This window comes from Kocuria sp. HSID17590 (assembly GCF_003989485.1).
Classification (GTDB): Bacteria; Actinomycetota; Actinomycetes; order Actinomycetales; family Micrococcaceae; genus Kocuria; species Kocuria salsicia.
Genome location: NZ_RBMB01000013.1, coordinates 1 through 57,671, shown reverse-complemented (window position 1 = coordinate 57,671; position 57,671 = coordinate 1). Strand labels below are relative to the sequence as shown.

Genomic DNA, 57,671 nt, shown 5'->3' with positions numbered 1-57,671 from the left:
GACGACGGAATCCCCGTCACCCCACGTGGGGTGACGGGGATTCCGCGTTGTCGGGCGAAGGACTACTTCTTACCCTGGTTCGCCACGGCCTTGATGGACTCGGCGGCAGCGTCCGGGTCCAGGTAGCGGCCACCGGCGGTGACGGGGCGGAAGTTCCCGTCCAGCTCGTAGTACAGCGGAATGCCCGTGGGGATGTTCAGTCCGGCGATGTCGTCGTCCGAGATGCCGTCCAGGTGCTTCACGAGCGCCCGCAGGGAGTTGCCGTGCGCAGCCACGAGGACGGTCTTGCCAGCCTGCAGGTCCGGGACGATCTGCTCGTCCCAGTAGGGCAGGAAGCGCTCGAGGACGTCCTTGAGGCACTCGGTGCGGGGCAGGTCCACGACGTCCGCGTACCGGGGGTCCCCGGCCTGGGACCACTCGGAGGAGTCGTCGATGGCGGGCGGCGGGGTGTCGTAGGAGCGGCGCCAGGTCATGAACTGCTCCTCGCCGTACTCCTCGCGGATCTCCGCCTTGTTCTTGCCCTGCAGGGCGCCGTAGTGGCGCTCGTTGAGACGCCAGGAGCGCTTGACGGGGATCCAGAGGCGGTCCGCGGCGTCGAGCGCGAGGTTGGCGGTGTTCATGGCGCGGCGCAGCAGGGACGTGTGGACCACGTCCGGCAGCAGGTCGTTCTCCGCGATCAGTTCACCGCCCCGCGTGGCCTCGGCGCGGCCCTTGTCGGTGAGCGGCACGTCCACCCAGCCGGTGAAGAGGTTTTTCTCGTTCCACTCGGACTGGCCGTGGCGCAGGAGGATGAGCTTGTGGGTCACTGAATCGTTAGCCATGCCCCCATTGTCCCACCCCGCGCGCGCAGGGGGAACGGGTGTCGCCCGGCAGCGGACCCGGTGCCAGTACAGTGTGCGTGTGCCAGCCCAGTCCCGCCCCGTGGGGTCCATCACCCGCGGCACCACCAACCCCAACCGGTTGCGCCGCGCGGACCGCTACCTCACCGGAGTGCTCGCACCGCTGCTGCGCCGCGCGCAGGATCCGCTGCTTGTGGACCTCGGCTTCGGCGCGGCCCCCGTGACCACCGTGGAGCTGCTGCAGCGCGCCCGCACGGTGCGCCAGGACGTGACGCTCGTGGGGGTGGAGATCGACCCGCAACGGGTCGACGCCGCCCGGGTCCACACCCGCCCGGGTCTCGAGTTCCGGCGCGGCGGCTTCGAGATCCCCACCGGTCCGCGCAGGCCCGTGTTCGTGCGGGCCTTCAACGTGCTGCGGCAGTACCCCGTGGAGGAGGTGCCCGGTGCCTGGGAGCTCGCGTGCTCACGGCTCGCGCCGGGCGGAGTGCTGATGGACGGGACGTGCGACGAGATCGGGCGGCTGGCCACCTGGATCTGTGTCACGGCGCAGGGGCCGCAGACGTTCACCGTGAGCATGCGCCCGGGCAGCTACGCCCTGCCGTCGGACGTGGCGGCGCGGCTGCCCAAGATCCTGATCCACCGCAACGTGCCCGGCGAGCGCGTGCACGACTTCCTGGCCGCCGCCGACGCCGCGTGGTCCGTCAACGCCGCGCTGTCCCCGTTCGGTCCGCGCCGACGCTGGATCGCCACGTGCCAGGACCTGAAGGCCGGCGGGTGGCCCGTCATGCACGGGCCGCGGCGGTGGCGGCTCGGGGAGCTCACGGTGTCCTGGGACGCCGTCGCCCCCTCCTGAGGTTCGACGCTCCGGGCCCTACCAGCGGCCGGGGTTGCGGGACTCCCCCGCCACGGCGGGTCGCACGTCCGCGAAGTACACGCCCGCGATCGTGGCGGCCACGAGCATGAGGATCAGCGAGCCCGAGCGAGGAACACCGAAGCTCACGAGCTGCAGCGTGGAGAAGACCGCGCTGAACACCGAGACCACGGCGGCACCGCCGGTGAGGGCCAGCCAGAACGTCTTGGTGCGCTTCCAGGCGCGTTCGAACTGCACCGCGGAACGGCGCACGCAGTCCAGCGCGGCAAGCAGCGCGAGCACCGCCACCACCAGGGTGATGGCGTAGTCCAGGTAGTTCGCCAGTACGAGGGCCCAGGGGTAGGAAGTCACGGGAGCAGTCTACCGATCCGCGAGCGCGTCGAGCCCGGGCAGCAGGTCCTCCCAGAGGTCCTCCACGTTCTCGATCCCCACGGACAGCCGCAGCAGGGACTCCGGCACGCTGGCGGGCTCCTCCGGATGGCGCCGCCGCCGCTCCACGAGGGACTCCACACCGCCCAGCGAGGTGGCCGGGGTCCACACGCGCAGCCCGGCGACGAGGCGCTCGGCCGCGGCGGCGTCGTCGTCGAGGACCACCGAGACCACCGACCCGAAGCCGCCGGCCATCTGGGCCGCGGCCCGCTCGTGGCCGGGATCCTGCGGCAGGCCCGGGTAGCGGACCTCCGCCACGGCCGGGTGCTCCGAGAGCCTGCGGGCGAGTTCCGCGGCGCTGGCCATGGAGCGCTCCACGCGCAGCGCCAGGGTGCGCACACCGCGCAGGGCGAGCCACGCCTCGAACGGGCCGGGAACGGCGCCCTCGAGGGTGCGCTGGGCGTGCAGCCGCTCGCGCAGCTCCGGCGTGGCGCACAGCACCGCGCCCATCAGCACGTCCGAGTGCCCCGCGATGTACTTGGTGGCCGAGTGCACCACGAGGTCCGCGCCGAGGGTCAGGGGCCGCTGCAGCAGGGGCGTGGCGAAGGTGTTGTCCACGCACGTGAGCACGCCCCGCTGCCGCGCACCGCTCAGCAGAGCGGGCAGGTCCGCGACCTCCAGCATGGGGTTGGTGGGGCTCTCGATCCACAGCATGTCGGCGCCGTCGAGGGCGTCCAGGGTGGCGCCGGTGTCCGCGACGTCCACGGTGCGCACGGAGAAGATCCCGCGCTGCTCCCACGCCCGGGCGAGCTGCATGCTTCCCTGGTAGCTGTGCCGCGGCAGCACGAGCGTGCCGCCCACGGGTACGAGCGTGAGCGCGGCGGTGATGGCCGCGAGCCCGGACGCGTAGGACAGCGCGGGGCACGGGGACTCCTCGAGCGCGGCGAGCACCTCCTCGAAGGCCTCCCACGTGGGGTTGGTCTGCCGGGCGTAGGAACGATCCGTGTCCGCGACCTCACCCACCCCCCGGTAGGTGGAGGTCAGCACCACGGGAGGGTTCACGGGGGCGTCGTGCTCGTGTGCGGGGCGCCCGCCGGCAACCACCACGGTGTCTTTTCGCATCCCTCCACCCTAGTCCGGCCCCGTCCGGCCCGGCGGCGGCCCACCGTGCGGTGCGCCCTGCCCACCCCGCACCGTCCGCTGTGGGTGTCCGGACCGGTGGCTACAGTGGTGCGCGTGAAGCAAACAACGCGCGGGGCGCTCATCGTGTTCGAAGGCGGTGACGGCGCCGGCAAGTCCACCCAGGTCGCGGCGCTCACCAGGGCCCTGCGCGAGCCCGGCGCCACCGTCACGTGCACGCGCGAACCCGGTGGCACCCCCCTGGCGGAGTCGGTGCGCTCCCTCGTGCTCGATCCCGCCCACGCCCCCGTGGACGCGGAGACCGAGGCGCTGCTCTTCGCCTCGGCGCGCGCGGACCACGTGGCGCGTCTGATCCGCCCGGCCCTGCAGCGCGGGGAGGTGGTGGTCTGCGACCGGTTCGTGGACTCCTCCGTGGCGTACCAGGGAGCGGGCCGCGGGCTCGGCGTGGAGCGCGTGCTCCAGCTCAACGAGTGGGCGCTGCGCGGGCTCGTACCGGACCTCACCGTGGTGCTGGACGTGGACCAGGACACCGCAGAGGCCCGGCGCGGCCTGCGGGGACTGGCCGCGGACCGCATGGAGTCCGAGGCCAGGGCCTTCCACGACGCCGTGAACGCCACCTTCCGTCGGCTCGCCGAGCGGGCGCCGGAGCGCTACCTCGTGCTCGACGCCGCCCAGCCCCCGGAGCGGATCGCGGAGCTGGTGCTCGACCGCGTGCGCTGCGTGGTTCCCGTGCGTGACGAGGTGGCCGGATGAGCGTGTGGGACGAGGTGGTGGGCCAGCCGCGCGTCGTCGAGCAGCTGCAGCGCGCGGCGCGCGACAAGGACCCCACCCACGCCTGGCTGTTCACGGGGCCGCCCGGCTCCGGGCGCTCGACCGCCGCGCGTGCCCTCGCCGCCGCCCTGCTGTGCGAGCGCGGCACCGGGTGCGGCCAATGCCACGCGTGCCGCACCGCCTTCGCCGGCACGCACGCGGACGTCACCAATTTCGTCACCGAGAATCCGCAGATCAGCATCGAGGAAGCCCGCGAACTCGTGGTCAAGGCGCAGGACCGCCCCTCGGTGGGCTCGTGGCGCATCATGATCGTGGAGGACGCGGATCGTATGACGGAGCGCACCTCCAACGTGATGCTCAAGAGCATCGAGGAGCCACCTCCCCACACCATCTGGCTGCTGTGCGCACCGTCCCCCATGGACGTGCTCGTGACCATCCGTTCGCGCTGCCGGGCGGTGACGCTGAAGGTTCCCTCCGCGCAGGACGTCGCCCGGCTGCTCGTGGCGCGCCACGGTGTGCCGGAGCAGCGCGCTCTGCAGTGCGCGCGGCTCGCACAGTGCCACGTGGGTGTGGCCACCCGCCTCGCCCTGTACGAGGACGCCCGCACGCGCCGCCAGGAGGTGGTCTCGCTGCCCCTGTCCATGCATGGGGTCACCCAGGCCGTCCGCGCCGCGGACCGGTTGCACCGACTGGCGGTGGACGAGTCCGCGGCGGACGCGGAGGCCCGCAACGACCAGGAGCGAGCCCAGCTGCTCGTGTCCATGGGCGCCCCGGAGACCGGCCGCGTGCCACCGGCCATCCGCGGTGCGCTGAACCGGTTGGAGGGGGACCAGAAGAGGCGCTCCCGCAGGATCCAGACTGACACCCTGGACCGGTTCCTGATCGACCTGACCACGTTCTACCGGGACGTGCTGAGCGTCCAGCTGGGCACCGGGATGCCCCTGGTCAACGAGCACCTGGGGGAACAGATCCGGGGCTACGCGACGAACTCGTCCGCGGAGCAGACGCTTGAGAAGATCGACGTGATCAGCGAGACCCGGCAGCGCATCCGCACCAACGTGAGTGCCCAGCTCGCGTTCGAGGCCATGATGGTCTCCATCGTCTGACCCCCCCCCGAGAGGACCCCGTGCACAACTCCCGTCCCCGCCGCGCCGCCGTGCTGCTCGGCGCCGTCGCCCTGTTCCTCACGGCCTGCTCCGGGGGCGGTCCCCAGGAGGCCAGGGGGTCCGCGGACCCCGACGTCACGGCGAGCGCGGACCCTGCGCTGGAGTCCTACTACACGCAGTCCCTCGACTGGGCTGGCTGCGGCACCACCAGCGAGGGCCAGCAGCTGCCGGAGGACGTCCAGTGCGCGGCGGTCACGGTCCCCGTGGACTACGCGAACCCGTCCGGAGGGAACACGCAGGTGGAGATCGCCCGGCTGCAGGCCACCGGTTCCTCGCCCGAGGGCGCCCTGTTCCTCAACCCCGGTGGGCCGGGCGGCTCCGGCGTGGACATGATGGCCTCCACGGACTACTTCACGTCCAAGGAAGTGCGCAAGGAGTTCGACCTGGTGGGCTTCGACCCGCGCGGGGTCGGCCGGTCGGACGGCATCCGCTGTCTCTCGGACCGCGAGATGGACGAGTGGCGGCAGGAGCCGGCGTTCGACCCCGCCAAGGAGTCCCTGGACGAGGTCCGCTCGACGTCGCGGGAGATCGGCGAGAAGTGCCACCGCAGCTCCTCCGCCGTGGTCTCCCACATGGACACCCAGAGCGTGGCGAAGGACCTGGACGTCCTGCGCGCCGTGCTGCGCCAGCCCGTGACGCACTACCTGGGCTTCTCCTACGGCACGGAGATCGGCGCCACGTACGCGCACCTGTTTCCCGCGCGCACGGGACGCATGGTGCTCGACGGCGCCGTGGACCCGACCCTCGACGAGCGTGCTTCCGCGCTGGCCCAGGCGGAGGGGTTCGAGGACAACCTGCGGCGCTTCGTGGCGGACTGCCAGGAGAACACCCGGGGGTGCGCCGTGGGCGAGGACGACGTGGACGCCGGGATGACGAAGATGCGGGAGATGCTGCGGAAGGTCTCCGAGGGACACACCACCGTGTCCGACGGGCGCACGCTGACGGCCACCAACGCGCTGGAGGGGATCCTGGTGCCCCTCTACTCGACCGCGGGCTACCCGCAGCTCAACACTGCCCTGCAGGAGGCGTTCGACGGGAAGTACGACGCCCTCATGGCGTTCTCGGACTCCAACCACGGTCGCGACTCCTCCGGGAAGTACACGAGCAACGTGTCCATGGCCTTCACCGCGGTGAGCTGCCTGGACGCGGACTCCACCGACGTCAGCGACGCGCAGATGGCCGACGCCGCCCAGGAGATGGCCACCAAGGCCCCCACGTTCGGCCCCTACCTCGGCTACGGTGGCGCCGCGTGCCAGGGGTGGCCGGACCGGCCCGTGACCCCGCTGACGGACTACCACGCGGACACGGAGACCCCCGCCCTCGTGGTGGGCACCACCCACGACCCGGCCACGCCCTACCCGTGGGCGCAGTCCCTGGTGAAGCAGCTCGGCGAGGCCCGACTGCTCACTCACGAGGGCTACGGCCACACCGCCTACACCTCGGGCAGTACGTGCGTGACCCGCGCCGTGGACGGCTACCTCCTGAACGGCGCCCTGCCCGATGAGGGGGCCGTGTGCGACGCGAGCTGAGGCCCGCTGGGGCGGGCAGCTGATTGGTGGTGCCGCGCCGCGATCTGATACTGTTTCGGCGTGCATCTGGGGTTCTCGCATCCCCGGTCACGCCGCCTTAGCTCAGTCGGTAGAGCGATTCACTCGTAATGAATAGGTCGCCGGTTCGATTCCGGCAGGCGGCTCCGCAGAGGCCCCGTCACCACCAGGTGACGGGGCCTCTCCCGTTTCGCGGCCAGGCCTCGCGGCCATCCCCGTGCGCCGAACCGCTGCGGCGGTCTCCACAGCTTCGGTGGCCTCCACGGGACGGGACGCCCCCGCCGAACGCCGTCGTGACTGGAGCCCAAGGCCTACTCGGCCCGGGCAGCCGCCTCGAAGGCCGCGGGCTGCGTGCGCCGCAGCCACCGCGTGTGCACCCGGAAGTTGATCTCCACGAGCACGGAACCCACGAACGCGAAGGCGAGCGAGGCCCACAGCAGGGAGGCGTGGGGCACCTCGAACTGGTGGTACGTCAGGGAGAGCGGGACCACCACGACCAGCACGAGCCCCGCGTACATCGCAACCACGAGCGCCAGCCGGATCCGGGTCAGCGGGCGGGAGCCCACGCACAGGATCCACAGCCCCACGAGCACCAACACCAGGAAGCTCGACGTCTGGAACTCCCGCGTGGAGCTCGCGTGGTCCACGGTGCGCTCGTAGAGGTTCAGCCCCACCACGCACAGCGCCACGACCACGGCGCTCGGCACGGAGAAGTGCAGGGCCCGTTTGAGGTAGCCGGAGACGTAGCGGCGGCTGTTGGGGAGCATCGCCAGGATGAAGGACGGCGCGCCCAGCATCAGGAAGTCCGCCGTGGAGTACTGGCGGGGCAGGAACGGGAAGGTCCAGGCGAGCAGGCCCAGGACCACGCCCATCAGCACCGAGAACCCGGTCTTGGTGAGGAACAGGTGCGTGACCCGCTCGATGTTGGCGATAATCTTCCGCCCCTCAGCGAGCACGGACGGCAGCCGCGAGAACTGCCCGTCCAGCAGCACCAGACGGGAGACGGCCTTGGTGGCCGGCGCGGCGTTGCCCATGGCGATCCCGAGGTCCGCGTGCTTCAGCGCGAGGGCGTCGTTGATTCCGTCACCGGTCATCGCGACCACGCGCCCGCCCTCCTGCAGGCCCAGCACCATGTTCTTCTTCTGGTGCGGGGACACGCGGCCGAACACGCTGTGCTCCAGCGCGGCGCGGTGCAACTCCTCGCCGTCGTCCGGCAGCTGGGTGGCGTCCACCGCGCCCTGGGAGACGTCCATCCCGGCCATCCTGGCGGCGGCGGCCACCGTGGCGGGGTTGTCCCCGGAGAATACCTTGAGGTCGATCCCCTGCTCGGTGAAGTACGCCAGCGTCTCGCGGGCGTCCGAGCGGACCTGCTCCCGGAAGGTCAGCAGCAGCTGCGGCTCCACGTCGGAGGGCAGCTCCTGGGCCGCGCGCCTGCGACCGTCCTTGCCCGGCTCCGCCAGGACGAGGTGCTCGGCACGGGAGAGCACCATCGTGCGCATCCCGGCGGCCGCGAGCTCCTGAGCGTGCTCCCTCGCCTCACGATGCGCTGCGTCCGCGAGCAGCACCTCGGGGGCACCCAGGATCCAGGCACCGGAGTCCGGAAACTCCACGCCGGAGAAGCGGTTCGCGGAGGAGAAGCCCAGCACCGCCACCGGCTCGTGCGGGTTGGGGTGCTCGAAGCCCTCCGCCAGTGCGGCGGCCGTCGGGTTCGCGTGCGGATCCGCGCCGAACCACCCGAGCGCGGCTGCGGCCTCCGAGGACGGTTCGACCACGTCCGCGCGGGACGCGGCGAGGTCCGCGCCGTCGTCGACGTCGCCAACGGGCGCGTCGTCGGCGGGCGCATCGTCGGCGGGCGCATCGTCGGCGGGGGCCGACGGCGTGAGGCTCCGGGCGGCGTCGAAGGAGACGCCGCCCTCGGTCAGGGTCCCGGTCTTGTCGAAGCACACAGTGTCCACGCGCGCGAGCACCTCCACGGCGGGCTGCTCCTGGATCAGCACCTCCTGGCGCGCCAGCTTCACGGCGGCCACGGCAAAGGTGATCGTCGTCATCAGGGCGAGGCCCTGGGGCACCATCGAGGCCACGGAGGACACCGAGGCCACGAGGGCGTCCTGCCACGCCCCGGTGTCGAACGCGTGCTGCCAGCCCCCGGCCGCGCGCATCTGGCCGTTGAGCACCACCGCGATGATGGGGACCAGGGCAATGGTGAGCCAACGGACCACCCGGGCGAGGGACTCGCGCAGCTCGGAGCGGATGGGAGCGAACTGCCGGGCCTCGTTCGCGAGCTTGGAGGCGTGGGACTTCCCGCCCACGGCCGTGACACGCACGGTTCCGGACCCGCTGGTGACGCTCGAGGCGGAGAGGACCTTGTCCCCGGGCTGCTTCACCACGGGGTCGTTCTCACCGGTCAGCAGGGACTCGTCGATGTCCAGGCCGTCCGAGTCGAGCACCTCGCCGTCCGCCGGGACCTGGTCCCCGCGGGAGAGCAGCAGGACGTCGTCCAGCACGATCTCCTCGAGGGGAACCTTGGTGACCTCGCCGTCACGGCGCACGCTGGCGGGGTCTCGGCGCAGCAGCGCGATCTTGTCCAGCTGGCGCTTGGCCGAGAACTCCTGCACGAAGCCGATCACCACGTTGCTCACCGCCGCCACGAGGAACAGCAGGTCCAGCCAGCGCCCGAGCGCGATCACCACGGCACCGCACAGCCCCAGCACGAGGTTGAACAGGGTGAACAGGTGGGTGCGGACGATGGCCCACAGGCTGCGCGAGGTGGTGTTGGGCTGCGCGTTCGTCAGCCCGAGCTCCACCCGCTCGGCGACCTCCTGGGAGCTGAGACCCTCCCGGAGCAGCGTCCCGTCACCGGCCCGTTCGGGGGTGTGTGAGGGGCTCGGGCTCCGGTGGGGCATGGATCTCCTTGATCGGCTCGGTCTCTGCGCCCAGTCTATGAGTCCCCGCCTGTCGGGGCCGGGACGCCTTGCCGGGGCAGGCCTGGAAAACGCCGTCCCGGGGACGACGTCGCGGCCCACCACTGCGCCGGTCCCACCGTTCGGCCTCTGGTCACCACTCGTCCGCCATGGCGGAGGGCGACGGCGGGAGACAGCGGAGGGAAGCCCCGCGTCACGGCGGACGTCACGGAAGGACTCCGGGGCAGTCATCGTCTTCCGGGGCGCAACGGTGTTTTATAACATCGTGGTGAGAGCACCGCGGCCTGGGCTGCCGGGGCTCTCCATCAGGGGACGAACAGGTGCCCCGGACGCTCCTGCCGCCGGCCCGGCGTCGACGGCACGGGAGCAACCGGGGCACCGTCCACCACCCACCGGCCTGCACGCTCAGGACGTGCGTCGACCGCCGTGCAGGCGTACCGCCTCCTCGTACAGCGCACTCACCTGGTCCGCGACGGTCTCGGGGCCGTACCGGGCACGGATCCCATCCGCGAGCTCGTCCGGGGAGCCGATCCCCTCCCCCGAGAGCACCTCCATGACGGCCCGGCCGTACGCCTCGGGCGACTGCTCCTCGACGAGGCGCCCGTTCGCCGTCGTGATGAAGTCCCGCTGCCCACCCCTGGCGCCCATCACCACGGGGCGCCCGGCGGCGAGCGCCTCGGCCGCCGCCACGCAGAACGTCTCGGACAGGGTGGGCAGGAGGAAGAGGTCCGCCGCCGCGAGGTCGTCACGGACCTCGTCGGGCTCCCGGTGCCCGTTGAACACGACGTGCCGCTCGACGCCGAGAGCCAGCGCGCGGGCGCGGGCCTCCTCCAGGAGCGGACCGGTGCCGTCCCACACGAGCGATGCGCGCACACCGTGCTCGCGCAGCCAGGCCACAGTCTCCACCGCGAGGACGGGCCCCTTGCGGGGAATCAGGGAGCCGACACCCACCAGGGCGACCTCGTCCGCCGAACGGCCCTTCTCCTGGGGCTCACCGGCGAACTCGACCACGTTGCCCAGAGGGCGCACCCGCCCGGGGCGCGCGAAGTCCTGCAGCACCCGGTTGACGAGGGAGCTGACCCCCGTGACCAGGGTGGGCAGCCGCAGGACGTGGCGCAGCCAGGCCGTCCTCTCCCACAGCGGGCCCACGGTGTCTGGGTGGACGACGCCGTTCCAGTGCTCCGTGTGGACCCACGGTGTCCCCCGCACCGCCGCGGCGGCGACCAGCGTCGAGGAGAAGGCCATGGTGTGGACGAGGTCCGCGGACCGCGCCCAGCGACGGATCTCCCGCACCGTGCGCACCAGGGAGAGAGGGTGGCGAGGATCACATCCGACACGGGAGACGAGAAAGCCGCCGACCGTGGCGGAGCGGACGGGCTCGGAGTTCAGCAGACGGACGTGTACCACGTGGACCTCGTGGTCCCGGCCGATCGCCTCGACGTGCCGGGGGATGAACGGGGTGAACGCGGGGTTCTCCTCCGTGGGGAACCAGGTGGTCACTACTAGGATTCGCACGGCCGCATTATAAAAATCACGGCTGGGAGCGCCACCCCGCCTCTTCCCAGCCAGCGGCAAGGTCCTGGCAGGAGCACTCGACCGCGCCGGGGCCCGAACGTCAGGAGCGGGCGCGCCCCTGCTTCTCCATCAGGGCCTCCGCGGCCACCACGTACTCCTCCACCACGCCGCTGCGGCGCCGCACCGACCCCACCCCGGGAGTCGACGTCGCGCGGGCCGCCGTGCCGAGCGACGTCGGGCCAGCGGCGGCCGCCGCCCGGGGTGCGGCGAACCGTGCCATCGTCAGGGCCTCGGCGGTCTGTGCCATGGAGTTGCCTGCCCGTGAGAGCTGGCGGTGGACGTCCGAGAGGTAGCCGTCCGTGGAGTGCGGGATGTCCTGGGTCTGCGAGGGTGCCCGGAAGTGGGCCTCCGCGCACACGGCGCGCACCCGCGGCAGCAGCTCCGCGAGCTCGTTGGCCACGGGGACGGCCGCGGCGCGCAGCTCGGGATCCCGGACGGACTCGAGGATCTGGTGGTACCGGTCCAGTCCCCGCTTGAAGCGGTCGTGGGCCCGGCGCCAGACGCCCTCGCCCAGCTCCCGCTCGTCACGGCGCGTGGCCCTGTAGTCACCGAAGAAACCCACCGACATCCCTTTCCCGTCCGCCGTCCACAGGCGGCGGTCCATCCTACCGTCTCAGCAGCACCGGCCCTCGGGGTGGGCGTCCTGCCAGTCCTGCCAGTCACGCCAGAACTCCCGCTCGGTGAGCGGCTCGGACTCGCACCCGGTGGCGCGGTGGTACTGCAGGTAGCGCTCGTACCTGTCCGCGCCGAGCACCCCGTTGCCGAAGCGCACCGCGCCACGCCACCAGTCGAGGAACCGCGAACGGCCCCGCCCCGGCTGCTCCACGGCCCCGGTCATCAGTGGTGCCCTCCGCCCGTGGGCGTGCGCTGCTCCAGCGGCAGCGCCCTCCACTGCTTCTCAAGTGCCTTCTCGGAGGGCATGGCCACCAGGCCCGACGGCGCGTAGAACCGGGACTCGACCACCGGGTCCTCGTGCGTGCCGCGCCCCCGGCCCCGCAGGGCCTTGACCGTCTCCACGACACCCATGACCACCACCACGATCGTGAGCACCACGAAGAGCACCGAGAGCGTCCCCTGCACGAACGTGTTGCGGACCACGGCTTCCATGGCCTCCACGTTCTTGGCCGTGCCGAAGCTCGTCTTGCCCTGGGCCAGCGCGTCCTTGAAGGCGCCGTGGTTGGCCCAGTAACCCACCTTGGGGTCGGACGAGAAGATCTTTTGCCACGACCCCGTGACGGTCACGAGCACGTCGAAGAGCAGCGGGAGCATGATGATCCACAGGTACTTGAAGCGGTGCAGGTTCGCCGCGATGGCCAGGCACACCGCGAGCGCGATGGCGGCCAGCAGCTGGTTGGCGATGCCGAACAGCGGGTAGAACGTGTTGATCCCGCCCAGCGGGTCGGTGACGCCGAGGATCAGGATGGTTCCCCAGCCCGCGACCATGATCGCGGTGGTCAGCCACGCACCGGTGCGCCAGTTGACGTCCCGGAAGCGCGGGAAGAAGTTGCCGAGGGTGTCGGTGAGCATGAAGCGGGCCACGCGGGTGCCGGCGTCCACGGCCGTGAGGATGAACAGGGCCTCGAACATGATGGCGAAGTGGTACCAGAAGCTCATCATGGAGGCCCCGCCGAACCACTGCTGCATGATGTGGGAGAGCCCCACGGCCAGAGTGGGTGCGCCGCCGGTGCGGGAGACGATGGTCTCCTCTCCCACGGCGTCCGCGGTGCCCTGCAGCAGCTCAGGGGTCACGTGCACGCCGGACAGGCCCAGGGAGTTCACGAACGCGGCCGCACCCTCGACGGTTCCCATGGTGGCCGCCGGGGAGGCGTTCATGGCGAAGTAGATGCCGCGGTCGATGGACACTGCCGCCACGAGCGCCATGATGGCCACGAAGGACTCCATGAGCATGCCGCCGTAGCCGATGAAGCGCGCCTGGCGCTCCTTCTCGATCATCTTGGGGGTGGTGCCGGAGGCGATGAGCGCGTGGAACCCGGAGAGCGCACCGCACGCGATGGTGACGAACAGGAACGGGAACAGGGAGCCGGTGAACACGGGTCCGTCCGAGCGTCCGGCGAACTCGCTGACCGCCGGCACGGTGATCTCCGGGCGCACCACCACGATGGCGGCGGCGAGCAGCAGGATGGTGCCCACCTTCATGAACGTGGAGAGGTAGTCGCGCGGGGAGAGCAGCAGCCACACGGGCAGCACGGCGGCCACGAAGCCGTACACGATCACGCACCAGGCGAGCGTCACGCGGTCCAGGGTGAACAGCTGCGAGCCGAGCTCGGTGTCCGCCACCCAGCCGCCCGCCACGATCACGACCATCAGCAGCACGAAGCCGATGACCGAGACCTCCATGACCTTCCCCGGGCGCAGGTAGCGCAGGTACACGCCCATGAACAGGGCGATCGGGATGGTCATGCCCACCGAGAACACGCCCCACGGGGACTCGCCCAGGGCGTTGACCACCACGAGCGCCAGGATGGCCACGATGATGACCATGATCGCCAGCGTGGCGACGATCGCCGCGTAGCCGCCCACCACGCCCAGCTCCTCGCGGGCCATCTGGCCGAGGGAGCGCCCACCGCGGCGCATCGAGAAGAACAGCACCAGGTAGTCCTGGACCGCTCCCGCGAGGATCACGCCCACGATGATCCAGATGGTCCCGGGCAGGTATCCCATCTGCGCGGCGAGCACCGGGCCCACCAGCGGACCGGCACCCGCGATCGCGGCGAAGTGGTGGCCGTAGAGCACACGCCGGTCGGTGGGCATGTAGTCCTTGCCGTTGGCGTGGTGCTCCGCGGGGGTTGCGCGCCGGTCGTCCGGGCGGGTCAGCTTCAGCTCGATGAACTTGGAGTAGAAGCGGTAGGCGATGAAGTAGCTGCACACCGCCGCGAACACGAACCAGATGGCGTTCACGGACTCGCCGCGGGCGAAGGCGATCATCACCCACGCCACACCCCCGAGCAGCGCGATGCCCGCCCACAGGGCGATCCGCAGCGGAGTCCAGCGGGTCTGCTCCCGCTCCAGGACCTCGGGGTCCACGTGGTTGGGCGGCAGTTCCGTGCGGCCTTTCTCGGCCGGCTGCGGGGACCCCGCCGGGTGACGGTGCGTGGTGCTCATGGGGGAGGGCTCCGAATCTCGTGCCGGCACCCTGGGTGCCGCGTGTGATGGCGCACACGAGTCTATGCGAGGCACGCCACTCGCACGGTGAGGGGCTCGCGCCCCGGTCACACCGTCAGCAGCACCTTGCCCACGTGGGAGCCGGAGTCGAAGTGCTCGTGGGCCCGGCGCACCTGCTCCAGGGGGAACGTGCGGGAGACGAGCGGGCGCACCTTCCCCGAGGCCACGAGCGGCCACACGTGCTCGCGCACCGCGGCCATGATGCTCGCCTTCTCCGCCGCGGGCCGGGCGCGCAGCGTGGTGCCGATGACCGCCGCGCGCTTCTGCAGCAGCCGACCGACGTTCAGCTCCCCCTTGGCTCCGCCCTGCATGCCGATGATCACGATCCGCCCGTTCGTCGCGAGGGCCTCGAGGTTCGGGCCCAGGTACGCGGCGCCGACGACGTCGAGGACCACGTCCGCGCCCCGTCCCCCGGTGAGCTCGTGCACGCGCTCCACGAAATCCTCTTCCCGGTAGTTGATGGCCTGGGCACCCAGCTCGCGCACCACGCGCGCCTTCTCCTCGTTGCTCACCGTGGTCAGCACGGTCATGCCGAGCGCCCGGGCCACCTGGATCGCGTGGGTACCGATCCCCCCGGCGCCGCCGTGGACCAGCAGGGTCTCGCCCTCACGCGCGGCCGCCGCCATGAAGACGTTGGAGAACACGGTCGCGGCCACCTCGGGCAGACCCGCGGCGGCCACGGGATCCACGCCATCGGGCAGCGGCAGCACCTGCGGCCACGGCGCAACGACGCGCTCCGCGTATCCACCCGAATCCACGAGCGCGACGACGCTGTCCCCCACCGCCAGCCCGGCGGCGTCGGGCACGTCCGCGCCCAGCTCCACGACGGTTCCCGAGACCTCGAGCCCGAAGACGTCCGAGGCGCCCGGCGGAACGGGGTAGTTGCCCTGGCGCTGCAGGACGTCCGCGCGGTTGATGCCCGCGGCCGTCACCTCGATCAGCACCCCGTCCGGGGTCAGACCGGGCTCGGGGACCTCCCCCACCTCCAGCACCTCGGGGCCACCGGAACGCAGATCTCGTACGGCTCGCATGGGACGTCCTTCCACTCGCTGTCTCGGTCGTCCTCATCCTCCCGCCGCGGCCCCGGTGCGCGCCAGGCGGATGTGCGTGCCGGTGGCACCCCGGGCGCGGGGCGTGGAATAATGACGACTCGTTCGCCCGGGCCCGCCCCGGGCCGAGCACAGCTGGAAGGTTGTCCGAGCGGCCTAAGGAGCTGGTCTTGAAAACCAGTGTGCGGTAACCCCGTACCAAGGGTTCAAATCCCTTACCTTCCGCGGAACCACGAAGCCCCCGTCCTCTGAGCATTCAGGGGACGGGGGCTTCGTGGTTGGTGCCGCGGGGATCAGCGGGGGCTCACGTGGGGCTCAGAGCCCCACGACCTCCCGCAGCTGCTCGCTGATCGCCCGCAGCCGCTCGGCGGCCTCCGCGCGGGGGACGTCCTGTCCCTTGGCCACGGGCAGCACCACTTCGAGGTAGCACTTGAGCTTGGGCTCCGTGCCGGAGGGGCGCACGATCACGCGGTCGTCCGCCTCCGTGCGGATCAGAACGCCCTCAGTGGGCAGCAGCTCGGGGCTTCCCTCGGCGAGGTCCACGAACTCCGCAACCGGGGAGCCCGCGAGTTCCGCGGGCGGGTGCTCGCGCAGCCGGGCCATGCCGCGGGCGATGAGCGAGAGGTCCGCCACCCGGAACGTCAGCGGAGCGGTCGCGTAGAGCCCGTGCTGCCGGGCGAGCCGGTCCAGCTCGTCCTGCACCGTGGTGCCCCGCTCCTTGAGCCGGGCCACGAGCGAGGCAACGCGCACCGCCGTGGAGACACCGTCCTTGTCGCGCACGGCCGTGGGATCGGTGCAGTAGCCGATGGCCTCCTCGTAGCCGAATCTCAGCCCGGGCGTGCGGGCGATCCACTTGAAGCCCGTGAGGGTCTGCCGGAACGTGAGGCCGTGCTGCGCGGCGATGCGGCCCAGCAGGCGGCCGGAGACGATCGAGCACGCGAGGGTGTCCCCCGCGCGGTCCGGATCCGCGGCGGCGTCCTCACCGAGCAGCGCTCCGAGCTCGTCACCGCTCAGTCGTCGCCAGTCCTGCAGCGGGTCGCCGGTGCCGGCACCGGTGGGGACGGCCACGGCGCAGCGGTCGGCGTCCGGGTCCAGGGCGATGGCCACGTCCGAGCCTTCACGGGCCGCGAGCGCCATCAGCAGGTCCATGGCCCCGGGCTCCTCGGGGTTGGGGAACGCCACGGTGGGGAAGTCCGGGTCCGGCTCGGCCTGCTCGGCCACCACCGAGACGTTCGGGAATCCCGCCTGGTCCAGCACCCGCAGCGCGGTGCCCAGGCCCACGCCGTGCATTGGGGTCAGGGCGATCGAGACGTCCTGGCCCTCACCCGCACCAGTCCGCAGGGAGGCGGCGCGCCGCACGTAGCCGTCGAGCACGGCGTCGTCGGCGGTGGTCACGGCCCCGGGGTCGCGGGGGACCTCATCCGCGAAGGGCGCCGCCGCGATGCGCTCGGCAATCCGGGCGTCGTCCGGCGGCACGATCTGCACGCCCTTCTCGTCGTCGCCAGCCACGGCCCGCCCACCGAGGTAGACCTTGTAGCCGTTGTCCGCGGGTGGGTTGTGGGACGCCGTGACCATCACGCCGGCGTCCGCACCGAGCTCACGCACGGCGTAGGCCACTAGGGGCGTGGGCAGCTGGGCGGGCAGGCGCACCGCGCGGCAACCGGCCGCGGCGAAGACAGCCGCGGCGTCCGCGGCGAAGTCCTCCGAGCCGTGGCGGGCGTCGCAACCGACCACCACGAGGGGCTCCGGGCCCACCCGCTCCACGAGGAACGAGGCCAGCCCGGCGCTCGCCCGGATCACCACGGCGCGGTTCATCCGGGACTCCCCCGCGCCGACCGCCGCACGCAGCCCCGCGGTGCCGAACATGAGCGGTCCTTCGAAGCGGGACTCCAGCTCCGTCAGCGCGGACTCGTCCCCGCCCTGGGCCTTCTCCAGCACGGTGGACAGCTCGGCCCGGGTGCGCTCGTCGGGGTCATGGTCAAGCCACTGCTCGACGCGGTCTGCAAGCTGCTGGTTCATCAGGAATCCAGTCCTTCCAGTACCGATGCCGTGCCGGAGAGCCCCAGCCTGGTGGCCCCGGCGTCGACCATGGAAAGTGCTGCCTCCGTGGTGCGGATGCCACCCGAGGCCTTCACGCCCAGACGGCCGCCGACCGTCTCGGCCATGAGCCGCACGGCCTCCACGCTCGCCCCACCGGCGGGGTGGAAGCCCGTGGAGGTCTTCACGAAGTCCGCACCGGCAGCCTCGGCGGCCCGGCACGCGGCGACGATCTGCTCGTCGTTCAGCGCCGCGGACTCGATGATGACCTTCAGCACGGTGGGCTCGGGGCACGCCGCGCGCACCGACTCGATGTCCTCGCGCACCCCGTCCCAGTTGCCGTCCATCGCGAGCCCGAGGTTGATGACCATGTCCACCTCGTCCGCGCCCTGGGCCACGGAGTCCGCGGCCTCCACGGCCTTGACCTCGGAGGGGTGAGCACCGGAGGGGAAGCCGCACACGGTCGCGAGCTTCACGCCCTCGGGCAGCTCCACGTCCAGGCGGGAGGGCGACACGCAGATCGAGTAGGCCCCGAGCTTGGCGGCCTGACGGGCGAGGTCCGCGACCTGCTCGGCGGTGGCCTCGGGCTTGAGCAGGGTGTGGTCGACCATGGCGGCGAGCTCTGCGCGGGTGATCATGTGCTTCTCCTTGGTGGTTCGTGGTGCCGCGGCGCGGTGCGCGCCAGCGGCGGTCGTGGAGCGCCCCGTCCGCATGGGTGCGCAGGACGCCGAGTACGTGCTCAGGCGATCCGGTCCAGGACGACGTCCTCCCGGGCGCCGGTGCCCTCGGCCGCTTCCCGATCGATCGTGGCACCCTCCGCAATGGCCTCGAGCGCGCGGTCGAAGCGCTCGGGGGTGTCCGTGTGGAGGGTGAACAGCTTCTGCCCCTTGCGCACACGCTCGCCCGGCACCGCGTGGATCTCCACGCCGGCCCCCGCCTGCACGGGGTCTCCCTGCCGTGCCCGGCCCGCGCCGAGCCGCCACGAGGCGACCCCCACGGACATGGCGTCCAGCTCGGTGAGCACGCCCTCGGTCTCGGCCAGCACGTCCTGCGTGTGCTTCGCCCGGGGCAGGGGTGCGTCCGGGTCCCCGTCCTGCGCGGCGATCATCCGCTTCCAGGTGTCCATGGCGCGGCCGTCCTGCAGCGCCGCCTCCGGGTCCGCGTCCGTCACGCCGGCCGCCGCGAGCATCTCCCGCGCCAGCGCCACGGTCAGGCGGACGACGTCGCTCGGGCCGCCGCCGGCCAGCACCTCCACCGACTCGCGCACCTCCAGGGCGTTGCCCACCGTGCGCCCGAGGGGACGGGACATGTCCGTGAGCAGCGCCACGGTGTCCACCCCGTGGTCCTTGCCCAGGTCCACCATGGTGCGGGCCAGCTCGCGGGCGTCCTGCTCCGACTTCATGAACGCACCGGGGCCGGTCTTGACGTCCAGCACGAGGGCGCCGGTGCCCTCGGCGATCTTCTTGGACATGATCGAGGACGCGATCAGGGGAATGCACTCGACCGTGGACGTGGTGTCCCGCAGGGCGTAGAGCTTCTTGTCCGCCGGGGCCAGGCCGCTGCCGGCCGCGCAGATCACGGCGCCCACGGTGTCCAGGATCTCCATCATCCGCTCGTTCGAGAGGTCCGCGCGCCAGCCCGGAATGGCCTCGAGCTTGTCGAGCGTGCCCCCGGTGTGGCCCAGACCGCGGCCGGAGAGCTGCGGGACGGCCACTCCGAAGGTCGCCACGAGCGGGGCGAGCGGCAGGGTGATCTTGTCCCCCACACCACCGGTGGAGTGCTTGTCCGCGGTGGGCCGGGAGAGCGCCGAGAAGTTCATGCGCTCGCCGGAGTCGATCATGGCCTGGGTCCAGCGCGAGATCTCCGGGCGGTCCATGCCGTTGAGGAAGATGGCCATGGCCAGCGCGGACATCTGCTCGTCCGCGACCACACCGCGCGTGTACGCGTCCACCACCCAGTCGATGGCCTCCGGGGACAGCGTCTCGCGGTCCCTCTTCATGCGGATCACGTCCACGGCATCGAACGCCTCGACCATCGTTCTCACTCCCTCGTGTAGATACGGCGCCGCGCCCCTGCGGGTGCAGAACCCGCGACACGGTTCACCAACAATCCTAGGCGGCGTGTCGGAAAAAATGTCAACTATAGTTTTGACAAATGTTCGCGCGGGGGCAGAGTCGCCATCGCGCCGGAGTCGAAAGCCGAGGTCGCCGTGGACCGCTTCCAGGGCCTGATCGGGATCGCACTGATCCTGGGCATCATCATTCTTCTCTCCCGCCACCGCAGCGCCATCAAGTGGCGCACGCTCGCGGTGGGCCTGGCCCTGCAGATCGGGGTGGCGCTGCTGATCCTGAAGTGGGGGCCGGGCTACGAGGCCCTGAAGTGGTTCTCCGGGCTGGTCCAGGGGCTGATCGGCTTCACCAACAAGGGCACCGAGTTCGTCTTCGGCGGGCTCATGGGCGAGAACAGCGGCTTCGTCTTCGCGCTCAACGTGCTGCCCGTGATCATCTTCCTGGGCGCGCTCATCAGCGCCCTCTACTACCTGCGGATCATCCAGGTCTTCGTGCACGTGCTGGGCACCGTGCTCAACAAGATCATGGGCACCTCCAAGATCGAGTCCGTGTTCGCCTCCACCGTGATCTTCCTGGGGCAGAGCGAGGCGCCCCTGATGATCAAGCCCTACCTGAGCAAGCTCACCCGCTCCGAGCTGTTCGCGTGCATGACCGGCGGCTTCGCCGCGGCGGCAGGCTCCACCCTGGTGGGCTACTCCCTGCTGGGTGCACCGCTGCCGTACCTGCTGGCCGCCTCGGTGATGAACGCACCCGGCTCGCTGCTGATCGCCAAGGCGCTGATGCCCGAGACCGAGAAGTCCGAGGCCTCCGTCAACGTCCTGAAGGTGCGGGACACCGAGTCCAAGAACCTGATCGACGCGATCGGCACCGGCGCCCTGAACGGCGGACGGATCGCCGTGATCGTCGGCTGCCTGCTCATCGCGTTCATCGCGCTGATCGCGTTCGGCTCCGCCGTCCTCGGCTGGGTCGGCTCGCTGTTCGGATTCGAGGGCTGGTCCCTGGAGGGGCTGTTCGGCATCATCTTCTCGCCGCTCGCGTGGGCCATCGGCGTGCCGTGGCAGGACGCCGCGCAGGTGGGCAACTTCATCGGCCAGAAGACGATCCTCAACGAGTTCGTGGGCTACACCTCGTTCGGTCCCGCGATCCCGGACATGGACCCGCAGTCCGTCCTGATCACCACGTTCGCCCTGGCCGGCTTCGCGAACCTCTCCTCGATCGCCATCCAGATCGGCTCCTTCGGCGGGCTGGCACCGGACCGGCGCGGGGACGTGGCGCAGATGGGCATGTTCGCCCTGCTGGGCGGGTTCCTCACCAACATGCTCAACGCCGCGCTCGTCGGCGTGATCATGGGGCTGTGACGTGACCGGCCGCACGACGCGACCGCTGACGCCCACGACGGCGACGACGTCGCCGTCCCCGTCGGCCTCGCCGCGCACCCGGGCCCACGCCCCCACCGGGACGGGGCGGCCGGCCGCATGGAGCTGAACCCCCGGGACGCCCAGTCCCTGGAGGTGGCCCGGCTGTACTACCAGCGCGGGCTGTCCCAGACGGAGGTGGCACGGCAGCTCTCGCTCTCCCGGCCCACGGTCTCCAAGCTGGTCCAGCACGCCAAGGACCGCGGTTTCGTGAGCATCGAGATCCACGACCCCCGGGAGGTCTCCTCGGACGTGGGCCGTCGGCTCTGCGCCACGTTCGGGCTGGCCGACGCCCGCGTGGTCGCCGCCGCGGGGACCGAGGACGAGCTGCTCCACGAGCTCGGCGGCATGGGCGCCCAGGTGCTCGAGGAGAACGTTGCGGACGGCGACCTCGTGGGCATCACGTGGGGCCGCACCATGCGGGCGCTGGCGCTGGCCCTGACGCCGCAGCCGCGCAGCGGGGTGCAGATGGTCCAGCTCAAGGGCAGCAGCGGCCTGGGGTCCCCCCTCGCGGGCCACCACGAGACCGTGCGGCTGCTGTGCGCGGCCTTCAACGCCTACCCCCACACGCTGCCGCTGCCCGTGCTCTTCGACAGCCCGGGCGTCAAGCGGCTCGTGGAGCAGGACCGGCACATCGAGTACGTCCTGGACCTCGGCCGCAGCGCCCGCTCCGCCGTCTTCACGGTGGGCTCCGTGGCGCAGGACGCACCGCTGCTGGGGCGCGACTACCTCACGACGGCGGAGCGCACGGCGATCGCCCGGCACGCGGTGGGAGACCTGTGCTCGCACTTCATCGACGCCCAGGGCCGCCCCGCGGTGCCGGAGCTCGACGAGCGCACCGTCTCGATCCCCCTGGCGGACCTGCGCGAGAAGGAGATCCGGATCTGCGTGGCCGGCGGGGCCGGAAAGGTCCCGGTGCTGCGCGCCGCACTGCAGGCCGGGTACGTCTCCCACCTGGTCACGGACGAGCGCACCGCCCGGGCCGTCCTGGGCTGAGTCCCCCGTTCAGGTTTCTGCGGGGTCAGGTTTCTGCGGGGTCCGACGACGCCGCGCGAGGCGTGCCGTACTACCCCGCACGGGACAGCGCTTCGTCGCCCGCGCGGCGGTGCCCAGCCAGACCTCGGCAGCGCCCGTCGGCACCCCGGGCGACGCCGCCTGCCCGGCTGCGCGGCGTCGTCGTCCACCCCGAAACCTCACGCCCCGGCACGCACCCCCACGAGGACGTCCCGGGCGATCTGGTCCGCGTCCGCGAGCGTGCGTGCACCGAGGTGCGCCGGGGCCTCGGCCTCCGCGGCGATGGCCACGCCCCACTGCACCGAGGACAGCTGCAGGCCGAGCACGTAGATGCCCTGCTCCGCGGTGTCCTTCGCCCCCACGGCGCGGTAGACGAAACCGGGGGCGGCGGCGTCGCCCTGTCCCGCCCCACGGGCGCGCTCCGCGCGGACGTCGAGGCCCGTGCTGGTCTCGGGGCTGGCGCCGTCGCGGGTCTCCATGAGCTTGCCGCGCACCAGTCCGCGCTCGTGCATGTGGGTGAGCAGCGGGGAGATGTTGCGGTGGACGTCGTTGGTGGGCGACATGGCCTCGATCAGCCAGCGCGAGCGCACCGGCGCGGCCTCCACCCACGGGGACGCCGCCACGAAGCAGCCCTGGGTGCGGTCCACGACGAAGCGCGGCTCGGGGCCCAGGAACCGGACCACCCCGGCGCGGGTCAGCGCGGCGAGCTGCTGGATTCGCAGCACCGGCGGTCCGGAGGCCAGCCCCTCCACGAGCGGCTCGAACGCGCGGCGCAGCTCGTGCACCCAGGAGGAGTCGGAGATCCCGATCTCCGCCAGCACGCACTTGAGCACGGTGCGCGCCGCGTTCAGGGAGGCGATGGCCATCTTGGTGGGGTCGTCCTCGCCGCGCAGGGAGCCGCTGACGTCCCGGTCGAGGTGGTGGACCACCGCCGCCGCGTACTCGTCGTGGCTCGCGAAGCTGACGTCCTCGAACGGGCGGGCCAGACGCGCCTGCTGCAGCTGCCTGCCGGGCACCACGGACTCCGAGATCAGGGCGTCGATGCGGCTGGGCCAGTGCGACTCGTGGGGGTCCGTGAGGATGGCGTCCAGGCGGCGCAGGAACTCGTGCGGGTCCGCGGTGAAGGCCTCCGGGGTGGTGCGGGCCAGCACCGCGTAGTAGTTCCAGTTCACGTCCTTGCGGATCAGCGGCCACAGCTGGCGGTCGAAGGACAGGGGCGTCCCGCCCTCCTCCGCGAGGCGGCGCACGGCGTCGAGCGTGAAGAAGCGGGTCTGCAGGGACTCCGCGTAGTAGCCCGCCAGCGCGGGCTTGGCACGGTACGGGGTGCCTCGCCGGGACCCCGCGACGATGCGCGGTTCGCGACCCGACGGGTGGTAGACCAACCGTTCCGGGTTGTCCGGGGCCGGGGTGAAGGTGCCTCCGCGGTCCTCCGTGAGCTGGGCGAGCGCGTCGCAGAAGTTCAACCCCATGCCCCGCACCAGCACGGTCTCCCCGCTGGGCACCTCCGACCACCACGCATCGGCCGGCACGGTGGGGGGCCAGTAGGTCAGGCCGTGCTCGGCGGCACCGTCCACGAGGTCCTTCTGGGAGGGCCGCAGGTGCGCGTCCAGGTGCCCGAGTGCGAGGACCACGGCGTCCGCCGGCAGCACGTGGCCGCCCGCGAGCTCCACCGCGTACCGGTGCCGGCCGTCCGAGCGGACCCACGCGTCCACGGCCTCGCCGCGGTGGACCTCCAGCACCATGCCCGCGGGGAGGTTCTGCCGCAGGGTCTCGAACACCCACTCGAGGTAGCGCCCGTAGACGGCCCGCGGCGGGTACCCCTGGGGCGAGAGCTCGGCGAGCGCCCGCACCTGCTCCGCCGCCAGCGGCGTGGTGGGCGTGATCCGGCCGTCGACGACGCCGCGGCGCCACCTCTCGAAGCTCATCCCCCGCAGCGGCTCCGGCGAGGGCACGTCCAGCACGCCCTCCCCCGCGAGGACCGTGGGGAACAGGGACGGGGTGTTCATGAGGAACAGCTCGGACTGGTCGGTGCGCCACACGTGGCCCGGTCCCGGCGGGAAGGGGTCCACGAGGTCCACGTGCACGCGGGCTCCGCTGCTCGCCGAGTGCGCCGCGAGCCGTTCCACCACCGACAGACCACGGGGGCCGGCCCCCACCACCACCACGCGCTGCTGAATACCCATGCCGTCCAGGATATCGACGCCGCACGCCGGCGTGAGCGGGGCGCGGGCGGGCGCGCCCGGCGTCGTACCCTCCCGTGTCCGGGCAACGACCCGGGCGGGGTCCCGTCAGCGGAGCGCGGTGCGGACCACCTTCCCGGTGCTCCGCGTCCAGGTGTACTGCGTGATCTCACCGGTCTTCACGGTGCGGAAGCGCTGGTAGGCACCCGCGGCGGTCTTCACCTCGGGCGAGGTGGGGTAGCCGCTGCCCGCCTCGTGGCCGTCGCGGGCCCACTGCTTGCCGATGGCCGACGTCTCCACGACGGGCTGCGCCCCGGTCGCCGCACTCCAGATGATCTTGGTGGTCTGCGTCGTCCCCGGGCGCACGAAGTTCTGGTAGGCCCCTGCGGTGCTCGTGGGCAGCTCGTCCTTGGCGGGCAGCCCGAAGGCGGCCGGACCGCCCAGTCGCGAGTAGCGGGTCCCGATGCCTTTCCAGGTCTCGACCCTGTGCGCGCCGGTCTCGTGGGACCAGTAGATGCTGGTGGCCCTGCCGTTCTTCGTGAAGGTCTGCACCACCCCACCCACTCCCGTGCTCAGCTCCCAGGTGGTCGGGGCACCCATGGCTGCGGCGCCTCCGTGCGCGTTGTAGTAGGTGGCAATGGCCCCGTGCACGGTGGGCTTCGCCCTGGCCACAGCCCGGGCCGCGGCGGCGCCGTTCACCTTCCGGTAGCCGCTGACGTTCGAACCGGTGCTGCGAAGGGTGCTCCGGATGGCCTCCACCCCCAGGTCCGGGTTCCGCTCCTTCATGATCGCGATCACCCCGGCCACGTGCGGTGCCGCCATGGAGGTTCCGCTGAGGTCTCCGTAGGCCGGCTTGCCGATCGCGTAGGTGCCCGTGTTCACCGTGGACCAGATGGGGGAACTCGCGTCTCCCCCGGGTGCCACGACGTCGAGCATGGGCCCCCAGTTCGTGTATCCCGTGAGCTGGTTGCGGGAGTTCGTGGCCCCCACCACGATGGCGCCCCCGCAGTTGGCGGGCGAGGCCAGGTTCGCGCTCTTGGCCGCGTTGCCGGCGGCCACGACGAGCGGCACGTTGATCGCGTGCATCCGGTTGATCGCGTTCTGCATCACCGCGGGGCACGTCCCGGAGTCCCACGCCTCCGAGAGGTTGACCACCTTGGCCGGGTTCGTGTTCCGGGGCACTCCGGGGACGGAGATGCCCGCGGACCACATCACACCGTCCGCGATGTCGGAGACGTACCCGCGGCCGTCCGCCCCGAGCACGCGCGCGTGCTGGATCTTCGCGTCAGGGGCCACACCGGCGATCCCCGCCCGGTTGTTCGTCTGGGCGGCGGCAATGCCCGCCACGTGCGAGCCGTGCCACCAGGACGGCCGCCCCGGGCTCCAGTCCCCCTGGTCCTGCGGGTTCGCGTCACGTCCGTTGCCGTCCCGCGAGTGGTAGGTGTCCGAGAGGAAGTCGTAGCCGGGCACCGTCTTGGCGTTGAGGTCCGGGTGGTTGGTCTGGCCGGTGTCCGCAATGCCGATCACCACGCCCTGACCGGTGCCCTGCCACCATGCGTTCGGCACGCCGATGTTGCGCGGACCCCACTGGTAGTTCCAGTTCGTGTCGTTCGGGGTGGCGGGAGGTGTCGCGGCGAGCGCCCCCACCACGATCTGGTCGGGCTCGGCGGACTCCACGGCGGGGTTCGCCTCGATGGCGGCCACCATGTCCTTCTGCTCCGCCGGGGAGAGCATGGTGTCCGTCTCCACGACGTCCTCGCCGCTGCCCGTGGTCCGGACCGTCTTCGCGCGGGGGAGGTCGCTTGCCTGGGCGGCCTGCGCGAGCGCGGCGCTGCGGCGCTCCTGGGGCACATCCTGCTTGTACTCCACGACGAACCGGTCGGTCTCCGGGAGCACACGCCCCTGCCCCGCCGGACCCCGTCCCAGGGATGCCACTCCTCCACCCACCGCCGGCTGCACCTGCGCGGCCTGCTCCCCCGACGACGTCGTTCCGCCCGGGGGTGCCGCCGCTGCGGGTCCCGCCGTGGCGATCACGGCCGCCGACAGTCCCGCAGCAATCCAACCGCGCACTCGTGCGTTGCCCATACCCGCTCCTCCTGCTCAGACCCGGGCCCGGTACGCATCGTACCCAGGCGGGTGGGGGTGGACCTGGTGCTGCTTCCGAAGTGTATCCATCCACGTAGATATGCGAGAGCAAACACGGAGTTCCCCGAATTGTGAAGGGGGCCCGAGTCTCCCGGGGCCGCGGACGGCGTCCAGCCCGTGAGCGGAGACGGTTCGGGACACCCCGCTGCTCGCCCCTCCCTGAGGCCCGTGACTTTCTTGCCGCTGTGGCGACACACCGCTATGCTTGCGCGGCCCCCGCCGGTCTTCCGTGCGGGCGGATGCCGCCTCCTCTCACCGCTCGGAGCCCCCTCATGCCCTCTGCCGCACCGACCGAAGAACGCCCGCAGTCCACCGCCGGGACCACCGCGACCATTGCCGTGCTGCTTGTGGCCGCGTTCGTGGTGATCCTCAACGAGACCGTCCTCAACGTGGCCCTGCCGCACATCATGGCGGACATGGCCGTGAGCGCGGCGACCGTCCAGTGGGTGACCACCTCCTTCATGCTCACCATGTCCGTGGTCATCCCCACCACGGGGTTCCTGCTGCAGCGCTTCGGCACCCGCACGGTCTTCGCCCTGGCCATGGGCAGCTTCTCCCTGGGTACACTGCTCGCCGCCCTGACCCCCAGCTTCGGTGTGCTGATCCTGGCCCGCGTGGTCCAGGCCTTCGGCTCTGCGATCATGCTGCCCCTGCTGATGACCACCATCCTGATGCTCGTGCCCAGGCAGCGGCGCGGTGTGGTGATGGGCAACGTGTCCATCGTGATCTCGGTGGCGCCCGCGCTCGGCCCCACACTGTCCGGCGTGATCCTGGCGCACTTCCCGTGGCGCACTATCTTCTGGTTCGTGCTGCCCATCTCCCTGCTGGCGCTGGTGATCGGGCTCGTGCGACTCAAGGACGTCAGCGAGCGCGGCACGCTCACCCTGGACCTGGTCTCCGTGGCGCTGTCCGTGGTGGGCTTCGGGTCCCTCGTGCAGGGGCTCTCCGCGGTGGGCGCGGCCGGGTCCGAGACCGGCGGGCACACGAGCTGGCTCTCCTCGACCGCCGGCGGAATCACCGTGCTGGTGCTCGGAGTGGTGCTCGTGGCGCTGTTCGTGTGGCGTCAGCTGGTCCTGCAGCGGCGCGACGAGCCCTTCCTGGACATGCGCACGTTCCGCCACCGAGACTTCACCGTGTCGGTCGCGGTGCTCGCGCTGGGCATGATGACGCTGTTCGGCGGCGTGATCGTGCTGCCCCTGTACCTGCAGACCGGGCGCGGCCTGGACACCCTCGAGACCGGACTGATCCTGCTGCCCGGCGGACTGGTCATGGGGCTGCTGGGCCCGGTGGTCGGACGCCTGTTCGACGCGTGGGGACCCCGCCCGCTGTCCGTTCCCGGCGCCGCCCTGCTGGTGCTCGTGATGTTCGGCTTCTCCCGCCTGCAGACGGACACCCCCGTGTGGTGGATCGTGACCCTGCAGATCGCGATGTCGGTGGGCCTGGCGCTGATCTTCACCCCGGCCTTCACCTCCGGACTGAACCCGCTGCCCCCGCACCTGTACTCGCACGGCTCGGCCACGCTCTCCACGCTGCAGCAGGTGGCCGGCGGCGCCGGGACGGCGCTGCTCGTGGGGGTGCTGCAGGCCGGCACCGTGGTCTCGCAGCGCGCGGACGGCAGCACCGTCACGGACTCCATCCCGGGCGTGCACGCCGCGTTCGTCACGGCCACCGTGATCGCAGTGGCCGTGCTGGTGCTGACCTGCTTCATGCGCCGCGGCGAGCCCACGGAGCTCTCCCGGACGGGTGACGACGCCGCGTGACGCCCCGGCGGCCGCCTGCCCTCCCGGCGACCGCACCACCTTGCGGGGCAGCCTGACCGCAGGGGACGGTCACCGGGCCCCGTACACGACGAAAGCCGCGGGTCCACTCTCGTGGGCCCGCGGCTTTCGTGGTCCGTCCCGCGAACTCGCGGGACCGGCACTGGCGGAGACGGGGGGATTTGAACCCCCGGCCCGGGGTTAAACCGAGCCCTTCATTAGCAGTGAAGTCCATTCGGCCGCTCTGGCACGTCTCCACGTGGTCTCCCGGGTCAGGACCTGAGAAACAACGAAGTCCAGCCTATAGGCCGTCGGAGCACTGGGTCAAAGTACCGTGCCAGGCTTTCGCCCTCCCAGGGTCGGGTCGACGCCCCTGCAGGTTTTCAGCTGATGGATCGGTAGATTCCGGTGAACTGGTCTGCAACGGCGTCAAACCCGTAGCGAGTGCGGATCCGCTCGGCCAGCTCGTGGGGCGGAACGATCCTTGGGTCCTGCGCAACCTGCAGGACTGCCTCGCCGAAGGCCTCTGGGGTGCGCTCGGTGACCATGCGGCCGTTGTCCGGGGTGATGAAGTCCCTCTGCCCGCCTTCCGCGCCCATCACCACGGGCCGACCAGCGGCCAGAGCCTCGGCGGCCGCCACGCAAAACGTCTCGGACTTGGAAGGGAGAATGAAGACGGACGCCCGCTCAAGGTCGTCCCACAGTTCTTCGGGACCACGGAAGCCGGGGAAATCGACGTGCTCCGCAATGCCGAGCTCCTGAGCTCGACGCAGTGCCTCGGCCCGCCTCGGGCCGTCGCCGTCCCACCTCAGGGAGGCCTCATGACCACGGGAGCGGAGCAGCGCCACGGTCTCCACGGCCAGTTCCGCACCCTTGTGCTCGGTAGCGGCACCCACCCCGATCAGGCGCAGCGAATCCGACGGAGCGGGGACCACCTTGTCACGGGACTCCACCACGTTGCCCACGAGCTGGGTGGCACCCGGCCTGGCGAACTCGTCGAGTGTGCGTGTCATGAGGGTGCTCACGCCCGTGACCACGTTTGGCAGCCGCAAGACGTGGCGCAACCAGGCCACCCGTTGCCAGAGCGTGTTCACGTGTTCCGGGAACAGAACGCCGTTCCAGTGCTCGGTGTGGACCCACGGTTTGCGCAGGAGCAAGGGAGCGGCGACCAGAGCGGCTGAGAACGCCATGGTGTGCACCACGTCTGCCGTTCTCGCCCACCTGCGGATCACGCGGAGCGTGCGCAGGATGCTGGCTGGCGTACGTGGATCGAACCCGACCCTCGTGACACCGATCCCCTGGTACGTGTCCTCCGATGGAGCAGCACGATCCATGAGCCGCACGTGGATCACGTGCACTTCATGGTCCCGGGCAATGGCTCTCACGTGGCGAGGAATGAAAGGGGTGCGGAAGGGGGCGTCCTGATGCGGATACCATGTGGAAACCACCAGAATTCGCATGTCCCCACTCTACTGAGAGACCCTTGATCGGGTGGCCGGTGAAACCGTGCGGTCCGGTCCGTGGCATAGAATCCTCGTGATGACCACGCCCCCTGCAGATGCCCCACACACTGGCCGATGGCGGGGCATCCTCTTCCCCCCGCCCAACCACGAGAACAGGGACAACCCCCTGGGCTCCTCGTTCGCGCTGACCGTGGTGGCCGTGTTCGTCCAGGGGCTCTCGCGTTTCGGGTACAGCCTGCTGGTGGGCAACGTCCTGGGCAGCGAGATCCTGGGACAGGTCAACCTGGCCATCTCCCTCGCGCTGTTCCTGGTGCTGTTGTGGCCCCAGGCCTCCGGCAACGCGGCCTCGAAGTTCATCGCCATGGCGCGCGGGCAGCAGCACCGCGAGGAGCAGCTGTCCGTGGCGGTCTACACCTCCCGCACCGCGGCCCTCGCCTCAGCGGTCCTGGCCGTCGCCGCCGTGGTGATCGCCACCTGGTTCCTGCACCTGCCGCTGAGCTACGCGCTCTCCGCGGGTCTGCTCGTGGTCGCCCTGTCCGCGTACAACTTCGTGCGCGGCGTGCGCACCGGCAACAACCAGTTCGTCACCACCGCCATCTGGGACTGCATCAGCTCTGGCATCACCCTCACCCTGCTGCTGGTCGTGCTGCTGGGCGGCTTCACGCCGCTGCTGCTCCTGCCCCTGAGCATCGGCTACCTCTGCTACGCCGTCCCGGGCTGGCCCCGGCGCTCCGGTGGCCAGCTGCCCGCGTCCCTCAAGCGGCAGATCAACTCGTTCACCGCGTGGGCCGCGGTCAACATCATCACGGCGTCAGGGCTGCTGCAGCTGTCCATGATGCTCGGCAAGCACTACGACACCCCGCTGGCCGTGGGGCAGTACTCGGCCGCCGTCAGCATCGCGACCCCCGCGAGCATGCTCTCCTCCTCCATGCTGGTGGCCCTCGCGCCCGCCGTGGCCCGCATGTACACCGCCGGGGACATGGCGGGGATGAAGCGCCAGCTCGACTCGATCCTGCGCGTGATGGTGCTCGTGTTCCTGCCGGTGTTCGGGGTGGGGATCCTGTGGGCCAGGCCCGTGATCCACCTGCTCTACAACGCCCGGGCCCAGGAGTTCGAGGGCGCCGTACCCCTGCTGATCGTCCTGTTCTTCGCCGTGTCCGCCACCAGTTTCAACGCCTCCAACTCACGTCTCAACGGCGGGGAGAGCTGGGGTGTCCGCGCGCTCGCCGGCTGCAACGCCCTGGGCCTGGTCCTCGGCATCGCCACCGTCCTGTGGTGGGGGCCGAGCCTCGGGATCATGTCCGCGGCCGTGGGCTACCTGGTCGGGTGCCTCTTGAGCTCGCTGGGGCCCCTGGTCATCGTGTGGATCCACGACCGCATGCGCTGGGCGGGGCTGATGACGCGAGTAGCCCTGGGCTACCTGCTGATCCTGGCGGCACTGTGGCTCGTGCACAGCCACCCGGGCATCGGCACCACGGTGCTCGCCACACTCGGCTTCCTCACCGCCTGGTGCGCCGTCTCGTGGCGCGACCTGGCTCCGCGGGCGGCCATGGTGGCCCGCCGGCTGCGGCGTCGCTGAGAGCGGCAGGTCTCCGGGCTCTGGCTCGGTGCTCAAGGGCAGGGCTCAAAAGCCGCGGGACCGAATCTCCGGGACCTGGGAGGTCAGAGGCGAGTGCGTCGCGCCGCCAGTGCCAGCCGGTACCTCACCATTTGCGCGGCGCTGGCTGCGGCGATGCGAAGTGGCGCCTGTCGCGCGAGAACCCAGCGGGGGTCCTCGGTGAGCAGGGCCGCGGGGGTGGCGAAACGACGTCGGGCCTCGAGTGCCCCGAGCAGCTCGTTCTGCTCCGCACCTCGGGCGAGAAGACGGGCTGCCCGGCAATCGGCCCGTGAAAGCTGTTCCTTACCTCGCCCCGCCACTTCCAACAACTGGGAAAAGGCCGCAGCCGCATCCTGCGCACAAGTGCTATCCCAAGAACCAGAACGCGCCATTTCCTCGACGGCTGGAAAAAAGTTGACGCGGATGTACTTGAGGATGCAGGCCGTCCTGAAGGACTGCGATTCATCCGTGAACCAGGTTTGCTTCCCCAGCTTCAGCGGGGCTGCCAGGACCTCTCGGACGGTACGTGCTTCACGAGAAACTCTGTCGGTCGCGTCCGCGCCCATCTGGAGACCGGGGCCACCCACCGCATAGTCGATGCGCCCCGCCACTGAATACAATCGCATCACAAAGGACTGGTCTTCCCCGGTAACCACCGATTCATCGAATTCGATACCGAAAGCCCGCACTGCAGACACGCGAACAAGCCCAAAAGCTGTGCTCCGGTAGGCCAGCCGGTCCCTGACGGGGTCGAGCCGGGCGGAGCGGAACGGACGGGTGATGGGGGTGATGTCCACGCGGTCGTTCTCGTGGTGCTGGAACGGCATCACGAGGTCGCTTCCCCGGTGCTCCGCGATCCCGATCCAGCGGGTCACGGCGCCCGGGTCAAGGGTGTCGTCGCTGTCCAGGAAGCTGACGTAGCGGGCGGTGGTGCGGCGCAGCGCCTCGTTGCGCGGGACCGCGGCGGTGGTTCCGCGGTCCTCGCACTCCAGCACGTGCACGGCCGCACGGTGCTCCGGGGGCAGCATCTCTCGGACCTGGTCCCCGGTGAGGTGGTGGGCCACCACGGTCACGCGGCACTGACCCGGCGCAGCCCCTCGGGCGGCCAGCCATGCTGAGGCCACGGCCCGCGCGAGCGGTCGCGAGGTGGAGTGGACGGGGATCACGATGTCCACGAGCGGATGAGCCGAGTGTTCAACCATGCCACCAGGATAAGTGCGCCCCCGTCCAGGGAATGGTCGGCCAACCCTGGGTGCGAACCCTGCTCGGGAGGGCCCCTCGGTACCTCCGTCCCTCGGCTCAGCCCTGGGATGCGAGCACGAACGGCAGAACCGCCTCCGCCCCCGCCCGCCGCAGCTCCCGGGCCGCGACGGTGAGGCTCCACCGGCTGTCCACGAGGTCGTCCACGAGCAGGATGCTCGCCTGTGGGGCGGACGCAAGCTGCTCGGCAAGCTGCGGCGGGACCACGAACCGGTCCCACACCTCCGCCAGCCGGTAGGCGCTGTTGCCGCCGTGGCTGCCCCGGGGGACGTCCGGGTTCAGTTCCAGCGCACCCCAGTACGGCAGGTGCCCGGCGGAGGCGATCCCGCGGGCGAGGGAGTCCACGAGCCGCGGCCGGGACACGGACGGCATGGCCACCACAGCGGTGGGCCGCCGCTGCCAGTCCCACTGGGCGAGCACGGAGATGCTCGCCCGCCCGAGGTCCGCCGTGACCTCGGAGTCCACGGGTGCACCGTCCTCCCCCGCCCGGAAGACCTCCCGCAGCCGCTGGCCCCAGCCGAGATCCGTGAGCCGTGCCAGCGCCCTGCCACGCTCGGCCCGCTCCGTCTCCGGGATCTTCCCCTTCAGCGGCAGCCCAAGCCTGTCCATGCCCGTGGGCCACTGGGCACGCGGCTCGACCGGCAGGCCTGCCCGGTGCAGAGCGGCGTCCGCGGCGTCCGAGGCCTGGGCGTCGACACCCGTGGCGTACCAGGGCCCCGCGCACACATCGCACCGCCCGCAGGGCTGCGCCGTGGGATCGTCCAGCTGCCGGGTGAGGAACCGCATGCGGCACTCGGTGGTGGCCTGGTAGTCCAGCATGGCCTGCTGCTCGGCTTCCCGAGCCCGCCGCACGCGCTCGTAGCGCGGGGCGTCGTAGCTCCACGGCCTGCCCGTACTCTGCCAGCCGCCGGCCACGCGCTCCACGGCGCCGTCCACCGCGAGCACCTTCAGCAGCAGCTCCAGGGGCGAGCGCTTGATGTTGACCCGGGGCTCCAGCGCGGCCACCGACAGCGGCCCGCCGTGCTCCGCGAGCGCCGTGAGCACCGCCATGGCCTTCTCCTGCGTGGGCATGGAGGCTGTGGCGAAGTACTCCCAGATCTCCCGGTCCTCGGCTCCGGGCAGCAGCAGGACGTCCGCACTGTCCGTGGCACGCCCGGCTCGTCCCACCTGCTGGTAGTAGGCGACCGGTGAGGACGGCGCACCCAGGTGCACCACAAAGCCGAGATCCGGCTTGTCGAAGCCCATGCCCAGCGCGGACGTGGCCACGAGGGCCTTGACCTGATTCTCCTTGAGTGCGGCCTCGAGCTCCTCGCGCTCCGCGGCGTCCGTGCGGCCGGTGTAGGAGGCGACGGCGTGCCCGGCGTCCGACAGCGCCCGCGCGGTGTCCTCCGCCGCACCGATGGTCAGGGCGTAGATGATCCCGCTGCCCGGCAGCTCCTCGAGGTGCTGGAGCAGCCACGCGAGCCGGATGGCGGCGGAGGGCAGCTTCAGCACGCCGAGCCGCAGGGACGCCCGGGAGAGGGGACCGCGCAGCATGAAGACCTCCTGCTGGTATCCGGAGCCCACGCCGAGCTGCTCGCGGACGTCCTCGATCACGCGCTCGTTCGCGGTGGCCGTGGTGGCCAGCACTGCCACGGACTCCGGCAGGTCCGCGAGCATGTCCTTGATCCGGCGGTAGTCCGGGCGGAAGTCGTGTCCCCAGTCCGAGATGCAGTGTGCCTCGTCCACCACGAGCAGGCCGAGCCGGGAGACGAGCTGCGGGAGCTGCTCGTCTCGGAAGCGCGGGTTGTTGAGACGTTCCGGGGAGACGAGCAGGACATCCAGCTCCCCGCGGTCCAGTGCCGCGCTGATCTCGGACCACTCCGTGGGGTTGGCGGAGGAGATGGCCGCGGCGCGCACACCCGCGCGCTGCGCGGCGGAGACCTGGTCCCGCATCAGCGCCAGCAGCGGAGAGATGATGAGGGTTGGCCCGAAGCCCTGGGCGCGCATCAGCAGCGCCGAAAGGAAGTAGACGGCGGACTTCCCCCACCCTGTGCGCTGGACCACGAGCGCCCGGCGGTGGTCCTGGACGAGCGCCGAGATGGCCTCGAACTGCCCCGGGTGGAAGTCCGCCGCGGGGCTGCCCGTGAGGTCCCGCAGGTGGCGCTGCGCGCGCTCGCGCAGCGAAGTGGTGCCGTGTTCCGCCGTCTCGGTCATGGGCGAAGTCTCGCAGGTGCCTCGGACACGAATAAGCGGCCTGCGGTGCCGGCGCGGGGCTGCCCGTTAACGTGATACGTCCGCTGCACCCGGACCCTTCCCCCGAAGCGGTCCTCTCGGTGCAGCGGACGCACACGCCGGTAACCGGCGCGGATCAGATCCGCTCGGAGCACACGCCCCCCGGCGTGGACCCCGTTGCAACGCTCCACAAGACGTCCCGGTCCTGTCACGCCCCCAGCGTGTCAGGGGACCGGATCACGACGATCTGCGCGGCCCGTATTCCCCCCGGTCATGACCGCGCGTCGCTCGTTCTCCCGTGGTGCGATGACTTCATGCTGACACGTCACTCCCGGGATTTCCACCGCTGCGGAAGCACCTGCAGACCCATCACAATTCTGTGGACAAGCCACTTACAAAGCATATTCACGCATGTCAGAAGCCGTTTATAGGCGGTCGAACCCCGCCACCGCGGCGGCCCGACCCGGCGCACGTACCGCAAAATGGGGACAGACCGAACGACCGGTGGGCCCGCTGCAGGACGCCGGAGGCTACACATGAAGAAGCCCCGCGCCGGTCGGAACCGGGACGGGGCTGGAGGGTGCGCCCTGTGGGGCTCGAACCCACGACCCATGGATTAAAAGTCCACTGCTCTACCAACTGAGCTAAAGGCGCGTGCCCGATCTCGCGGTGCGGCGATCGGGCACCGCCACTCTACCGCAGGCACGCCGCGGATTCGCTCCGCCCGTCCGCGCGGCGTCGTCGCTCCTCGTGCCTCCGGCTGCGACGGGCCTTAAAGTGGGGGTGCGCGGCAGTGGGAAGTGCCAGGCAGTGCGGATCCCGGCGGCGGGGAACCCGCGGTAGGACCCGCACGGTGTGGGATCCTTGGGGCAACATCCGAACCCGCCGTGCAGGCCCCGCCACCGGGGTCCTGCCAGCCCCGGCCCGCCGCGCCACCGCCGTACCCGGGCCGACCCCCAATCCCCAGGAGTGATCCGTGAGCACCGTTCCCATGACCAAGCTGGGCCCCTCGCCCGTCACGGAGTACCTGCGCCGCGTCGTGGCGGACCTGCGCGAGGTGGAGGGCGGCGCCGTCAACACCTCGATCCCGGAGCTTGCGAACGCGGACCCCTCGACCGTGGGCATCGCCGTGGCCACCGTGGACGGCGCGCTGTACCAGGCCGGTGACACCAAGCAGGAGTTCAGCATCCAGTCCATCTCCAAGGCCTTCACGTATGCGCAGGCGCTGACGGACCGCGGTGTGGAGGGTGTCTTCGAGAAGATCGACGTGGAGCCCAGCGGGGACGCCTTCAACGAGATATCCCTGCAGCCGGACACCGGACGTCCCTCCAACCCCATGATCAACGCCGGGGCCATCGCGTCCACCTCGCTGGTGCGCAACACGTCCCACGGCTCGCGCATGGAGCGCATCCTGCGGCTGTACTCGCGCTGCGCCGGCCGGCAGCTGCGGATCAACAAGACCGTGCAGGCACAGGAGCGCCGGGCCGGGGACCGCAACCGCGCCCTGGGCTGGCTGCTGACCTCCCGCGGGATCATCGAGGGCGATCCCACACGCGCCCTGGAAGACTACTTCAGCCAGTGCGCGGTGATGCTCAACTGCGTGGACCTGGCCCGGATGGGTGCCACGCTCGCCGCGGGCGGCAGGAACCCGGTGACCGGGGAGCGTGTGCTGGAGCCCCCGGTGGTCTCGGACGTCCTGTCCGTGATGAGCACGTGCGGCATGTACGACGACGCCGGGCGCTGGGCGCTGCGCGTGGGTCTGCCCGCGAAGTCGGGTGTGAGCGGCGGCGTCGTCGCTGTGCTGCCCGGCCAGCTCGCGGTGGCGGTGTTCTCCCCGCCGCTGGACCGGCACGGAAACTCGGTGCGCGGCGTGGCGGCGTGCGAGCGGCTCACCAAGGACCTGGACCTGCACTTCGCGCGCACCGAGCGCAACGGACACTCCACCGTGCGCGCCGAGTACACCCTCGCGGAGGCGCCGTCCCTCGTGCGTCGCAACGAGGCCGCCACGGAGGTCCTCGAGGAGCACGGTGAGGACGCACGGATCATCGAGCTGCAGGGGGACCTGCGCTTCGCGGGTGCGGAGACCGCCGTCCGCACGGTGCGGGAGGCCGCACGGCAGTCCCGCTACGTGCTCGTGGACATCCGCCAGGTGGACGACATGGCTCGGTTCGTGATCCCCATGCTCAGTCGCGCGGCGGAGCAGGTGGAGAACACGGGCCACCACGTGGTGCTGATCGCGGAGAAGGGCAACGAGCACGCCGGGCATCTGGAGCACCCCATGCCGGTGTTCACCACGCGCGCCGAGGCCCTCACCTGGGCTGAGGACCGGATCCTCGAGGAGTTCGGCGGAGGCGAGTGCACTCCGGACAAGGTGGCCTCCACCCGCTCCGAGCTGCTGAGCACCATGGACGAGGAGGACGTCCGCCGCATCCGCGCGCACACCGAGCCCGTGTCGTGGGACGCCGGCGCCACCGTGCTACGCGCCGGCCAGAAGTTCAACGGCGTGTTCATGGTGACCTCGGGGCGTGTGGAGGTCTCCCGCCGCTCCCCGCAGGGCGACCGGGTGGAGCTGGAGATCATCGGCCCGGGAATGAGCTTCGGCGAGATCGCCATGGGCACCGGGCTGCGCCACCTGGTGAGCTTCACGGCCCTGTCGGACGTCACCGCCCAGCGGCTGTCCCCGGAGGCCATCGCGCAGATCGAGGAGGAGGACCCGCGCCTGGCGCTGCGCTGGTGGCGAGCCGTAGGCCAGCAGGCGATGCTGCGCATCGAGGAGCGCTGGCGCCAGCGCGCCGGGGAGACCCACACGGCCGGCTGAGCTCGTGACCGCGGTCATGAACCGGCCGGGGACCCCGGGCGTACACTCGGGCGCATGCCCGAACGCCGTACTCACCACTCACCCGTGAAGTTCTCACCGCAGATGTTCGAGGCCCAGGAGGGCGGGACCGATCCCGCTCGGGTCTCCGAGGCCGCGCACCTCGCCGCCCAGGCCCTCGTCTCCCGCGGCAGGGACTCCCAGGACCCTGCGGTCCGGGAACGCCTGGTGCGCCTCACGGACGAGCAGGGCCTCGAAGGGATCGCCGAGATGTGGTCCGAGGCCCCCGCGGTGTCCCTGCCGGGCACGCTCTGGCGCCTCTACGCGCTGCGTGCCTCCGCACGCAAGGACCCGGACCGCATGAGCCGCTGGTTCGCCGCCGGGCGGTACACCGCGCAGGTGCCGAACGTCGTGGCCGGGGTCGCGGACCCGCCGGGTGCGCAGGAGATCTGCGACGTCGCGGACACCATCCTCTCTGGCGCGTTCGAGGGCGAGTTCGACGTCGCCCTGGAGCGTTTCGCGGCGTTCGCCCGGGTGGTCGCCGCGGGCCAGGAGCACACACTGGACGTGCCCGGTCTCAGCGTGCGCGATCCGTGGGAGCGGATCCCCCGGCTGCTGCGCACGGCCGAGGACCTGGAGGCCGCCGCGCAGGCCTGGCGGGCCGGCTCGCTCGAGTAGGCACCGCGGCGTCGTCGCCCACCGCGCCCGCGCCGTCGGCCTCGCCGGGGACGCCGTCGTCGACGCCGTGCTGTCGTCGCCCACCACGCCCACGTTGCCGGGCCGCAACGCCGGGCCGCGCCTGGTGCCGCCCACGGGGTGCCGCGGTGCGGCGGATCGGGCCTCGCCCCACCGGGGTTGAGGCGGCCCCGGGGGCTCGCGCTACGATGGGTGCAGGTGTCGGGCCGCGGCAGCCCCGGGCTCCATCATTTAGCCGCTTCGAGCGGCCTTCCGCCGAGAGGCGCTCCCGGTCCGGCACCGCCTACTTCTCCCCCTCTCTTCGCGCGGGTTTGCGCGCCTCCGCCCGTGCACCCGTCACGGTACTCCCCACCTGTAACCTTCGTTCGGTACAGTTGCGCCGACACGAAGCCGAGCACGAGGCTGACGGAGCCCAGGACGCTGGAGGACGGACGGATGGCCTTTCGGATCTTCCCGGAGGACGAGCGCGTCACGGACCTGCTGGTCCAGATGGCCCAGTGCGTCCTGACGGCGGTGGAGCAGCTCTCGGAGCACCTCGGGCAGATCGACAAGGTCTGGGAGCTGCCCATCACGGACCTCCTGGACACCGAGGACCGCTGCACCAACCTCTACTTCTCCCTGATGACCACCACGCGCTCCTCCTACGTGGTGCCCATCCCCCGCCAGGACGTCTACGTGCTGGGCCACTGGCTGCTGCGCGCCGTGCAGTGCCTCGTGGCGTGCGCCGAGCTCCACCGCCAGTACAAGGTGGAACGGCCCAGCTCCCACGCCACCGAGCAGCTCGCTGTGATCCAGCACATGGCGCACATGACGCTGAAGGCCATGGGCCGCCTGACCAGCCTGGAGGAGCTCGACGACTACTGGTTCGAGATGATCCGGCTGACCCGCCAGGCCGAGCGCACCCAGCGCAGCTACCGGGCCAGCCTGCTGGACGAGTTCAAGGCCGGTCAGGCCATCCGCCGAATGGACACCGCCCAGCAGCTCTTCGACGCCGCGCAGGCCCTCGGCCAGGTCTCCTCCGAGGTGGGCCGGATCCTCGTGGCGGAGTCCTGAGCCCGTGACCGAGCTGCTGGCCCTGCTGGGGATCCTCCTCACGCTCGTCTTCACGGTGGTCAACGGCTTCCACGACGCCTCCAACGCCGTGGCGCTGCCCGTGCGCTTCAACGCCCTCACCCCGCGCGTGGCGCTGTGGCTGGGAGCGGTGTTCAACCTCGTGGGCGCGCTGCTCGTGGGGCTGGTGCTGAACCGGATGATCACCTTCGAGATCCCCGTGCCGTTGGACGTGGTGGGGGTCGTAGCGCTGCTGTGCTCGCTCGTGACCGCGATCGGCTGGGACCTCGCCACCTGGTGGTGGCGGATGCCGTCCTCCTCCACCGCGGCGATCGGCGGCGCGGTGGTGGGTGCCCTGCTGGGGGCGCGCGCCGTGGGGCTGCTCCACGGCCCCCTGCCGGTGGGCCCCTACCTCTCGTGGAACGTGCTGGTGCCCCTGGTCGTCTCCCCGGTGGTCGCGTTCGCTGCCGCCTACCTGCTGGTGCCGCCCCTGGTGCACCTGGTCCGCCACGAGACGCCGGGGCGCGTGAACTTCCGCTCGGGCGTGGTGCAGGCCACGGGTGCCGCGGCCATCCACTTCGGCCACGGGATCCAGCACGCCCGCCGCACCCTGTGGATCCTCATGGTCCTGATGCTCGTGCTCGGCTCCGGCTTCTCCCGCGGCAGCATCCCCGTGTGGCTGGTCCTGCTGGTGGGCCTCTGCCTGGGCTTCGGGACGCTGCTGGGCGGGTGGCGGATCGCCTACACGCTCTCCTCGCGCGTGGTCACCCTGGACCCCCTGCGGGGTGCGATCGCCCAGACGGTCTCCGGCGCCCTGCTCTTCGTGGGCGGCTTCCTCTCCCCCATCCCGCTGTCCACCTCGCAGACGAGCACGGGCGCGATCCTCGGCGCCGGCTCCGCCCAGAAGTTCCGCACCGTCTACCACCAGACCGTGGTGCGCCTGCTCCTCACCTGGATCGTCACGGCGCCGGTGTGCGGGCTGGTCTCGGGGATGCTCTTCCTCGCGCTGTCACCTCTGCTCCCCGCCCTGCCCTGAGCCGACGACGACGCCGCACAGCCGCCTCCCGCGCACTGCGGCTCCATCCCCGCGGCCCAGCCCAAGGCTGAGGCCGCGCCCGAGACCGAGCCCAGAGTGACGCGGCCCCGCACCAGAGGCGAGGCGACCCCGCCCGGGGCCACGGGGCGTCGTCGTGCCCGGCCGTCCCGGGGATCAGCCGAAGCGGCCCGAGACGTAGTCCTCCGTCTCCTGCTTCTGCGGGGTGTTGAAGATCTCGGACGTGGGCGCGTACTCGATCAGGCGCCCGGGCTTGCCGGTGCCCTCGATGTTGAAGAACGCGGTCTTGTCCGAGACACGCGAGGCCTGCTGCATGTTGTGGGTCACGATCACCACGGTGTAGTCGGACTTGATGTCGTTGATCAGGTCCTCGATCGCCAGCGTGGAGATCGGGTCCAGCGCGGAGCACGGCTCGTCCATGAGGATCACCTCGGGCTTCACCGCGATCGCGCGGGCGATGCACAGGCGCTGCTGCTGCCCGCCGGAGAGCCCGGATCCCGGCTTGCCCAGCCGGTCCTTGACCTCGTTCCACAGGTTGGCGCCGCGCAACGAGCTCTCCACGAGGTCGTCGGCGTCGCTGCTCGAGATCCGCTTGTTGTTCAGCTTCACGCCCGCCAGGACGTTGTCCCGGATGGACATGGTGGGGAACGGGTTGGGGCGCTGGAAGACCATCCCCACCATGGAGCGCACCGTCACCGGGTCCACGCCCTTGCCGTAGAGGTCGTCCCCGTCCAGGAGCACCTTGCCCTCCGCGCGCGCACCGGGGATGACCTCGTGCATGCGGTTGAGGGTGCGCAGGAACGTGGACTTGCCGCAGCCGGAGGGGCCGATGAACGCGGTCACGGAGCGCGGCTCGATGTTCATGCTGACGTCCTGCACGGCCAGGAAGTCGCCGTAGTAGACGTTGAGGTGTTCGACGTCGATGCGTTTCGACATGGGTGTCAGTCCTTCGCTCAGGTGGTTAGGGCCGCGCTCAGCGCCCGGCGGTCTTGGGGGCGAACGCCCGGGCGATCAGGCGCGCCACGAGGTTCAGCAGCATCACGATGATGATGAGGATCAGGGCCGCGGCCCACGCCCGCTGCAGCGAGGGGTCGGGGTTCGTGGGCGACGTCGGGTTCATGATCTGGTAGTAGATGAACGTGGGCAGCGTGGTCATCCAGCCGGAGAACGAGTTCCAGTTGATGGCCGTGGCGAAGCCCGCCGTCACCAGCAGGGGCGCGGTCTCACCGATCACGCGCGCGATCGCGAGCGTCACGCCGGACGCGATGCCCGAGATCGCGGTGGGGATGACCACCTTGAGGATGGTGCGCCACTTGCGCACGCCCAGCGCGTAGGAGGCCTCGCGTAGCTCGTTGGGCACGATCCGCAGCATCTCCTCCGTGTTCTTGACCACCGTGGGGATCATCAGCACGGTCAGTGCCACGGCGGCCACGAAGCCCGTGCGGGTGGAGGGCCCGAAGATCATCCCGAACAGGGCCGCGGCGAAGAGACCGGCCACGATGGACGGGATGCCGGTCATCACGTCCACGAAGAACGTGATCGCCTTGCCGAGCCAGCCGCCCTGGGAGTACTCGACCAGGTAGATGGCGGTGAGCAGGCCCACCGGCACCGACATGACCGTGGCCCAGAAGGTGATGGACACCGTGCCCACGATCGCGTGGTACGCACCGCCCACCACCTCGCCGGAGGATCCCGCGGTGTTGTCCTGCAGGCCGGTGACCCCGTTCATGGAGGTCCACAGCATGTTGCCGGTCAGCCCGGGGACGCCGTTGACGAGCACCGTCCAGATCACCGAGACCAGCGGGATGACCGCCAGGACGAAGGCCGTGTAGACCAGGAAGGTCATCAGCGAGTCCTTCCCGGCGCGGGAGCCCTCGATGAGCCCCACGGCGAGCGGTCCCACCACCAGGAAGATCACCGCGGCGAACAGCGCCCACAGGGCGATGCCGAAGCCCACCAGCGCGGCGAGCGCGGCACCCGCCACCACGGCGACGACGCCCACCACGGGCACGAGCCAGCGGGGCCGCTGCCCGCGCGTGAGCTTGGAGCGGCGCACCGGCGAGACGCCGGGGCCGGGCTGGGAGGTCTGCGTGGACGTGGACATCAGTTGGCCCCCGAGAATTCCTTGTAGCGGGCGATAATGGCGCGGGCGATCATGTTGACCACCAGGGTGATGAGGAACAGCACCAGCCCGGCGGCGATCAGCTCGGACAGCCGCAGGCCGTAGGCCTCCGGGAAGTTCAGGGCGATCTCCGCCGCGATGGTCTGGTTGCCGGACTTGACGAGGGACGCGATCATCGGTCCGGACGAGAGCACCAGGGCCACCGCCATGGTCTCGCCGAGGGCGCGGCCGAGCGCGAGCATGATCGAGGAGACGATCCCCGGGCGCGCGAAGGGCAGCACGGACATGCGGATCATCTCCCAGCGCGTGGCGCCCAGGGCGAGCGCGGCCTCCTCGTGCAGCTTGGGGGTCTGGGAGAAGATCTCGCGGGACATGGAGGTGATGATCGGGAGGATCATGATGGCGAGCACCACACCCGCGGTGAGCATGGTCTTGCCGGTTTGGGAGGCCGGACCCTGGAAGAACGGGATGAACCCGGCGTGCTCGCTGAGCCAGGTGTACAGCGGCACGAGCGCGGGGGCGAGCACGGTGGCGCCCCACGCGCCGTAGATCACGGAGGGGATCGCCGCGAGCAGGTCGATCACGTATCCCACCGGGGTGGAGATCCGCGCCGGTGCGTAGTGCGAGATGTAGAGGGCCACGAGGATGCCCACGGGCGTGGCGATCAGCAGGGCGATCACCGAGGCGATCAGCGTTCCGACCACGAGCGGGCCGATGTAGCTGAAGAACCCGGCGCCCCCGGTGATCTCGGCCGCGGGGGCGGTGAACGTGGGCAGCGCCTGCAGCAGCAGGAACAGCGCCACGGCCGCCAGGACCGCGAAGATCAGGATCCCCGCGGCCAGGCTGAGCCCGGAGAAGACGGCGTCACCGGCACGCCCGCCCGCGGACGAGCTGGTCCCGGGTCTGCGTGCACTGAGGGTGGTGGACATGGAACAGTCCCTTCGATCAAGGTCTGGTGGGTGCTGGGCGAAGGCCACCGCCCAGCCTAGGGGCTCGTGGGCCCCGGGGGCGTGGCTGCGGCGTCGGCTCCCCGTGAGGTGCCGACGCCGCGTCCGTGCGCTGCGGGCGGGTCAGCCCTTCGCGGAGATGGACTCCACGGCGGCCTTGGCCTCGTCCCGCAGGGACTGGGACAGCGGGGCGGAGCCGGCGGAGTCCGCGGCGGCCTTCTGGCCGTCCTCGGAGACCACGTACTTCTCGAAGGACTTCACGAGGTCCGCCGTCTCCTGGGAGTCGTAGGTGGAGCACACCACGTGGTAGGAGATCAGCACCAGCGGGTAGGCCCCGGCCTCCGTGGTGGCGCGGTCGATGTCGATGGCCATGTCGTGCTCGCCGCGGCCCTCGACCTGCTTGGAGACCTCCACGGCCTTGGCGGCGGCGTCCGCGGAGTGGGCCACGTACTTCTCACCCACCTTGATGGCCGCGGTGCCGAGGTCCCCCACGGCGGAGGAGTCCGCGTACGTCACGGCGCCCTCGGTGCTGGAGGTCGTGGAAACCACGCCGGAGGTGCCCTTGTTGTTCTCGGCCGCGTACTTGGTGGGCCACGCCTGGGCAGGCTCCTCCGTCCAGTCCTGGGGCGCGGCCTTGGAGAGGTAGTCCGTGAAGTTCTCGGTGGTGCCGGAGTCGTCGCTGCGGTGCACCACGGTCACGGCGGTGTCCGGGAGGTCCGCGTCAGGGTTCTGCTTCTTGATCTCGTCCGCGTTCCACTTCTTGATCTCGCCCTTGAAGATCTTGGCGATCGTGGGGGCGTCCAGGTTCAGGGACTTCACGCCCGGCAGGTTGAAGGCCACCGAGATCGGGGATACGTAGACCGGCAGGTCCATGGCCCCGGCATCCCCGCACTGCTGCTTCGCCTGGGAGACCTCGTCCTCGGTGAGGTAGGCGTCCGAGCCGGCGAAGTTCGCCCCGCCCGCCAGGAACGCCTTGCGCCCCGCGCCGGAGCCGTCCGGCGAGTACTGCACCGTGGCGCCGCTGTTGGCCGACTGGAAACCGTTCTGCCACGCGGTCATGGCGGCCTGCTGCGAGGAGGCGCCGATGCCGGTCAGGGTCCCGGAGACCCCGCTCTGCTCCCCCGAGCCACCGCCCGCGTTGCCCGTGGGGTTGTCCGAGCCGCAAGCGGTCAGGGCGAGGGCACCAATGGCCAGGACTGCGGCCGAGCGGCCGACGTGCGAAAGCTTCACAGTTTTTCCCTTCGAAAGCATGAACCGGTGGAGCGGGTGAACGGGGCCGACGGAGTCCCGGCGTGCACCACCGCAGCGCTCTCAGTGCGCCCAGCGCTCACCGTAGGCATCGGACGTTGACAGCGTCGGCCACCAAGGTGAACGGGCGATTAACAACTGGCGCGGCGGCGTCGGGAGGGGAGCCTAGGATGGCCTCATGGCGTCCTCGGAAGCAGCTACCCACCGCTCCCGACTCCGCCGCGTCCCCGAGCTGGCGGGCCGCCGCGGCCGCGCCGGGTGGGCGCGGATGACGGCGGGCTTCTTCCAGGCCGTCCAGATGACGGTGGCCGCCGTGGGGGCGTACGTGATCGCCGAGCGGCTGCTGGGCCACCACGGCCCCATCTTCGCCGCCACCGCCGCCCTCGTCTCCCTCGGCTACGCCAAGGGAGGGCTGCGCTACCGCCGCGTGCTCGAGGTCTCCATCGGCTGCACGCTCGGGATCGTCGTGGGCGACCTCCTGATCCACCTGCTGGGTCCCGGGGAGTGGCAGGCCACCGTCGTCCTGCTCGTGTCCCTGCTGCTCGCCCGGTTCCTGGACAACGGCGCCATCTTCACCACCCAGATGGGTCTGCAGTCCGTGCTCGTGGTGCTGCTGCCACCCTCCCAGGACGGAGTGTTCGCCCGCTCGCTCGACGCGGTCGTGGGCTGCTTGTGCGCGCTCGTGCTCGCGTACATCGTGCCGCAGGACCCGCGCCGCGAACCCCGCCAGGACCTCAGCAAGCTCATTGACGAGTTCACGCGCATTCTCACCGACTGCTCGCACGCCGTCGCGGACACCGACTCCCGGCTCGCGTGGCACGCTCTGGTCCGGGGACGCCAGACCCAGCCGCTGGTGGACTCGGTGCGCACGGGGCTCATGGGCTCGCGCGAGATCACGTACGCGTCCCCCCTCTACCGGCGCCACCGCCACGAGATCGACGAGCTGAGTGAGAGCATCCGCTACCTCGACCTCGCGGTGCGCAACTCCCGGGTCTTCGCACGCCGCCTCGCGTCCGTGCTCAACAGGGTCACGCTCGCCGACGACGCCGTGACTTCCCTCTCCGAGGCCCTCGCCGACCTCTCGGACGCTGTCCTGAGCCTGGGCCACGCCCTGGCCGTGAGCCACGAGCAGACGAGGGAGAGCTACCTGCGCCAGACGCGCAACGAGCTGTTCTCCGTGGCCCAGCGTCTGGAACCTGGTGCCATGGGCATCCGCACTATGGAGGGCGAGGCGCTCGTGCTGCTGCTGCGTCCCATGGTGGTGGACCTGCTCGAGGCCGCAGGGGTCTCCCACGAGACCGCCGCCAAGAGCCTCCCGGCGCTCGGCGGGCAGTGAGGCGGCGGGGCCGGCCCGGTCGCCTATGCGCGTCGGAGCCGCCCCCTATGGTGAGGCCATGAGCACGAAGACCCGTAAGCCCTCCGTGACCTACCGCTGCACGGAGTGTGGGTGGACCACCGCCAAGTGGGTGGGGCGCTGCGGTGAGTGCCAGGCCTGGGGAACCGTCCAGGAGATGGGCGGCAGCCAGGAGCACGGTCGCACCCGAGCGGCGTCCTCCGTGGCCACTCCGGCACGGCCCATCTCCCAGGTGGACTCCTCCGTCGCGCGGTTCACCCCCACCCAGGTTCCCGAGCTGGACAGGGTGCTCGGGGGCGGGCTCGTCCCGGGCGCCGTGATCCTGCTCGCCGGTGAACCCGGCGTGGGCAAGTCCACCCTGCTGCTGGACGCCGCCGCGAAGGTTGCCGCGGGCGCCGCGGGTGAGGCGATGCGCACCGCGGGGCCGAACGCCAGTACCGGCGAGGGCGCGGAACGCGCGTCCGGTTCGCGGGCAACGTCGTCCGGGGCCTCCCCTCGCACCGTGCTCTACGTGACCGGGGAGGAGTCCGCCGCGCAGGTGAAGCTGAGAGCCGAGCGGATCAACGCACTCTCAGACACGCTGTACCTGGCGGCGGAGTCGGACCTCTCGGCGGCACTGGCGCAAGTCGAGGCGCTGTCCCCGGACCTGCTGGTCGTGGACTCCGTGCAGACGTTGGCGAGCTCGGAGATCGAGGGCTCCGCCGGCGGTGTGAGCCAGGTGCGGGAGGTGGCCGCGAGCCTCATCCACGCCGCGAAGACCAGGAACATGACCACCCTGCTCGTGGGCCACGTGACCAAGGAGGGCTCGATCGCCGGGCCCCGGCTGCTCGAGCACCTCGTGGACGTGGTGTGCCAGTTCGAGGGTGACAAGCACTCGCGCATCCGGCTGCTGCGGGCCGTCAAGAACCGCTTCGGGCCCACGGACGAGGTGGGGTGCTTCGACCTCGAGGAGAACGGCATCCGCTCCGTCTCGGACCCCTCGGGACTGTTCGTCTCCCGCACCCCCGTGCCGGTGGCGGGCACGTGCCTGAGCGTCACGGTGGAGGGCCGCCGACCCCTGCTCGCCGAGGTCCAGGCGCTGCTGGACAAGTCGAGCACCGCGCAGCCGCGGCGGGCCACCGCCGGGCTGGACGGCTCCCGCGTAGCCATGCTGCTGGCCGTGCTGCAGCGCAGGGCCGGCGTGGCCCTCGCCTCCATGGACTGCTACGTCTCCACGGTGGGCGGGGTGCGGCTGACGGAGCCCGCCACGGACCTGGCCGTGTGCATGGCCCTGGCCTCCGCCGCGCAGGACCGCCCGCTGCCGCAGCGGCTCGTGTGCTTCGGGGAGATCGGGCTGGCCGGGGAGGTGCGGCCGGTGCCGGAGATCAACCGTCGGATCCAGGAGGTCGCCCGCCTGGGATTCACCCACGCGGTCGTCCCCGCCTCGCCCAGCGGCCCGGGGAAGATCCCGCCGGGGTTCTCGGCGCGGGAGGTCACCACGGTGAACCAGGCTATGGAGCTGCTCTTCCCGCCGCGGGCCGGCTGAGCCCGTGGGCCGCGGCGGGCGAGGACGGGCCGCGGGCTGGCCGCAGAGCCTGCACCACGCTGTGCGCGGCCCGTACAGAGACCCGTACATAGAATGGTGTCGTGGTGAAGACACGTGAAACCGCTCTGCGGAAGACCCTCGCGCGGGTCGCCCCCGGGACCGAGCTGCGGACCGGGCTGGAGCGCATCCTGCGGGGTCGCACGGGTGCGCTGATCGTCCTCGGCTTCGAGCGCTCCATGGAGTCGCTGTGCTCCGGGGGCTTCGACATCGACACGGACTTCACCCCCACCAAGCTGCGCGAGCTCGCCAAGATGGACGGTGCGATCGTGTGCGACAGGGACGCCTCCCGCCTCCTGAAGGCCGGGGTCCAGCTCATGCCGGATGCACGAATCACCACTCAGGAGTCCGGCACGCGGCACCGCTCCGCGGAGCGCACCGCCAAGCAGACCGGCCTGCCCGTGATCTCGGTGAGCCAGTCGATGAGCGTGATCACCATCTACGTGGACGACTACCGGTACGTCATCGAGGGCTCGCAGGCCATCATGGCCCGGGCGAACCAGGCGCTGCAGACCCTCGAGCACTACAGCCACCGTCTGGAGCAGGTGCTCGGGGCCCTCTCGGCCCTCGAGATCGAGGCGGCGGTGACCGCACGGGACGTCGCCCTCACCCTGCAGCGCATGGAGATGGTCCGGCGCATTTCGGAGGAGATCGGGTGGTACGTGCTGGAGCTCGGCGAGGACGGGCGGCTGATCTCCCTGCAGCTCGAGGAGCTCACCGCCGGCACCGGTCCCGGCCCGGACGTCGTCCTGCGGGACTACCTCCCGGACCCCACCCCCGCCGAGGAGCTGGACGCGGCCCTGGAGCGACTGGCGGAGCTGTCCTCCGCGGACCTCATCGACCTGCAGAAGGTCGCCTCCGCCGCGGGTCTCACGGCACCGCAGGGGAGCCTGGAGACAGACCTCCACCCCCACGGCTACCGGCTGCTCGAGGGGATCAAGTCCATGCCGCGCGCGGTGGCCAAGCGACTCGTGGCGCAGTTCGACGGGCTGCAGTCCCTGATGGCCGCGAACCTCGAGGACCTGATGTCCGTGGAGGGCATCGGCGAGCAGCGGGCCCGCACGGTCCGCGAGTCCCTCTCCCGCATGGCGGAGACGAGCCTGCTCGACCGCTTCATGTGAGCCGCTGCGACCCGTCGGCCCGGCTCCCGCGGAGTGGGAACCGGGCCGAGGGCGACGGCTGCTCTCCTGGGGTGAGCGCCGCCCCGCGCCGAGTGTGCACCGCTCTGCGGGGGCGAGGACCACCCGACCGGACAACAAGCCCGTGGCAGCGGCAGTGACCGTCCACGGTCCCTTCCGCCGCGGCTTCCGCCTACTGCAGGACGAACGCCACCTGGGGGCTGCTGTCCTCGCCCAGGGAGGCCGTGAGGTTGTAGTACCCCGCGAGCGCTTCCGCCTGACCGGCGGGGCAGCCCTCTGCGGTGCGGACGCGGTTCCAGGTCAGCCGCGACGTCTCCTTCTGCCCCGCGTCGAGCGTGACCGTCTTGTCCTCGCCCGGGGCGGCGCAGTGGCGCGAGTCGAACACGGTGTCCGAGCCGGAGGTCACCACGAACGCCATCTGCTTGCTGCCGGCGTTCACGGTGCACGGGTTGTCCCCGGTGTTCTCCAGAGTCATCACGAGCGCGGGCTGCTCCTTGGCGGCGTAGGTCTCCTTGTCGGTGGAGGCCGTGACCGTGAGGTTCGTCCCGCACGCCTGGGGTGTGCTGCTCGCACTGGGTGAGGACGACGGCGCCGCGCTCCCCGAGCCCGAGGGGTTGGGCCGGGGCGTGAAGTCGGCGAACTTCTGGTCCGGGTTGGCGGTGACCTGGGTGCTCGCGGTCGACGCGGCGGCCGGGGCCGGGTCCTCGTCCCCGGCCCCGGAATCCGACGAGGTCACGGCACGGACGCCCATGGTGACGGCCCAGACGACGAACAGTGCGAAGAGCACCAGCACGGCCAGCGCCACCAGGCGGCGTCGCCGGTAGACGTGGTCCGGGAGGCGGGCCTCCGAGCCCCCGTCGTCGGAGGGGTACGAGGGGGGATCGTGTCGCTCGGAACCGTGGGAAGCCATGGTCTCCAGGTTACCGTGGGGAGTTATGAACTCGAGCGCCGGGCCCGCCGCGGAAGACCCCCGGCAGGACGTCCACCAGGGCATCCACCGCGCCGTGATCGAGTGGTACGCGCGCGCCGCCCGGGACCTCCCCTGGCGGGCACCGGAGCGCTCCCCGTGGCAGGTGCTCGTCAGCGAGATCATGCTGCAGCAGACCCCCGTGGTGCGCGTGCTGCCCGTGTGGCGGCGCTGGATGCAGCAGTGGCCCGAGCCCCAGGACCTGGCGGAGGCCTCCCCCGCGGACGTCGTCCGCGCCTGGGACCGGCTCGGCTACCCCCACCGCGCCCTGCGGCTGCACGCCGCCGCACAGAGCGTCCGTGACGAGCACGGCGGGCGGGTGCCGAGCAGGCACTCCGAGCTGCTCGCGCTGCCCGGGATCGGGGCGTACACCGCCGCCGCGGTGGCCGTCTTCGCGTTCCGCCAGCGCCACGCGGTGGTGGACACCAACATCCGGCGCGTGGAGGCCCGGCTGTTCACGGGGCGAGCGCTGCCCTCCCGCTCCCTCACGGCTGCCGAGACGCGGCTCGCCGAGGAGCTGCTGCCCCGGGACGTCCCCGAGTCCGTGGCGTGGAACCAGGCCGTCATGGAGCTCGGCGCCCTGGTCTGCACGGCTCGTTCTCCGCGCTGCTCCGAGTGCCCGGTGCGGGAGGACTGCGCGTGGGTGGCCGCGGGCAGTCCCCCGGCCGAGGACGTGCCGCGCGGGCAGGCGTGGCACGGAACCGACCGGCAGGTGCGCGGTGCGCTCATGGCCGTGCTGCGCGCCGCGGAGGAACCGGTGCCCCGCCGCCTGCTGCTCGCGGACGCCTCCTCCGCAGAGCAGCTCGCCACGGAGCACGGGGCGCCGCCGCAGGTGGTCGTGGACGGTCTCACCGCCCTGTGGCGGCTGCCCGCCCCGGCCGAGCAGCGCGAGCGGGCCCTGGCCGGGCTGCTCGCGGACGGCCTGGCCGCCGAGTCCGACGGCGGGCTCAGCCTTCCGGTGTGACGGCGCCGCCCGGTGTGGTGGCGATTCCCGGTGTGACGGCGCCTTCCGATATGGCGGTGCCTTCCGGTGTGACGGAACGGATCATCCGGGTGTTGCCCAGCGTGTTCGGCTTCACCCGGGCGAGGTCCAGGTACTCGGCCACACCCTCGTCGTGGGAGCGCAGCAGCTCCGCGAACACCTCCGGCGGGATGGTCTCCTGGTTCGCCATGACCTCGAAGCCGTGCGCCGCGAAGAAGTCCACCTCGAACGTGAGGCAGAAGACCCGGCTCACCCCCAGCCGGGAGGCCCGCGCCAGCAGCTCCCGGATCATGCCCCCGCCCACGCCGTGCCCGCGCGCCGCCGGGGACGTGGCGAGCGTGCGCACCTCCGCGAGGTCCTCCCACATCACGTGCAGCGCACCGCACCCCACCAGGGTCCCCTCGCCGTCCTCCGCGACCACGAACTCCTGGATGCTCTCGTAGTAGGTGACCGTGTCCTTGGTGATCAGGATGCGCTCGGCCGCCATGGGCGCCACGAGCTCCTTGATCCCGTGGACGTCGGTGGTCCGGGCGGGGCGGATGCGGATCTCTGTCATGGCCCCGACTGTACGCGGTGGCCCGCCGCCAACGACCGGCTCGGAGCCGACCAGGCAACGCGGAGCGGTGCCTGCCCGGCAACGCGGAGCGGGGACCGGACACGACAACGCGAGCGGGCGGCGTCGTGAACCGCTGTGGTCCACGACGCCGCCCGCTCGCGTCAGGGGGTCCGTGCCGGTCTCCCGGCACGGCCCGTCAGGCTCAGGCCTGGGCCTGCGCCGCTCCCCCGCCGGTGTCGCCACCGGTGTGGGGCGAGCGCGGGACGTCCTTGCCGGACTGGCTGTCGTCCCCGTCCGTGAGGCTCGGCGTGTCCTCGATCTCCTGCAGCTCCTCGGCCGAGAGCTCGGACATGGGCGTGGAGGAGAAGGTGAAGGCGGCGTCGTCGCCCTCTCCCTCGACACCCACGGTGATCTTCTCACCGGAGGCGATCTCACCGAACAGGATCCGCTCCGAGAGCTGGTCCTCGATCTCGCGCTGCATGGTCCGGCGCAGCGGACGCGCACCCATGGAGGGGTCGTAGCCGCGCTTGGCCACGAGCTTCTTGGCCTCGTCCGTGAGCGTGATCGACATGTCCTGCTCGCGCAGCCGCTGCTGCAGCCGCGCCACGAACAGGTCCACGATCTGCACGATCTCGGACTCGCTCAGCTGGGGGAACACGATGATCTCGTCCACACGGTTGAGGAACTCGGGGCGGAAGTGCTCCTTGAGCTCCTCCTGCACCTTGGCCTGCATGCGGTCGTAGGACGTCGCCGCGTCCCCGCTGGCCTGGAAGCCCACGGGAACCGTGCGGGAGATGTCCCGGGTGCCCAGGTTCGTGGTCATGATGATCACCGTGTTCTTGAAGTCCACCACGCGGCCCTGCGAGTCGGTCAGACGACCGTCCTCGAGGATCTGCAGCAGCGAGTTGAACAGGTCCTGGTGCGCCTTCTCGACCTCGTCGAAGAGCACCACGGAGAACGGCTTGCGGCGGACCTTCTCGGTCAGCTGGCCGCCCTCCTCGTAGCCCACGTAGCCCGGAGGGGCACCGAAGAGCCGCGAGACCGTGTGCTTCTCCTGGTACTCGGACATGTCCAGCGTGATCAGGGCGTCCTCGTCGCCGAACAGGAACTCCGCGAGCGCCTTGGCCAGCTCGGTCTTGCCCACGCCGGTGGGTCCGGCGAAGATGAACGAGCCACCGGGGCGACGGGGATCCTTCAGACCCGCGCGGGTGCGGCGGATCGAGCGGGACAGGGCCTTGATGGCCTCGTTCTGGCCGATGACGCGCTTGTGCAGCTCGTCCTCCATGTGCAGGAGCCGTCCGGACTCCTCCTCGGAGAGCTTGTACACGGGCACGCCGGTGGAGGCCGAGAGCACGTCCGAGATGACCTCCGGGGTCACCTCCGAGATCTGCTCGTCCCCCTCGCGCCAGGCCTTGTCCTTCTCGTCCCGCTCCGCGATGAGCTTCTGCTCGGTGTCGCGCAGCGCGGCGGCCTTCTCGTAGTCCTGGCCGTCGATCGCGGCTTCCTTGCCCTGCTTGGTCTCCGCGATCTTCTCGTCCAGGGCCTTGATCTCCGGCGGCGCCGTCATGCGCTTGATGCGCAGACGGGCACCGGCCTCGTCGATCAGGTCGATGGCCTTGTCCGGCAGGAAGCGGTCCGAGACGTAGCGCGCGGACATGTGCACGGCGGCGTCCAGGGCGTCGTCCGAGATGGACACGCGGTGGTGCGCCTCGTACTTGTCCCGCAGGCCCTTGAGGATCTCCACGGCGTGCGCCTCGGAGGGCTCGTCCACCTGGATGGGCTGGAAGCGGCGCTCCAGCGCGGCGTCCTTCTCGATGTGCTTGCGGTACTCGTCCAGCGTGGTGGCGCCGATGGTCTGCAGCTCACCCCGCGCCAGCATGGGCTTGAGGATGGAGGCGGCGTCGATCGCGCCCTCGGCGGCACCGGCACCCACCAGGGTGTGGATCTCGTCGATGAACAGGATGATGTCACCGCGCGTGCGGATCTCCTTGAGGACCTTCTTCAGCCGTTCCTCGAAGTCGCCGCGGTAGCGCGAACCCGCCACCAGGGAGCCGAGGTCCAGCGTGTAGAGCTGCTTGTCCTTCAGCGTCTCGGGCACGTCCCCGCGCACGATCGCCTGGGCCAGGCCCTCGACCACGGCGGTCTTGCCCACGCCGGGCTCGCCGATCAGCACCGGGTTGTTCTTGGTGCGCCGCGAGAGCACCTGCATGACGCGCTCCATCTCGCGGTAGCGCCCGATCACGGGGTCCAGCTGGGACTCGCGCGCGGCCGCGGTGAGGTTGCGGCCGAACTGGTCCAGCACGGCGGAACCGGCCGGGGTGCCCTCCGCGCGACCACCGGTGCCGACGCCGGCGGCCTCCTTCTCGCCGCCGCCGCTGCCGGACTGGTAGCCCGAGATGAGCTCCAGCACGGTGGCGCGCACCTTGGCGGGGTCCGCACCGAGCTTGACGAGGACCTGGGAGGCCACGCCCTCGCCGGCGCGGATGATGCCGAGCAGGATGTGCTCGGTGCCGATGTAGTTGTGCCCCAGCTGCAGCGCCTCGCGCAGCGAGTGCTCCAGCACCTTCTTGGCGCGGGGCGTGAACGGGATGTGGCCCGACGGCGCCTGCTGGCCCGGGCCGATGATGTCCTGGACCTGCTCGCGCGCGGCGCTCAACGTGATGCCCATGGACTCGAGGGCCTTGGCGGCAACGCCCTCGCCCTCATGGATCAGGCCGAGCAGCAGGTGCTCGGTCCCGATGTAGTTGTGGTTGAGCATCCTGGCCTCTTCCTGGGCCAGCACGACGACCCTGCGGGCACGGTCGGTGAAGCGTTCGAACATGGATACTCCTTCATTGATCTCTGCCCACGATGCTAGGCACCCGAATCGCCGCTCCGGGCACTGTTCGCCACTGGCGCACGGTATCCAGCCCTCAGCAAAATTCCTCCCCCGGTAGCGCGCGCAAATGCGCCCCCCGCCACTTTCTCCGCCGACGGCAACGGCCGGAACACGCCGGTGCTGGCGTGTTCCGGCCGTTGCCGGGTGGTGCGGCGGGTCAGCGCGTGGCTCTCCCGCGGCACCGCACGGTCCGCAGCTGCCCGGGAAGGCTCCCGAGCGACGGACCGTGGCGGATCAGTTGCCGTTCTCGGCGTAGTACTGGTCCTGGATGTCCTGGTGGATCCGGCCGCGGTCCGAGACCTGCAGGCCCTTCTTCTTGGCCCACGCACGGATCTTGGGGGTCTCCGGGTTGCCGGAGCGGCTGGGACGGGTGGTGGCGGTGGTGCTGCGACCGCTCTTGGCGGTGGCGCGGCGCCCGGCGGTCACGTACGGCCGCATGGCGTCGCGCAGCTTGGTGGCGTTCGCCGAGCTGAGGTCGATCTCGTACTGGCCCCCGTCCAGACCGAAGCGCACCGTCTCGTTGGCCTCGCCGCCGTCGATGTCGTCCTCAAGAATGATCTTCACGGTCTGAGCCATGTCATCTCCTCCAAGTGCCCGCGGGCAGGATAGTTCTTTGTTTCGCTATGGTGAACAAAAGGTGTGGGGTGAATCGCAGAATACGCCGCTCGTCCCCGAATCCGCCCACGCGCCCTGCATGCGTCGCATTACATTCGCGACAATGCGGGCCGAGCGTGAATCGAACGCGTGCCGATTTCCCCGAATCACGTGCCCCATCATTGCACGCAATTCGCCAATTGTCATCACGGGCTATTCCGTGCGCTGCGGGTCTTCCGGTGATTCGCGAATAGGAATGCTGTTGCGCAGTGCCAGTCCGCGCTGCGGCCGCTGCGTTTCCTGCTCCTGCTCGTGACCGAAAGGTGCAGCGTCCCCCTCGCGCTCCCGCACCTCGCGGTACCAGCGCTCGGCGTCCTGCTGCGCCCGCGTCTGCGCGCTGCGCTCGGCCCGGTCACCGCGGAACAGCCAGCGCATCACCAGGTAGAACACCACACCCACGCCCAGCGAGGGGAGAAATACGGCCAGGTAATCCATGCGGGTGATCATCCTCCGGGGGTCTGTGCGATTGCTGTGCACGGGTGTGCTGCGGGTCGAATCACTCGGGCTTCATGAGCGGGAAGAGAATGGTCTCCCGGATACCGAGGTTCGTGAAGAGCATGATGAGACGGTCCAGGCCGAGTCCGAGTCCGCCCATGGGCGGGGCTCCGTGCTCCAGGGCGCGCAGGAAGTCCTCGTCCAGCTGCATGGCCTCGTCGTCCCCGGCCGCGGCCAGGCGGGACTGCGCCACGAGCCGTTCGCGCTGCACCACGGGGTCCACCAGCTCGGAGAACGCGGTGCCGCGCTCCATGCCGCCGATGATCAGGTCCCACGCCTCGATCAGGCCGGGCTCCGAGCGGTGCTGGCGTGCCAGCGGCTGGGCGGCCGGCGGGTAGTCGCACACGAACGTGGGCTGCAGCAGCGTGGGCTCCACGATCTCCCCGAAGAGCTCGATCACGAGCTTCTGCGCGTCCCACGCGGGGTTGACCGGGACCTCCCGCTCGGCCGCGACGGCGCGCAGCTCCTCCGCGGGGGTGTCCGGGGTGATCTCGCGCCCCACGGCCTCGGACAGCGCCGGGTACACGGAGAGCCACTTCCACTCCCCGAACAGCTCGATCCGGCCCTGGGGCGTGTCCACGCCCTCGACGCCCAGCACGCGGGCGCACTCCTGGATGATCGTCTTGATCCGCTCGGCCATCGTGAACTGGTCACCGTAGGCCTCGTAGGCCTCCAGGGTGGTGAACTCGGGGCTGTGGGAGGAGTCCACGCCCTCGTTGCGGAACACGCGTCCGATCTCGAACACGCGCTCGATCCCGCCCACCACGGCGCGCTTGAGGTAGAGCTCGGTGGCGATGCGCAGGGTCATGTCCTGGTCGAAGGCGTTGAGGTGGGTCTCGAACGGGCGCGCCGCGGCACCGCCGTGGACCAGCTGGAGCATGGGGGTCTCGATCTCCACGTAGCCCTGCTCCTCCATCACGCGGCGCACGGTGCGGATGATCGCGGAGCGGGTGAGCACGACGTCGCGCGCCTCCTGGCGCACGATCAGGTCCAGGTAGCGCTGGCGCACCCTGGTTTCCTCGTTGAGCTCCTTGTGCATGGTGGGCAGGGGGCGCAGTGCCTTGGACGCCATGGTCCAGGAGTCCGCCATCACGGAGAGCTCTCCGCGCCGGGAGCTGATCACGCGGCCCGTGACGGCCACGAAGTCGCCCAGGTCCACGAGGGCCTTCCACTGCGCGAGGGACTCGTCCCCCACGTTCGCCTTGGAGAGCATGACCTGCAGGCGGGTGCCGTCCCCCTCCTGGAGGGTTCCGAAGCACAGCTTGCCGGTGTTGCGCACGTGCACCACGCGCCCGGCCACGGTGACCACGTGCTCGGTCTCCTCGCCGGACTCCAGGTGGCCGAACTGCTCGCGCACCTCGGCCAGGGTGGCGGTGCGGTTCACGCCCACCGGGTACGGCGCCATCCCGGCGTCCGAGGCCGCCTGGCGCTTCTCGGCGCGCACGAGCATCTGGTCGTTGAGCTCGTGTGCGCTCAGCTCGGGATCGGAGTCGGCGGACGCCGCGGGAACGGTGGTTTCAGGCTGTTCGGTCACAGTGGACCAGGATACCGTTCACGCCGGTATCCGCATGTTGTCGATCAGCCGGGTGGGGCCCACCCACGCGGCGACCAGCGCGAGGGCACCGGGGCGCGGCTCGGTGACGGCGAGCGTGTCCGGATCCACGGTCACGAGGTAGTCGAGGGAGACCTCCGGTTCCGCGGCCACGCGCCGTCGGGCCTCGTCCAGCGTGAGCTCCCCGCCGGCCAGGGCGCGCAGGGTGGCGTTGAGCACGAGCGCGTGCCCGGCCTGCTCCGGTGAGAGGTACTGGTTGCGGGAGGACAGCGCGAGGCCCTGCTCGGAGCGCACGATGGGCACCGGGCGGATCTCCACGCGGTGATTGAAGTCACGCACCATGCGCTGCATGAGCAGCAGCTGCTGGGCGTCCTTCTCCCCGAAGTAGGCGCGGAACAGGATCCGCGGGCCGGGGTCCACGATGGTGAGCAGCTTGTTCACCACGGTCAGCGCGCCGTCGAAGTGACCGGGACGCGTGGCCCCCTCCAGCACGGCACCGGCCGCACCCGAGGTCACGGACACCACCGGCGTGCCACCGGGGTACATCTCCTCCACCGAGGGGGCGAACACGAGGTCCACGCGCTCCTGCGCGAGCAGCCGGACGTCCTGCTCCAGCTGCCGCGGGTAGCTCTCGAAGTCCTCCCCCGGGCCGAACTGCAGGGGGTTCACGAAGACCGAGACGACGGCGACGTCGTTCTCCGCCCGCGTGCGGCGCGCGATCTGCAGGTGCCCCGCGTGCAGCGCGCCCATGGTGGGCAGCAACCCCACGCTCTCCGCGCCGGCCGCGGTGCGTGCGGCCACCTCCTCGCGCAGCTGCGCCACGGTGGTGCACACCACGGGTTCCGTCACGGCCGTTCCCCTTCCTCGAGCGCGGCCAGCACCGCGCGGTACGTCGTCTCCTCCAGTCTGCCGCAGGCGCGGGCGCGCTCGGCCGTCTGCCGTCCCAGGGCCCGGTAGCCGGTCAGCAGCTGGGGCCCGGCCTCGGGGCCCGTGGCCGC

At 71.1% G+C, this 57,671-nt stretch carries 43 protein-coding genes, 4 tRNA genes and 1 pseudogene; 18 read left to right on the top strand and 30 right to left on the bottom strand.

The features are described 5' to 3' along the window. Positions 1-62: 62 nt before the first annotated feature. On the bottom strand, positions 63-821 hold the full coding sequence (locus tag D8M39_RS06350; protein WP_174233441.1) for a phosphoglyceromutase: 759 nt from the start codon (positions 819-821) through the stop codon (positions 63-65). Positions 822-900: 79 nt separating this feature from the next. Here D8M39_RS06350 and D8M39_RS06345 point away from each other — a divergent pair, with 79 nt between their 5' ends. Next, positions 901-1,692 (top strand): class I SAM-dependent methyltransferase, encoded by a 792-nt coding sequence (locus D8M39_RS06345; RefSeq protein WP_126874656.1) that lies wholly within the window; start codon positions 901-903, stop codon positions 1,690-1,692. An 18-nt stretch (positions 1,693-1,710) separates the two neighbouring features. Here D8M39_RS06345 and D8M39_RS06340 read toward each other — a convergent pair whose 3' ends face one another. Together D8M39_RS06340 and D8M39_RS06335 are read right to left on the bottom strand one after the other, a co-directional pair. Next, entirely contained in the window at positions 1,711-2,061 is a 351-nt protein-coding gene (locus D8M39_RS06340) for a DUF2516 family protein (RefSeq protein WP_055084115.1), read from the bottom strand. 9 nt (positions 2,062-2,070) lie between these two features. Further along, a complete protein-coding gene (locus tag D8M39_RS06335; protein WP_126874655.1) occupies positions 2,071-3,201 on the bottom strand; it encodes a PLP-dependent aspartate aminotransferase family protein in 1,131 nt (376 codons plus the stop codon). 114 nt (positions 3,202-3,315) lie between these two features. Here D8M39_RS06335 and tmk point away from each other — a divergent pair, with 114 nt between their 5' ends. From tmk to D8M39_RS06315, 4 genes are all read left to right on the top strand, one after another. Continuing rightward, positions 3,316-3,972, top strand: a complete 657-nt coding sequence (gene tmk / locus D8M39_RS06330; protein WP_126874654.1) for a dTMP kinase — start codon at positions 3,316-3,318, stop codon at positions 3,970-3,972. Further along, positions 3,969-5,096 (top strand): DNA polymerase III subunit delta', encoded by a 1,128-nt coding sequence (locus D8M39_RS06325; protein ID WP_094393520.1) that lies wholly within the window; start codon positions 3,969-3,971, stop codon positions 5,094-5,096. The genes tmk and D8M39_RS06325 overlap by 4 nt, the downstream gene beginning before the upstream one ends. 20 nt (positions 5,097-5,116) lie before the next feature. Further along, positions 5,117-6,685 carry an alpha/beta hydrolase gene (locus D8M39_RS06320; protein ID WP_126874653.1) on the top strand — a complete coding sequence of 523 codons (1,569 nt, stop codon included), beginning with the start codon at positions 5,117-5,119 and terminating at the stop codon, positions 6,683-6,685. 91 nt (positions 6,686-6,776) lie between these two features. After that, positions 6,777-6,849, top strand: a tRNA-Thr gene (locus D8M39_RS06315). Positions 6,850-7,014: 165 nt separating this feature from the next. Here D8M39_RS06315 and D8M39_RS06310 read toward each other — a convergent pair. The 6 genes from D8M39_RS06310 to D8M39_RS06285 form a co-directional block, all read right to left on the bottom strand. After that, entirely contained in the window at positions 7,015-9,606 is a 2,592-nt protein-coding gene (locus D8M39_RS06310; RefSeq protein ID WP_126874652.1) for an HAD-IC family P-type ATPase, read from the bottom strand. 423 nt (positions 9,607-10,029) lie between these two features. Continuing rightward, positions 10,030-11,139, bottom strand: a complete 1,110-nt coding sequence (locus tag D8M39_RS06305) for a glycosyltransferase (protein ID WP_055084125.1) — start codon at positions 11,137-11,139, stop codon at positions 10,030-10,032. A gap of 100 nt (positions 11,140-11,239) precedes the next feature. Further along, the gene (locus D8M39_RS06300; protein WP_055084147.1) at positions 11,240-11,761 is read right to left on the bottom strand and encodes a hypothetical protein; all 522 of its coding nucleotides are present in this window, start codon (positions 11,759-11,761) and stop codon (positions 11,240-11,242) included. Between the two features lie 51 nt (positions 11,762-11,812). Next, entirely contained in the window at positions 11,813-12,037 is a 225-nt protein-coding gene (locus D8M39_RS06295) for a YbdD/YjiX family protein (protein WP_055084127.1), read from the bottom strand. Then, a complete protein-coding gene (locus D8M39_RS06290) occupies positions 12,037-14,322 on the bottom strand; it encodes a carbon starvation CstA family protein (protein ID WP_126874651.1) in 2,286 nt (761 codons plus the stop codon). Before D8M39_RS06290 ends, D8M39_RS06295 begins: the two co-directional genes overlap by 1 nt. 107 nt (positions 14,323-14,429) lie before the next feature. Next, positions 14,430-15,413 (bottom strand): NAD(P)H-quinone oxidoreductase, encoded by a 984-nt coding sequence (locus D8M39_RS06285; RefSeq protein WP_126874650.1) that lies wholly within the window; start codon positions 15,411-15,413, stop codon positions 14,430-14,432. Between the two features lie 155 nt (positions 15,414-15,568). Between D8M39_RS06285 and D8M39_RS06280 the strand changes: the two genes are divergently transcribed. Continuing rightward, positions 15,569-15,656 (top strand) — tRNA-Ser (locus D8M39_RS06280). A 90-nt stretch (positions 15,657-15,746) separates the two neighbouring features. Here D8M39_RS06280 and D8M39_RS06275 read toward each other — a convergent pair. The 3 genes from D8M39_RS06275 to D8M39_RS06265 form a co-directional block, all read right to left on the bottom strand. Further along, positions 15,747-17,450: a phospho-sugar mutase gene (locus D8M39_RS06275; RefSeq protein WP_174233405.1), complete on the bottom strand. Its 1,704-nt coding sequence runs from the start codon at positions 17,448-17,450 to the stop codon at positions 15,747-15,749. Then, positions 17,450-18,106 carry a deoxyribose-phosphate aldolase gene (deoC, locus tag D8M39_RS06270; RefSeq protein ID WP_126874649.1) on the bottom strand — a complete coding sequence of 219 codons (657 nt, stop codon included), beginning with the start codon at positions 18,104-18,106 and terminating at the stop codon, positions 17,450-17,452. The genes D8M39_RS06275 and deoC overlap by 1 nt, the downstream gene beginning before the upstream one ends. Before the next feature lie 101 nt (positions 18,107-18,207). Continuing rightward, positions 18,208-19,503, bottom strand: coding sequence for a thymidine phosphorylase (locus tag D8M39_RS06265; RefSeq protein WP_055084137.1), 1,296 nt, complete (start codon positions 19,501-19,503; stop codon positions 18,208-18,210). 174 nt (positions 19,504-19,677) lie between these two features. Between D8M39_RS06265 and D8M39_RS06260 the strand changes: the two genes are divergently transcribed. Both D8M39_RS06260 and D8M39_RS06255 read left to right on the top strand, forming a co-directional pair. Beyond that, the gene (locus tag D8M39_RS06260; RefSeq protein ID WP_055084139.1) at positions 19,678-20,895 is read left to right on the top strand and encodes a NupC/NupG family nucleoside CNT transporter; all 1,218 of its coding nucleotides are present in this window, start codon (positions 19,678-19,680) and stop codon (positions 20,893-20,895) included. A gap of 117 nt (positions 20,896-21,012) precedes the next feature. After that, the gene (locus D8M39_RS06255; RefSeq protein WP_094393514.1) at positions 21,013-21,948 is read left to right on the top strand and encodes a sugar-binding transcriptional regulator; all 936 of its coding nucleotides are present in this window, start codon (positions 21,013-21,015) and stop codon (positions 21,946-21,948) included. Between the two features lie 197 nt (positions 21,949-22,145). On the opposite strand, the gene D8M39_RS06250 is transcribed toward D8M39_RS06255, so the two are convergent. Then, positions 22,146-24,149, bottom strand: a complete 2,004-nt coding sequence (locus D8M39_RS06250) for an FAD/NAD(P)-binding domain-containing protein (protein ID WP_126874648.1) — start codon at positions 24,147-24,149, stop codon at positions 22,146-22,148. 105 nt (positions 24,150-24,254) lie between these two features. Beyond that, positions 24,255-26,231, bottom strand: coding sequence for a S8 family serine peptidase (locus D8M39_RS06245; RefSeq protein WP_126874647.1), 1,977 nt, complete (start codon positions 26,229-26,231; stop codon positions 24,255-24,257). 332 nt (positions 26,232-26,563) lie between these two features. On the opposite strand from D8M39_RS06245, the gene D8M39_RS06240 reads away from it, so the two are divergent. Further along, the gene (locus D8M39_RS06240) at positions 26,564-28,051 is read left to right on the top strand and encodes an MDR family MFS transporter (protein ID WP_238693983.1); all 1,488 of its coding nucleotides are present in this window, start codon (positions 26,564-26,566) and stop codon (positions 28,049-28,051) included. Between the two features lie 161 nt (positions 28,052-28,212). Here the strand turns inward: D8M39_RS06240 and D8M39_RS06235 are convergent. Both D8M39_RS06235 and D8M39_RS06230 read right to left on the bottom strand, forming a co-directional pair. Further along, positions 28,213-28,305, bottom strand: a tRNA-Ser gene (locus D8M39_RS06235). Positions 28,306-28,431: 126 nt separating this feature from the next. Then, positions 28,432-29,508: a glycosyltransferase gene (locus D8M39_RS06230; protein ID WP_055082886.1), complete on the bottom strand. Its 1,077-nt coding sequence runs from the start codon at positions 29,506-29,508 to the stop codon at positions 28,432-28,434. 79 nt (positions 29,509-29,587) lie between these two features. Here D8M39_RS06230 and D8M39_RS06225 point away from each other — a divergent pair, with 79 nt between their 5' ends. Then, positions 29,588-31,090: a lipopolysaccharide biosynthesis protein gene (locus D8M39_RS06225; protein WP_055082888.1), complete on the top strand. Its 1,503-nt coding sequence runs from the start codon at positions 29,588-29,590 to the stop codon at positions 31,088-31,090. 83 nt (positions 31,091-31,173) lie between these two features. Here the strand turns inward: D8M39_RS06225 and D8M39_RS06220 are convergent, their stop codons facing one another. From D8M39_RS06220 to D8M39_RS06210, 3 genes are all read right to left on the bottom strand, one after another. Beyond that, the gene (locus tag D8M39_RS06220) at positions 31,174-32,283 is read right to left on the bottom strand and encodes a glycosyltransferase (RefSeq protein ID WP_238693982.1); all 1,110 of its coding nucleotides are present in this window, start codon (positions 32,281-32,283) and stop codon (positions 31,174-31,176) included. A gap of 124 nt (positions 32,284-32,407) precedes the next feature. After that, positions 32,408-34,564: a RecQ family ATP-dependent DNA helicase gene (locus tag D8M39_RS06215; protein ID WP_126874644.1), complete on the bottom strand. Its 2,157-nt coding sequence runs from the start codon at positions 34,562-34,564 to the stop codon at positions 32,408-32,410. A gap of 599 nt (positions 34,565-35,163) precedes the next feature. Further along, positions 35,164-35,236: transfer RNA gene (locus tag D8M39_RS06210), tRNA-Lys, on the bottom strand. Between the two features lie 322 nt (positions 35,237-35,558). Here D8M39_RS06210 and glsA point away from each other — a divergent pair. The 4 genes from glsA to D8M39_RS06190 all read left to right on the top strand — a co-directional run bounded on the left by glsA (position 35,559) and on the right by D8M39_RS06190 (position 40,179). Further along, positions 35,559-37,400 carry a glutaminase A gene (glsA, locus tag D8M39_RS06205; protein ID WP_126874643.1) on the top strand — a complete coding sequence of 614 codons (1,842 nt, stop codon included), beginning with the start codon at positions 35,559-35,561 and terminating at the stop codon, positions 37,398-37,400. A gap of 54 nt (positions 37,401-37,454) precedes the next feature. Continuing rightward, positions 37,455-38,075 carry a hypothetical protein gene (locus tag D8M39_RS06200; protein WP_055082896.1) on the top strand — a complete coding sequence of 207 codons (621 nt, stop codon included), beginning with the start codon at positions 37,455-37,457 and terminating at the stop codon, positions 38,073-38,075. Between the two features lie 453 nt (positions 38,076-38,528). Further along, positions 38,529-39,146, top strand: a complete 618-nt coding sequence (locus tag D8M39_RS06195) for a hypothetical protein (RefSeq protein ID WP_094393507.1) — start codon at positions 38,529-38,531, stop codon at positions 39,144-39,146. A gap of 4 nt (positions 39,147-39,150) precedes the next feature. Then, positions 39,151-40,179 (top strand): inorganic phosphate transporter, encoded by a 1,029-nt coding sequence (locus D8M39_RS06190; protein ID WP_055082900.1) that lies wholly within the window; start codon positions 39,151-39,153, stop codon positions 40,177-40,179. A gap of 174 nt (positions 40,180-40,353) precedes the next feature. On the opposite strand, the gene pstB is transcribed toward D8M39_RS06190, so the two are convergent. From pstB to pstS, 4 genes are all read right to left on the bottom strand, one after another. Then, positions 40,354-41,133, bottom strand: a complete 780-nt coding sequence (gene pstB, locus D8M39_RS06185) for a phosphate ABC transporter ATP-binding protein PstB (protein WP_055082901.1) — start codon at positions 41,131-41,133, stop codon at positions 40,354-40,356. A gap of 37 nt (positions 41,134-41,170) precedes the next feature. Beyond that, positions 41,171-42,301: a phosphate ABC transporter permease PstA gene (gene pstA, locus D8M39_RS06180; RefSeq protein ID WP_126874642.1), complete on the bottom strand. Its 1,131-nt coding sequence runs from the start codon at positions 42,299-42,301 to the stop codon at positions 41,171-41,173. Beyond that, positions 42,301-43,248 carry a phosphate ABC transporter permease subunit PstC gene (gene pstC, locus D8M39_RS06175; RefSeq protein WP_094393505.1) on the bottom strand — a complete coding sequence of 316 codons (948 nt, stop codon included), beginning with the start codon at positions 43,246-43,248 and terminating at the stop codon, positions 42,301-42,303. The genes pstA and pstC overlap by 1 nt, the downstream gene beginning before the upstream one ends. A gap of 141 nt (positions 43,249-43,389) precedes the next feature. Beyond that, complete coding sequence (gene pstS, locus D8M39_RS06170) at positions 43,390-44,496, bottom strand: phosphate ABC transporter substrate-binding protein PstS (RefSeq protein ID WP_174233435.1); 1,107 nt, start codon at positions 44,494-44,496, stop codon at positions 43,390-43,392. A gap of 196 nt (positions 44,497-44,692) precedes the next feature. Between pstS and D8M39_RS06165 the strand changes: the two genes are divergently transcribed. From D8M39_RS06165 to disA, 3 genes are all read left to right on the top strand, one after another. After that, positions 44,693-45,850, top strand: coding sequence for an aromatic acid exporter family protein (locus tag D8M39_RS06165; RefSeq protein ID WP_055082908.1), 1,158 nt, complete (start codon positions 44,693-44,695; stop codon positions 45,848-45,850). A 58-nt stretch (positions 45,851-45,908) separates the two neighbouring features. After that, entirely contained in the window at positions 45,909-47,393 is a 1,485-nt protein-coding gene (radA, locus tag D8M39_RS06160; RefSeq protein ID WP_126874640.1) for a DNA repair protein RadA, read from the top strand. Positions 47,394-47,494: 101 nt separating this feature from the next. Beyond that, positions 47,495-48,571: a DNA integrity scanning diadenylate cyclase DisA gene (gene disA, locus D8M39_RS06155; protein ID WP_055082912.1), complete on the top strand. Its 1,077-nt coding sequence runs from the start codon at positions 47,495-47,497 to the stop codon at positions 48,569-48,571. 190 nt (positions 48,572-48,761) lie between these two features. Here the strand turns inward: disA and D8M39_RS06150 are convergent, their stop codons facing one another. After that, on the bottom strand, positions 48,762-49,499 hold the full coding sequence (locus tag D8M39_RS06150) for a hypothetical protein (protein ID WP_126874639.1): 738 nt from the start codon (positions 49,497-49,499) through the stop codon (positions 48,762-48,764). Positions 49,500-49,524: 25 nt separating this feature from the next. Between D8M39_RS06150 and D8M39_RS06145 the strand changes: the two genes are divergently transcribed. Continuing rightward, a complete protein-coding gene (locus tag D8M39_RS06145; RefSeq protein ID WP_238693981.1) occupies positions 49,525-50,520 on the top strand; it encodes an A/G-specific adenine glycosylase in 996 nt (331 codons plus the stop codon). Positions 50,521-50,590: 70 nt separating this feature from the next. Here D8M39_RS06145 and D8M39_RS06140 read toward each other — a convergent pair. From D8M39_RS06140 to panC, 6 genes and pseudogenes are all read right to left on the bottom strand, one after another. Continuing rightward, positions 50,591-51,094 (bottom strand): annotated as a pseudogene (locus D8M39_RS06140) (amino-acid N-acetyltransferase); the annotation flags it as partial. 202 nt (positions 51,095-51,296) lie between these two features. Then, positions 51,297-53,915, bottom strand: coding sequence for an ATP-dependent Clp protease ATP-binding subunit (locus D8M39_RS06135; protein ID WP_055082918.1), 2,619 nt, complete (start codon positions 53,913-53,915; stop codon positions 51,297-51,299). Positions 53,916-54,206: 291 nt separating this feature from the next. Then, positions 54,207-54,548 (bottom strand): Lsr2 family protein, encoded by a 342-nt coding sequence (locus tag D8M39_RS06130; RefSeq protein ID WP_055082920.1) that lies wholly within the window; start codon positions 54,546-54,548, stop codon positions 54,207-54,209. 231 nt (positions 54,549-54,779) lie between these two features. Next, positions 54,780-55,061, bottom strand: coding sequence for a hypothetical protein (locus tag D8M39_RS06125; RefSeq protein ID WP_232300209.1), 282 nt, complete (start codon positions 55,059-55,061; stop codon positions 54,780-54,782). Positions 55,062-55,122: 61 nt separating this feature from the next. Then, positions 55,123-56,655: a lysine--tRNA ligase gene (gene lysS, locus D8M39_RS06120; RefSeq protein ID WP_055082923.1), complete on the bottom strand. Its 1,533-nt coding sequence runs from the start codon at positions 56,653-56,655 to the stop codon at positions 55,123-55,125. Between the two features lie 18 nt (positions 56,656-56,673). Further along, positions 56,674-57,522 carry a pantoate--beta-alanine ligase gene (gene panC, locus D8M39_RS06115; protein ID WP_126874637.1) on the bottom strand — a complete coding sequence of 283 codons (849 nt, stop codon included), beginning with the start codon at positions 57,520-57,522 and terminating at the stop codon, positions 56,674-56,676. Between the last annotated feature and the right edge of the window lie 149 nt (positions 57,523-57,671).

Coding starts and splice junctions, on each gene's coding strand:
- D8M39_RS06350 (WP_174233441.1), bottom strand. CDS start 821: ATGGCTAACGATTCAGTGACCCACAAGCTCATCCTCCTGCGCCACGGC.
- D8M39_RS06335 (WP_126874655.1), bottom strand. CDS start 3,201: ATGCGAAAAGACACCGTGGTGGTTGCCGGCGGGCGCCCCGCACACGAG.
- D8M39_RS06325 (WP_094393520.1), top strand. CDS start 3,969: ATGAGCGTGTGGGACGAGGTGGTGGGCCAGCCGCGCGTCGTCGAGCAG.
- D8M39_RS06310 (WP_126874652.1), bottom strand. CDS start 9,606: ATGCCCCACCGGAGCCCGAGCCCCTCACACACCCCCGAACGGGCCGGT.
- D8M39_RS06295 (WP_055084127.1), bottom strand. CDS start 12,037: ATGACCGGGGCCGTGGAGCAGCCGGGGCGGGGCCGTTCGCGGTTCCTC.
- D8M39_RS06290 (WP_126874651.1), bottom strand. CDS start 14,322: ATGAGCACCACGCACCGTCACCCGGCGGGGTCCCCGCAGCCGGCCGAG.
- D8M39_RS06285 (WP_126874650.1), bottom strand. CDS start 15,413: ATGCGAGCCGTACGAGATCTGCGTTCCGGTGGCCCCGAGGTGCTGGAG.
- D8M39_RS06275 (WP_174233405.1), bottom strand. CDS start 17,450: ATGAACCAGCAGCTTGCAGACCGCGTCGAGCAGTGGCTTGACCATGAC.
- deoC (WP_126874649.1), bottom strand. CDS start 18,106: ATGATCACCCGCGCAGAGCTCGCCGCCATGGTCGACCACACCCTGCTC.
- D8M39_RS06265 (WP_055084137.1), bottom strand. CDS start 19,503: ATGGTCGAGGCGTTCGATGCCGTGGACGTGATCCGCATGAAGAGGGAC.
- D8M39_RS06255 (WP_094393514.1), top strand. CDS start 21,013: ATGGAGCTGAACCCCCGGGACGCCCAGTCCCTGGAGGTGGCCCGGCTG.
- D8M39_RS06250 (WP_126874648.1), bottom strand. CDS start 24,149: ATGGGTATTCAGCAGCGCGTGGTGGTGGTGGGGGCCGGCCCCCGTGGT.
- D8M39_RS06245 (WP_126874647.1), bottom strand. CDS start 26,231: ATGGGCAACGCACGAGTGCGCGGTTGGATTGCTGCGGGACTGTCGGCG.
- D8M39_RS06240 (WP_238693983.1), top strand. CDS start 26,564: ATGCCCTCTGCCGCACCGACCGAAGAACGCCCGCAGTCCACCGCCGGG.
- D8M39_RS06230 (WP_055082886.1), bottom strand. CDS start 29,508: ATGCGAATTCTGGTGGTTTCCACATGGTATCCGCATCAGGACGCCCCC.
- D8M39_RS06225 (WP_055082888.1), top strand. CDS start 29,588: ATGACCACGCCCCCTGCAGATGCCCCACACACTGGCCGATGGCGGGGC.
- D8M39_RS06215 (WP_126874644.1), bottom strand. CDS start 34,564: ATGACCGAGACGGCGGAACACGGCACCACTTCGCTGCGCGAGCGCGCG.
- D8M39_RS06200 (WP_055082896.1), top strand. CDS start 37,455: ATGCCCGAACGCCGTACTCACCACTCACCCGTGAAGTTCTCACCGCAG.
- D8M39_RS06195 (WP_094393507.1), top strand. CDS start 38,529: ATGGCCTTTCGGATCTTCCCGGAGGACGAGCGCGTCACGGACCTGCTG.
- pstB (WP_055082901.1), bottom strand. CDS start 41,133: ATGTCGAAACGCATCGACGTCGAACACCTCAACGTCTACTACGGCGAC.
- pstA (WP_126874642.1), bottom strand. CDS start 42,301: ATGTCCACGTCCACGCAGACCTCCCAGCCCGGCCCCGGCGTCTCGCCG.
- pstC (WP_094393505.1), bottom strand. CDS start 43,248: ATGTCCACCACCCTCAGTGCACGCAGACCCGGGACCAGCTCGTCCGCG.
- D8M39_RS06165 (WP_055082908.1), top strand. CDS start 44,693: ATGGCGTCCTCGGAAGCAGCTACCCACCGCTCCCGACTCCGCCGCGTC.
- radA (WP_126874640.1), top strand. CDS start 45,909: ATGAGCACGAAGACCCGTAAGCCCTCCGTGACCTACCGCTGCACGGAG.
- D8M39_RS06150 (WP_126874639.1), bottom strand. CDS start 49,499: ATGGCTTCCCACGGTTCCGAGCGACACGATCCCCCCTCGTACCCCTCC.
- D8M39_RS06145 (WP_238693981.1), top strand. CDS start 49,525: ATGAACTCGAGCGCCGGGCCCGCCGCGGAAGACCCCCGGCAGGACGTC.
- D8M39_RS06135 (WP_055082918.1), bottom strand. CDS start 53,915: ATGTTCGAACGCTTCACCGACCGTGCCCGCAGGGTCGTCGTGCTGGCC.
- D8M39_RS06130 (WP_055082920.1), bottom strand. CDS start 54,548: ATGGCTCAGACCGTGAAGATCATTCTTGAGGACGACATCGACGGCGGC.
- D8M39_RS06125 (WP_232300209.1), bottom strand. CDS start 55,061: ATGGATTACCTGGCCGTATTTCTCCCCTCGCTGGGCGTGGGTGTGGTG.